This is a genomic window from Plantactinospora sp. A48 (genome assembly GCF_055793945.1).
In genome coordinates this window covers 1-56,716 of sequence record NZ_JBTIXF010000021.1, presented here as the reverse complement: position 1 = coordinate 56,716, position 56,716 = coordinate 1, and the positions used below count along the sequence as shown (strand labels likewise).

The 56,716-nt window shown below is 71.7% G+C and carries 52 protein-coding genes (1 of these 52 cut by a window edge); 30 read left to right on the top strand and 22 right to left on the bottom strand.

Features of this window, described 5'->3' with window-relative positions; genetic code table 11:
• From ACXN5W_RS13825 to ACXN5W_RS13805, 5 genes are all read left to right on the top strand, one after another.
• Positions 1-761, top strand: partial view of an NAD-dependent epimerase/dehydratase family protein gene (locus ACXN5W_RS13825; protein ID WP_473158652.1) — the 3' portion only. 241 nt of this gene lie to the left of the window's left edge; 761 of the gene's 1,002 nt are visible here — the last part of the coding sequence; the start codon falls outside the window, past its left edge; it ends in the stop codon at positions 759-761.
• A gap of 17 nt (positions 762-778) precedes the next feature.
• A complete protein-coding gene (locus tag ACXN5W_RS13820) occupies positions 779-2,122 on the top strand; it encodes a UDP-glucose dehydrogenase family protein (RefSeq protein WP_473158651.1) in 1,344 nt (447 codons plus the stop codon).
• Between the two features lie 316 nt (positions 2,123-2,438).
• Positions 2,439-2,738, top strand: coding sequence for a hypothetical protein (locus ACXN5W_RS13815; RefSeq protein WP_473158650.1), 300 nt, complete (start codon positions 2,439-2,441; stop codon positions 2,736-2,738).
• A 184-nt stretch (positions 2,739-2,922) separates the two neighbouring features.
• Positions 2,923-4,140, top strand: a complete 1,218-nt coding sequence (locus ACXN5W_RS13810; RefSeq protein WP_473158649.1) for a serpin family protein — start codon at positions 2,923-2,925, stop codon at positions 4,138-4,140.
• A 279-nt stretch (positions 4,141-4,419) separates the two neighbouring features.
• A complete protein-coding gene (locus ACXN5W_RS13805; protein WP_473158648.1) occupies positions 4,420-5,538 on the top strand; it encodes a lytic polysaccharide monooxygenase auxiliary activity family 9 protein in 1,119 nt (372 codons plus the stop codon).
• A 138-nt stretch (positions 5,539-5,676) separates the two neighbouring features.
• Here ACXN5W_RS13805 and ACXN5W_RS13800 read toward each other — a convergent pair whose 3' ends face one another.
• From ACXN5W_RS13800 to ACXN5W_RS13785, 4 genes are all read right to left on the bottom strand, one after another.
• Positions 5,677-6,936, bottom strand: coding sequence for an alkaline phosphatase (locus ACXN5W_RS13800; protein WP_473158647.1), 1,260 nt, complete (start codon positions 6,934-6,936; stop codon positions 5,677-5,679).
• A gap of 72 nt (positions 6,937-7,008) precedes the next feature.
• Positions 7,009-7,863, bottom strand: a complete 855-nt coding sequence (locus ACXN5W_RS13795) for a peptidylprolyl isomerase (protein WP_473158646.1) — start codon at positions 7,861-7,863, stop codon at positions 7,009-7,011.
• Between the two features lie 72 nt (positions 7,864-7,935).
• The gene (locus tag ACXN5W_RS13790; RefSeq protein WP_473158645.1) at positions 7,936-8,541 is read right to left on the bottom strand and encodes a dihydrofolate reductase family protein; all 606 of its coding nucleotides are present in this window, start codon (positions 8,539-8,541) and stop codon (positions 7,936-7,938) included.
• A gap of 83 nt (positions 8,542-8,624) precedes the next feature.
• Positions 8,625-9,113 (bottom strand): type II toxin-antitoxin system PemK/MazF family toxin, encoded by a 489-nt coding sequence (locus ACXN5W_RS13785; protein ID WP_473158644.1) that lies wholly within the window; start codon positions 9,111-9,113, stop codon positions 8,625-8,627.
• Positions 9,114-9,162: 49 nt separating this feature from the next.
• On the opposite strand from ACXN5W_RS13785, the gene ACXN5W_RS13780 reads away from it, so the two are divergent.
• Entirely contained in the window at positions 9,163-9,945 is a 783-nt protein-coding gene (locus ACXN5W_RS13780) for a polymorphic toxin-type HINT domain-containing protein (protein ID WP_473158643.1), read from the top strand.
• Positions 9,946-9,956: 11 nt separating this feature from the next.
• A complete protein-coding gene (locus ACXN5W_RS13775; protein WP_473158642.1) occupies positions 9,957-10,238 on the top strand; it encodes a hypothetical protein in 282 nt (93 codons plus the stop codon).
• 333 nt (positions 10,239-10,571) lie between these two features.
• Here ACXN5W_RS13775 and ACXN5W_RS13770 read toward each other — a convergent pair whose 3' ends face one another.
• Both ACXN5W_RS13770 and ACXN5W_RS13765 read right to left on the bottom strand, forming a co-directional pair.
• On the bottom strand, positions 10,572-10,889 hold the full coding sequence (locus ACXN5W_RS13770) for a helix-turn-helix domain-containing protein (RefSeq protein ID WP_473158641.1): 318 nt from the start codon (positions 10,887-10,889) through the stop codon (positions 10,572-10,574).
• Positions 10,886-11,335 carry a type II toxin-antitoxin system RelE/ParE family toxin gene (locus tag ACXN5W_RS13765; RefSeq protein ID WP_473158640.1) on the bottom strand — a complete coding sequence of 150 codons (450 nt, stop codon included), beginning with the start codon at positions 11,333-11,335 and terminating at the stop codon, positions 10,886-10,888. Before ACXN5W_RS13765 ends, ACXN5W_RS13770 begins: the two co-directional genes overlap by 4 nt.
• Positions 11,336-11,558: 223 nt before the next feature.
• Between ACXN5W_RS13765 and ACXN5W_RS13760 the strand changes: the two genes are divergently transcribed.
• Positions 11,559-12,593 (top strand): nitronate monooxygenase, encoded by a 1,035-nt coding sequence (locus ACXN5W_RS13760; protein ID WP_473158639.1) that lies wholly within the window; start codon positions 11,559-11,561, stop codon positions 12,591-12,593.
• A 120-nt stretch (positions 12,594-12,713) separates the two neighbouring features.
• Here ACXN5W_RS13760 and ACXN5W_RS13755 read toward each other — a convergent pair whose 3' ends face one another.
• The 6 genes from ACXN5W_RS13755 to ACXN5W_RS13730 form a co-directional block, all read right to left on the bottom strand.
• Positions 12,714-13,898 carry a cellulose binding domain-containing protein gene (locus ACXN5W_RS13755; protein ID WP_473158638.1) on the bottom strand — a complete coding sequence of 395 codons (1,185 nt, stop codon included), beginning with the start codon at positions 13,896-13,898 and terminating at the stop codon, positions 12,714-12,716.
• A 277-nt stretch (positions 13,899-14,175) separates the two neighbouring features.
• Positions 14,176-14,748 (bottom strand): dihydrofolate reductase family protein, encoded by a 573-nt coding sequence (locus tag ACXN5W_RS13750; RefSeq protein WP_473158637.1) that lies wholly within the window; start codon positions 14,746-14,748, stop codon positions 14,176-14,178.
• A gap of 96 nt (positions 14,749-14,844) precedes the next feature.
• Entirely contained in the window at positions 14,845-16,899 is a 2,055-nt protein-coding gene (locus ACXN5W_RS13745) for an amylo-alpha-1,6-glucosidase (protein WP_473158636.1), read from the bottom strand.
• Positions 16,900-16,902: 3 nt separating this feature from the next.
• Positions 16,903-17,268: an SCP2 sterol-binding domain-containing protein gene (locus ACXN5W_RS13740; RefSeq protein WP_473158635.1), complete on the bottom strand. Its 366-nt coding sequence runs from the start codon at positions 17,266-17,268 to the stop codon at positions 16,903-16,905.
• Between the two features lie 309 nt (positions 17,269-17,577).
• Positions 17,578-19,881, bottom strand: coding sequence for an endopeptidase La (gene lon, locus ACXN5W_RS13735; RefSeq protein ID WP_473158634.1), 2,304 nt, complete (start codon positions 19,879-19,881; stop codon positions 17,578-17,580).
• 74 nt (positions 19,882-19,955) lie between these two features.
• Positions 19,956-20,927, bottom strand: coding sequence for a lytic polysaccharide monooxygenase auxiliary activity family 9 protein (locus ACXN5W_RS13730; RefSeq protein WP_473158633.1), 972 nt, complete (start codon positions 20,925-20,927; stop codon positions 19,956-19,958).
• A gap of 189 nt (positions 20,928-21,116) precedes the next feature.
• On the opposite strand from ACXN5W_RS13730, the gene ACXN5W_RS13725 reads away from it, so the two are divergent.
• The 3 genes from ACXN5W_RS13725 (at position 21,117) to ACXN5W_RS13715 (ending at position 23,568) form a co-directional block, all read left to right on the top strand.
• Positions 21,117-22,202, top strand: coding sequence for an S-(hydroxymethyl)mycothiol dehydrogenase (locus tag ACXN5W_RS13725; protein ID WP_473158632.1), 1,086 nt, complete (start codon positions 21,117-21,119; stop codon positions 22,200-22,202).
• A gap of 84 nt (positions 22,203-22,286) precedes the next feature.
• Complete coding sequence (locus ACXN5W_RS13720) at positions 22,287-22,598, top strand: hypothetical protein (RefSeq protein ID WP_473158631.1); 312 nt, start codon at positions 22,287-22,289, stop codon at positions 22,596-22,598.
• Between the two features lie 124 nt (positions 22,599-22,722).
• Positions 22,723-23,568 carry an aldo/keto reductase gene (locus tag ACXN5W_RS13715; RefSeq protein WP_473158630.1) on the top strand — a complete coding sequence of 282 codons (846 nt, stop codon included), beginning with the start codon at positions 22,723-22,725 and terminating at the stop codon, positions 23,566-23,568.
• Between the two features lie 203 nt (positions 23,569-23,771).
• Here the strand turns inward: ACXN5W_RS13715 and ACXN5W_RS13710 are convergent, their stop codons facing one another.
• A complete protein-coding gene (locus ACXN5W_RS13710) occupies positions 23,772-24,614 on the bottom strand; it encodes a PP2C family protein-serine/threonine phosphatase (protein ID WP_473158629.1) in 843 nt (280 codons plus the stop codon).
• A 66-nt stretch (positions 24,615-24,680) separates the two neighbouring features.
• Here ACXN5W_RS13710 and ACXN5W_RS13705 point away from each other — a divergent pair, with 66 nt between their 5' ends.
• Complete coding sequence (locus ACXN5W_RS13705; protein ID WP_473158682.1) at positions 24,681-25,715, top strand: response regulator transcription factor; 1,035 nt, start codon at positions 24,681-24,683, stop codon at positions 25,713-25,715.
• 45 nt (positions 25,716-25,760) lie between these two features.
• Here ACXN5W_RS13705 and ACXN5W_RS13700 read toward each other — a convergent pair whose 3' ends face one another.
• Positions 25,761-26,135 (bottom strand): hypothetical protein, encoded by a 375-nt coding sequence (locus tag ACXN5W_RS13700; RefSeq protein WP_473158628.1) that lies wholly within the window; start codon positions 26,133-26,135, stop codon positions 25,761-25,763.
• Positions 26,136-26,269: 134 nt separating this feature from the next.
• Between ACXN5W_RS13700 and ACXN5W_RS13695 the strand changes: the two genes are divergently transcribed.
• Positions 26,270-26,500, top strand: a complete 231-nt coding sequence (locus ACXN5W_RS13695; protein WP_473158627.1) for a hypothetical protein — start codon at positions 26,270-26,272, stop codon at positions 26,498-26,500.
• A 150-nt stretch (positions 26,501-26,650) separates the two neighbouring features.
• On the opposite strand, the gene mscL is transcribed toward ACXN5W_RS13695, so the two are convergent.
• On the bottom strand, positions 26,651-27,124 hold the full coding sequence (mscL, locus tag ACXN5W_RS13690) for a large conductance mechanosensitive channel protein MscL (protein ID WP_473158626.1): 474 nt from the start codon (positions 27,122-27,124) through the stop codon (positions 26,651-26,653).
• Positions 27,125-27,162: 38 nt separating this feature from the next.
• Entirely contained in the window at positions 27,163-27,864 is a 702-nt protein-coding gene (locus ACXN5W_RS13685) for a FadR/GntR family transcriptional regulator (RefSeq protein ID WP_473158625.1), read from the bottom strand.
• A gap of 49 nt (positions 27,865-27,913) precedes the next feature.
• Between ACXN5W_RS13685 and ACXN5W_RS13680 the strand changes: the two genes are divergently transcribed.
• On the top strand, positions 27,914-29,293 hold the full coding sequence (locus tag ACXN5W_RS13680; protein ID WP_473158624.1) for an MFS transporter: 1,380 nt from the start codon (positions 27,914-27,916) through the stop codon (positions 29,291-29,293).
• Between the two features lie 121 nt (positions 29,294-29,414).
• On the opposite strand, the gene ACXN5W_RS13675 is transcribed toward ACXN5W_RS13680, so the two are convergent.
• Positions 29,415-29,771, bottom strand: a complete 357-nt coding sequence (locus ACXN5W_RS13675; RefSeq protein ID WP_473158623.1) for an STAS domain-containing protein — start codon at positions 29,769-29,771, stop codon at positions 29,415-29,417.
• A gap of 264 nt (positions 29,772-30,035) precedes the next feature.
• Here ACXN5W_RS13675 and ACXN5W_RS13670 point away from each other — a divergent pair, with 264 nt between their 5' ends.
• The 6 genes from ACXN5W_RS13670 (at position 30,036) to ACXN5W_RS13645 (ending at position 35,705) form a co-directional block, all read left to right on the top strand.
• Positions 30,036-30,908, top strand: coding sequence for an STAS domain-containing protein (locus tag ACXN5W_RS13670; RefSeq protein ID WP_473158622.1), 873 nt, complete (start codon positions 30,036-30,038; stop codon positions 30,906-30,908).
• Complete coding sequence (locus ACXN5W_RS13665) at positions 30,908-31,321, top strand: STAS domain-containing protein (protein WP_473158621.1); 414 nt, start codon at positions 30,908-30,910, stop codon at positions 31,319-31,321. The genes ACXN5W_RS13670 and ACXN5W_RS13665 overlap by 1 nt, the downstream gene beginning before the upstream one ends.
• A gap of 2 nt (positions 31,322-31,323) precedes the next feature.
• Positions 31,324-31,743 carry an ATP-binding protein gene (locus ACXN5W_RS13660; RefSeq protein ID WP_473158620.1) on the top strand — a complete coding sequence of 140 codons (420 nt, stop codon included), beginning with the start codon at positions 31,324-31,326 and terminating at the stop codon, positions 31,741-31,743.
• Positions 31,740-32,753 carry a SpoIIE family protein phosphatase gene (locus ACXN5W_RS13655; protein ID WP_473158619.1) on the top strand — a complete coding sequence of 338 codons (1,014 nt, stop codon included), beginning with the start codon at positions 31,740-31,742 and terminating at the stop codon, positions 32,751-32,753. Before ACXN5W_RS13660 ends, ACXN5W_RS13655 begins: the two co-directional genes overlap by 4 nt.
• A 68-nt stretch (positions 32,754-32,821) precedes the next feature.
• The gene (locus tag ACXN5W_RS13650) at positions 32,822-34,168 is read left to right on the top strand and encodes an ATP-binding protein (RefSeq protein ID WP_473158681.1); all 1,347 of its coding nucleotides are present in this window, start codon (positions 32,822-32,824) and stop codon (positions 34,166-34,168) included.
• Position 34,169: 1 nt separating this feature from the next.
• On the top strand, positions 34,170-35,705 hold the full coding sequence (locus tag ACXN5W_RS13645; RefSeq protein ID WP_473158618.1) for a SpoIIE family protein phosphatase: 1,536 nt from the start codon (positions 34,170-34,172) through the stop codon (positions 35,703-35,705).
• A gap of 106 nt (positions 35,706-35,811) precedes the next feature.
• Here ACXN5W_RS13645 and ACXN5W_RS13640 read toward each other — a convergent pair whose 3' ends face one another.
• Positions 35,812-36,483 carry a TetR/AcrR family transcriptional regulator gene (locus tag ACXN5W_RS13640; protein WP_473158617.1) on the bottom strand — a complete coding sequence of 224 codons (672 nt, stop codon included), beginning with the start codon at positions 36,481-36,483 and terminating at the stop codon, positions 35,812-35,814.
• Positions 36,484-36,544: 61 nt separating this feature from the next.
• On the opposite strand from ACXN5W_RS13640, the gene ACXN5W_RS13635 reads away from it, so the two are divergent.
• The 6 genes from ACXN5W_RS13635 (at position 36,545) to ACXN5W_RS13610 (ending at position 42,121) form a co-directional block, all read left to right on the top strand.
• On the top strand, positions 36,545-37,021 hold the full coding sequence (locus tag ACXN5W_RS13635) for a nitroreductase family deazaflavin-dependent oxidoreductase (protein WP_473158616.1): 477 nt from the start codon (positions 36,545-36,547) through the stop codon (positions 37,019-37,021).
• Positions 37,022-37,108: 87 nt separating this feature from the next.
• A complete protein-coding gene (locus ACXN5W_RS13630) occupies positions 37,109-37,717 on the top strand; it encodes an ABC transporter ATP-binding protein (protein ID WP_473158680.1) in 609 nt (202 codons plus the stop codon).
• Positions 37,714-39,243: a DUF6297 family protein gene (locus tag ACXN5W_RS13625; protein ID WP_473158615.1), complete on the top strand. Its 1,530-nt coding sequence runs from the start codon at positions 37,714-37,716 to the stop codon at positions 39,241-39,243. The genes ACXN5W_RS13630 and ACXN5W_RS13625 overlap by 4 nt, the downstream gene beginning before the upstream one ends.
• A 60-nt stretch (positions 39,244-39,303) precedes the next feature.
• The gene (locus ACXN5W_RS13620) at positions 39,304-39,840 is read left to right on the top strand and encodes a PadR family transcriptional regulator (RefSeq protein ID WP_473158614.1); all 537 of its coding nucleotides are present in this window, start codon (positions 39,304-39,306) and stop codon (positions 39,838-39,840) included.
• Complete coding sequence (locus ACXN5W_RS13615) at positions 39,837-40,574, top strand: ABC transporter ATP-binding protein (protein WP_473158613.1); 738 nt, start codon at positions 39,837-39,839, stop codon at positions 40,572-40,574. Before ACXN5W_RS13620 ends, ACXN5W_RS13615 begins: the two co-directional genes overlap by 4 nt.
• On the top strand, positions 40,571-42,121 hold the full coding sequence (locus ACXN5W_RS13610; protein WP_473158612.1) for an FtsX-like permease family protein: 1,551 nt from the start codon (positions 40,571-40,573) through the stop codon (positions 42,119-42,121). Before ACXN5W_RS13615 ends, ACXN5W_RS13610 begins: the two co-directional genes overlap by 4 nt.
• Before the next feature lie 111 nt (positions 42,122-42,232).
• Here the strand turns inward: ACXN5W_RS13610 and ACXN5W_RS13605 are convergent, their stop codons facing one another.
• Positions 42,233-42,988 (bottom strand): DUF4352 domain-containing protein, encoded by a 756-nt coding sequence (locus ACXN5W_RS13605; protein WP_473158611.1) that lies wholly within the window; start codon positions 42,986-42,988, stop codon positions 42,233-42,235.
• A 205-nt stretch (positions 42,989-43,193) separates the two neighbouring features.
• Here ACXN5W_RS13605 and ACXN5W_RS13600 point away from each other — a divergent pair, with 205 nt between their 5' ends.
• Positions 43,194-44,138, top strand: coding sequence for a threonine ammonia-lyase (locus ACXN5W_RS13600; RefSeq protein WP_473158610.1), 945 nt, complete (start codon positions 43,194-43,196; stop codon positions 44,136-44,138).
• A 90-nt stretch (positions 44,139-44,228) separates the two neighbouring features.
• Here the strand turns inward: ACXN5W_RS13600 and ACXN5W_RS13595 are convergent, their stop codons facing one another.
• Together ACXN5W_RS13595 and ACXN5W_RS13590 are read right to left on the bottom strand one after the other, a co-directional pair.
• Positions 44,229-45,542: a family 16 glycosylhydrolase gene (locus tag ACXN5W_RS13595; protein ID WP_473158609.1), complete on the bottom strand. Its 1,314-nt coding sequence runs from the start codon at positions 45,540-45,542 to the stop codon at positions 44,229-44,231.
• Between the two features lie 54 nt (positions 45,543-45,596).
• Positions 45,597-47,729: a S9 family peptidase gene (locus ACXN5W_RS13590; RefSeq protein WP_473158608.1), complete on the bottom strand. Its 2,133-nt coding sequence runs from the start codon at positions 47,727-47,729 to the stop codon at positions 45,597-45,599.
• Between the two features lie 251 nt (positions 47,730-47,980).
• Between ACXN5W_RS13590 and ACXN5W_RS13585 the strand changes: the two genes are divergently transcribed.
• A complete protein-coding gene (locus ACXN5W_RS13585; protein ID WP_473158607.1) occupies positions 47,981-49,309 on the top strand; it encodes an FAD-binding oxidoreductase in 1,329 nt (442 codons plus the stop codon).
• Positions 49,310-49,409: 100 nt separating this feature from the next.
• Here the strand turns inward: ACXN5W_RS13585 and ACXN5W_RS13580 are convergent, their stop codons facing one another.
• The gene (locus ACXN5W_RS13580) at positions 49,410-51,458 is read right to left on the bottom strand and encodes a SpoIIE family protein phosphatase (RefSeq protein ID WP_473158606.1); all 2,049 of its coding nucleotides are present in this window, start codon (positions 51,456-51,458) and stop codon (positions 49,410-49,412) included.
• Between the two features lie 185 nt (positions 51,459-51,643).
• Between ACXN5W_RS13580 and ACXN5W_RS13575 the strand changes: the two genes are divergently transcribed.
• Both ACXN5W_RS13575 and ACXN5W_RS13570 read left to right on the top strand, forming a co-directional pair.
• Entirely contained in the window at positions 51,644-56,005 is a 4,362-nt protein-coding gene (locus ACXN5W_RS13575; protein WP_473158605.1) for a HAMP domain-containing protein, read from the top strand.
• A gap of 22 nt (positions 56,006-56,027) precedes the next feature.
• Positions 56,028-56,597, top strand: coding sequence for a response regulator (locus ACXN5W_RS13570; protein ID WP_473158604.1), 570 nt, complete (start codon positions 56,028-56,030; stop codon positions 56,595-56,597).
• Positions 56,598-56,716 lie beyond the last annotated feature (119 nt).

Genomic DNA, 56,716 nt, shown 5'->3' with positions numbered 1-56,716 from the left:
TCGATCTGGTCCTCCACCTCGCGTCGCCCGCGTCGCTACCGGAGTTCGCCCGGCTGCCGATCGAGACGATGCTGGTGGGCAGCCACGGCACGTACCGGACGTTGCAACTGGCGCACCGGCACGGGGCGCGGTACGTGGTCGCGTCGACCTCGGAGATCTACGGCGATCCGTTGCAGCATCCCCAGACCGAGGAGTACTGGGGCAACGTCAACCCGATCGGCGCCCGCTCGGTCTATGACGAGGCGAAGCGCTACGCCGAGGCGATGACCATCGCGTACGGCCGCAAGCACGGCGTCAGCGTGGGCATCGCCCGCATCTTCAACAGCTACGGCCCCCGGATGCGCCCGGACGGCCGGGTGGTGTCGGGCTTCGTGGCGCGGGCCGTCGAGGGCCGGCCGCTGCTGATCCACGGCGACGGCGCGCAGACCCGCTCACCCTGCTTCGTCGAGGACACCGCGCGCGGCATCCTGGCCATCGCGGCCAGCGACTACCAGGGACCGGTCAACATCGGGAACACCGAGGAGATCAGCGTCCGCGACCTGGCCGTCATGATCCGCGACCTGGCCGGCAGTTCCTCGTCGATCGAGTACGTCGCGGCGGACGCGGACGATCCCCGGCAGCGCCGACCCGACATCAGCCTCGCCAAGCGGGAACTGGGCTGGGAACCGCTGGTACCGCTCGTCGAAGGGCTTCAGCGCACCGTGGCGGCGGCCCGCCTGGCGCGGGAAGCCGCGAACCCGTCCGTTTCCGTCACCGGCTGAAAACGCGAGGAGGAGAAGTGCTCATCTCAGTGGTGGGATGCGGATATCTCGGGGTCACCCACGCCGCCGGCATGGCCGAACTCGGGCACGAGGTCATCGCCGTGGACATCGACGCGGGGAAGATCGCCGCGCTGGCCGGCGGCAACGTGCCGTTCTTCGAGCCCGGCCTCGACGAGCTCGTCGGCCGGCAGCTCGCGGCGGGAAGGCTGCGGTTCACCACGTCGTATCAGGAAGCCGCCACGGCCGACGTCCACTTCATCTGCGTCGGCACGCCCCAGCAGAGCAACGGTACCGGCGCCGACCTGAGCCACCTGGACGCCGTGGTCGGGCAGCTCGGTCCGCACCTGGACCGGGAGTGTCTCGTCGTCGGGAAGTCGACGGTCCCGGTGGGTACCGCGGCCCGGCTGGCCACGATGCTGCACGAGATCGCCCCGGCCGGTGCGGGCGTCTCGGTGGCCTGGAACCCGGAGTTCCTCAGTGAGGGCAGGGCGATCGCGGACACGCTGCGTCCCGACCGTCTCGTGCTCGGGGTGCCGGACGCCCGAGCCGAGCAGGTGTTGCGGGACATCTACGCGCCGATCATCGAGGCCGGGGTACCCGTGGTCGTCGCGGACCTGCCGACCGCTGAGGTGATCAAGTCGGCCGCCAACTCCTTCATGGCCACCAAACTCTCGTTCATCAACGCGATCTCCGAGTTCTGCGAGGCGAGCGGCGCCGACATCACCGTGGTCACCGAGGCGCTCGCGCACGACGCCCGGATCGGTGGCAAGTTCTTCACCTCGGGCCTCGGCTTCGGCGGCGGCTGCGTCCCCAAGGACATCCGGGCGCTGCTGGCCCGGGCCAACGAGCTGGGCGTCGGTCACGCGCTGGCGTTCCTGGCCGAGGTGGACGCGGTGAACCTGCGTTGCCGTGACCGGGTGGTGGAGCTGCTCCGCAAGCAGTGCGGTGGCTCCTTCGCCGGTCGCCGGATCGCGGTCCTCGGCGCGGCCTTCAAGCCGGGCACCGACGACATCCGGGACTCGCCCGCGCTGCACGTGGCGAACGTCATTCACCGGGAGGGTGGCGAGGTCGTCGTCTACGACCCGCAGGCCATGGGGAACGCCCAGCGCGCCTTCCCCGACCTCGGCTACGAGCCCACGCTGCTCGACGCCGTGCGGGGCGCGGACGTCGTCGCGCTGCTCACCGACTGGAACGAGTTCGCCGTCGCCGATCCGGAGTTGCTGGCCGGCGAGGTCCGGCAGCGCAACATCGTGGACGCCCGGCATCTGCTCGACGCCAGCGCCTGGCAGCGGGCCGGCTGGAACCTCGCCGCGCCCGGCCGCCCCGCGCTGCAACAGCGGGTCCCCGAGCCGTCGGCGTAACTTCCAACGACCGGACGAGGTCGGCTGGCCGGATGAAGCTTGCCGACCGGATGAGTTCGGCCGGGCCGGAAGAGTCTGGATGACTCTGGCTGGGCCGGTTGGGCTCGGCTGGGCCGGGCGTGCACGCCGGCCCAGCCGCTGCCTGCGTCGAACCCTGCCTGCGTCGAACCCTGCCTGCGTCGCACCCGCCCTGCATCGCACCCGCCCTGCGTCGAACCGGTCGGCGTCGAACCCGGCCGGCGCCGCTGCTTGGCTGGTTCGATCGTCGGCTGGTTCGATCTTCGGCGGGTTCGATCTTCGCTGGTACGGTCGGTTCGTGACGCGGGAGAAGCTGGCCGGAGAGCTGCTGCTGGTGGCCATCGTGGAGCTGGTCCCGGGCTCCGAGGCGGCCGGTCAGCGGTACGAGGACGCGGTGTTGGCGCTACTCGACCGGCACGGCGGCGTGCTGGAGCGGCGGATGCGCGGCACCGATTCGGCCACCGAGATACACGTGATCCGGTTCGCCTCCCGGGCCGGGCTCGAATCCTTCCTGGCCGACCCGGACCGGCTCGACCACCGCGACCGGGCCGGAGCCGCCGCCCCCACCACCCGAGTGATCGAGGTACGCGACCTGTAACACCCAGCCCGGTTCGGCGTCGCACCGCCCAAGAGATCAACACAATATCGGCGGAGTTGGGCAGTCCGGCTCGGGTGGACCCCCCAACTGCACCGGCATTGTGCTGATCTCTTGGGCGGGTGGCGGCTCGGCGGGCTGGGTAGGGTGCGCTGGTGGTCCGTACCGTTGTTGAGAGGGCGTGTTCGTGAGCGTCGCCGCCGTGAACGAGCTGACCGCACGCTGGGCCGGCACCCTGGGCGACCGGTCCACCGTGCTGTCCGGGGCCGGTGCGTACCCGCTGCTGGCGTTGCTGGCCCGGTACGCCGACGGCGTGACCAGGGACGAGCTGGCGGCGGTCGCCGGTACCCCGTTTCCGCTCGACCCGGCGGACTCCTCGGCGGTACGGCTGGCGGCGGGCGCCTGGGTCCACGCGGAACTGCCGCTGACCGAGCGGTGGCTCGCGCTGCCTGAGACGATGCGGGGACGGCTCACCGGCGACCCCGGGGTGGACCAGCCGAACCTGGACCGGTGGGCCGCCGACAACACCGCGGGACTGATCGAGCGGATGCCGACCGAGGTGACCGAGCGTACCCGGATGGTGCTGGCCAGCGCGTTGTCGGTCGTCACCACCTGGCGGTGGCCGTTCACCGAGGGATGGTCCCGGCCGCAGTCGGGCCCCTGGGCGGGCCGGGACCTCGTGGGACTGCACCGGGACCGCTACGACCCGGCCGCGCTGCGGGTCGTGGACACCCCGGCCGGCGTACTGACCCTGCTGACCGTCGCCGGTGCGGACGATGTCGACGTGGTCCTCGCGCTGGGCGCCGAGGACCGGCCGGCCGCCCGGGTCCTGCCGGCCGCCATCGGCGCGCTGCCTGGCCAGGGGCCCGAGTCGCCCGACCCGAGGCCCGGCGAGGCGATCAGCGCGGCTGCCGGGCCGGCCCGGACGGGGGACGGGTCCGTCGGCGCGGCGGGCCGGCCCGGGCCCGAGTTGCCGGTCACGGCCGGGCCGGGAGTGCGGGTCCATCGCGAGCGCGCCTTCGACAGCCGGCCGGAGCTGCGCGTCTCCACCGTCGAGTTCGCCGTGGCGGACGAACATGATCTGCTCGACCACGCCGAGATCTTCGGCCTGGGTGACGCTGCCGACACCGATCGGGGCCACTTCCCGGGGATCAGTCCGGAGCCGTTGGCTGTGTCGCAGGCCCGGCAGAGCGCGATGGCCACGTTCGGCGCGCTCGGCTTCAAGGCCGCCGCGGTGACCTCGATGGATATGCCGACGGCCGCGGACATCCGGCAGCCGGAGGCCGAGAAGGAGGTGACCACGGTGACCTTCGACCGGCCGTTCGGCTTCGTCGCTGTACACCGGCCGACCGGACTGGTGCTGGTCGCCGGCTGGGTCACCGTCCCAACGCCCTACCGGACCTGACGACCCCGACCCAACCGCCCCAGGTCGGTTCGGCCGAGATCTTGGAATTCAGCTACCCCTGACGGGGGAGTGGGATTCCAAGATCCCGCGAGTGGTGCGCGGGCGGTGCTGGATTGGAAGTGTTCCAGATTCGGGGCGCCCGGTTAATTGACGTACGCGAATAAAGCTGGCATTGTTCGCGGTGGAGCCGCTATGGGTCACGCACCTGGCGGGAGGAGTGGGCATCCTCCGGGCCGTCCGGGCACACACCCGACCGATCCTTCGACTTCCGGGGGCTTCATGTCCACCCATGTTCATACCCGTTCGATTCCCCGCCTGGCCTGGTTGGCCGCGCTGGGGGCGGCACTCACGGTGCTGCTCGCCGGCACGTTGACGACGGTCCTGTCCGGGCCCGCCTCGGCGCACGGCTCGGTGATCGATCCGGCCACCCGCAACTACGGATGCTGGCAGCGCTGGGGCAGCGACTTCCAGAACCCGGCCATGGCCACCCAGGACCCGATGTGCTGGCAGGCCTGGCAGGCCAACCCGCAGACCATGTGGCAGTGGAACGGCCTCTACCGCAACGAGGTCGGTGGCAACCCGCAGGCCGTGATCCCGGACGGCCAGCTGTGCAGTGCCGGCCACACGCAGGGCGGGCTGTACAACTCGCTGGACACGGTCGGCGCGTGGAAGACCACCCCGATCTCGAACAACTTCCGGATCAAGCTGTTCGACCAGGCCAGCCACGGCGCGGACTACATCAAGGTGTACGTCACGAAGCAGGGCTTCAACTCCGCCACCCAGCCACTGGGCTGGGGCGACCTGGACCTGGTGGGACAGATCGGCAACACCCCGGCGTCACAGTGGACGAAGGACAACGGTGGTGTCTCGATCCAGGTCGCGGGCTCGGCACCGGGCCGGACCGGTCGGCACATCGTGTTCACGTTGTGGCAGGCCAGTCACATGGACCAGGGGTACTACCTGTGCAGCGACGTGGACTTCGGCGGCGGCCCGACCACCCCGCCGACCAGCGCTCCGCCGACCAGCATGCCGCCGACCAGCGCCCCGCCGACCAGCATGCCGCCGACCAGCGCCCCGCCCACCTCGCCTGCGGCGGGCGGTTGCTCCGCGACGTACAAGATCACCAGCTCGTGGACCGGCGGGTTCCAGGGTGAGATCCAGGTGACGGCCGGCAGCTCGGCCATCCACGGTTGGACGGTCCGATGGACCTACGCCAACGGCCAGACGGTCACCTCCGGGTGGGGTGCGAACCTCACCACCAGCGGATCCACGGTGTCCGCGACGAACGTCACCTACAACGGCGCGTTGAATGCCGGCGGGAGCACCACGTTCGGCTTCCTGGGTAACGCGACCGGCAGCAGCAACCCGATACCGGCCGTCACCTGCACGGCGACCTGATGTCGGGCACCCGCGTGGTCACCTGACCGGTGGCCGCGCGGGCCTCGCCGGTGGTCGAGGTAGACCGGCAGTCGACGGACAGACCCGTGCCCTCCCGCCGGTCAGCGGGAGGCCACGGGTCGTTCGCAGCGCAGGTGCTCAGTGGGTGAGGATCTGCGACAGCACCTCGTGCACGTACGTGTTCTGGTGCTTGCCGGTGAACTGCTCGGCCAGCGGCCCGTACGCGGTGACCGGCACGTCGACGCCGGTGTGGCCGCTGGTGGTCCAGTCCATGTTGAAGGTGAGGGCACTGCCCTTGATCGGGAACGGCCCGTCCTCGGCCGAGATGCCGTCGCCGGACTCGTCACCGGTGCCGGTGTCCTCGACGGTCAGCCCGCCGCAGTCGTGGTCGCCGGTCACCACGACCAGGGTGTCCCGGTGGGTGGCCGCGTAGTTGCGGGCCACGACGACCGCCTTCTCCAGCTCGCCCATGGTCTGGAGGACCCGGGTGGAGTTGTTCTCGTGCGAGAACTCGTCGATGCCCTCCTCCTCGACGAACAGGAAGAAGCCCTTCTTGTTGCTCGACAGGGTGTCCAGGGCCTTGGCCGTCATCGTCGCCAGGCTCGCGGGCGGGTTGTAGAGGTCACCCTCGCCTTCGGGCCGCTGCTGGAACAGTTCCTCGTTGCCGAACAGGCCCAGCAGCTTGCCGCCCTTGGCCTTCTGCAGCTGCTCGGCGGTGGAGACGTACTGGTAGCCGGACCGGCGGGCCTCGGCGATCAGGTTGCCCTTGGTGCCCTTGCTGGCCTCGGCGGGGTCCTCGGCCGGGTTGTCGGGGTACGCGCCGGCGGTGCCGGCGGGCAGCCACCAGTCCTCGCCGCCGCCCAGAATGACGTCCGGCTTCGACACCTCGATGTACTGCCGGGCGATCTCGTCCTGGGCCGACCGGTTGGCCGTGTTGGCGAAGAACGCCGCCGGGCTCGCATCGGTGACCTGGGCGGTGGTGACCAGGCCGGTCGCCTTGCCGTTCGCCTTGGCCTGGGCGCCGAGCACCGGCAGCGGGTTGCCGTCGACGTCCACGCCGATGGCGCCGTTGTAGGTCTTCTCCCCGGTCGACCAGGCCGTGGCGGCCGCCGCCGAGTCGGTGATCGGGCTCTTCGGATCGTGCGGCGTCGTGTTGAGCTGCCCCGACACGGGCAGCTTGTCCATGTTCAGCTGACCGTCGAGGCCGGCCAGGTAGAGCCGGGCCGCCTCCCGGTGCGCGGCGGACATGCCGTCGCCATTGATGAAGATGACGTTGCGGGCCTTGCCCTTGCCGGCGGCTCCGACCGACTGCAACGGGTTGAGCAGGGTCATCCCGGTCGCGGCGACGGCGCCGGCGAGCACCGGGGCCACCAGCCACCGAACGGTACGGGAAGTCACGTGGTTCCTCCTGGCGGATTGGTTTCGAGCACCAACCAACAGCAGGAAGGGAGTTACTGGCTGTCCAGCAGGTTAATGACCGGTCCCGGTTGGGAGACTTTTTGCTGCTCGGCGTAGCTCGACCGGCTGGGCCGGGGCCCCGTCCACCGGCGCCGGGTCATCCGGGGTGGGGGCGATGCCCGCCGCGGCGATCCGGTCCAACGTCGCCAGGCCGGCACTGTCCACCGAACCGAACACCGCGTAGTTGGGCCGCAGCACCGAATCGGCGTACACCAGGAAGAACTGACTGCCGTTGGTGTCCGGGCCGGCGTTGGCCATCGCCAGGGTGCCCCGGGGATAGATCCGGCGCTCTCCGGTCGGGTCGGTGGGCGCCGGCGGCAGGTCGGTGGGCAGCTCGTCGGCGTACCGGTACCCCGGACCGCCCTCACCGGTGCCGGTGGGGTCTCCGCACTGCAGGACCTTCAGCGTGCTGTAGGCGGTGAGCCGGTGGCAGATGGTCCGGTCGTAGAACCGGTGCCGGGTCAGGTGCAGGAAGCTCTGCACGGTACAGGGTGCCTGCTCCCGGTCCAGGGTGAGCCCGATCGGACCCTGGTTGGTGCGCAGGGTCACCCGTACCGTCCCCCGGCTGGGGGTGTGTCGCGGATCCGGCGGCAGCGGTACCGGCCGGGCCGCCGGCTCGTCCGGAGTCTCGGTGTACGCGCACGGACCGTGCGTGGTCCTCGGCGGCGGCGCTGCGGTCGCGCCGGCCCCGACGGCGCTCCCGGCGGTCGCGCCGGTCCCGGTGTCGGCGGGTACGGCCGCTGCCGCGCCCCCGCTCGCCAGCAGCGCGGCCGTGGTCAGGGCCGTGACGGCGAGGGCGGGCAGCGCGTACCGGCTGCGGTGGCTCGGGGCCGTACCCGGGGAAACCGGTCGGGGATCGCTCGACACTGGGCATCCTCCTGCTCTGGGGCCAATGGTCGCAGTCTATGGGGATGCCGGCCGGAACGCGGGGCCGCCGCCCTACGCCGGCTTACGGACCACCCGATAACGCAGGTGGACGACGTCCTTGCCCTCGATGATCGAGTACGGTCCGGCCAGCTCGACGGGTCCGCTCGCCAGCGTGCCGAAGAACGGCGTACCGGCACCGAGGATGAACGGTGCCAGGTCGACGTGAACCTCGTCGACGAGGCCCGCGTCCAGGCACTGCCGGGCGATGGTGCCACCGTTCACCCCGACCCACCTGCCGCCGGCCAGTTCCCGGGCCCGCTCGACCGCCGCCTCGACCCCCTCGGTGACGAACACGAAGTTCTCATCCGCCACCGGCCGGTCGGTGGGCAGTCGGTGGGTGAGGACCACCACCGGCACATCCAGGGGGTGCCGGCCATCCCAGCCGCCGGTCAGGTCGTACAGGTGCCGACCCACCACCAGCGCGCCGAGCTGACCCATCAGCTCACGCAGGTGTTCCGCGCTGGCCGGTGTGGTCCGGAAGGTGAGTTCGGGGTTGAGGTTCGGCGTCTCGACGTCGCCGTTGCGGTACCACCGGAACAGCAGGTCGAACCCGCTGTCGTTCGGGCCGGCGATGTAGCCGTCGATGGACATCGTGGCGCCGGTCATGACCTTGCTCATCGTGGAACTCCGTCTCCTCGGGGGTGCCATCACCAATACGTCGATCGGCACAGCGCCCCGGAGGACACGGGACGGAAACTAGTTCAGGACCATCCGTGGTCCCGGCGCAGCGCGGCACTGACCCGGTCGAAGCGAGCCTGGTCCAGGATGGCCCCCTCGCGGCGGATCCCGTCCTCGCGCATCGTGAGCACCCGGTCCAGGCGTACCCAGCTCGGCCGGTTGTCCCGGTCCCAGTCACCGGGCCCGAGGGCCAGCCAGTTGCGCTGGCCCTGGCGCTCGCTCTGGCTGGACAGCATCAGGCCGAAGAGCGTGCGGCTGGACCGGCCCACCACGAGCACCGGGCGGTCCTTGCCCTGCCGCGGGTCGTCCTCGTACGCCACCCAGGTCCAGACGACCTCGCCGGGGTCGGCGCGCCCGTCCAGCTCGGGGGCGTAGACGAGCTGTCGGCGTTGCAGGGCGGCGACCTGCCGACGACGGGCCGGCTGGGCCGGAATCCGCCCGGCGGGAGCGGGCGCACCGCGTCCGACGATCCGACTCACCTTTGCCGCGACACCGCTGAAGACCCTCGTCACGGCGGGCAGCCTACCGACGATCACCGCCCGTCGCGCGCCGGGCGGACGGGTGCGGACCGCCGCGACCGAGCGGGTACGCGGGCCGGCGCCGTACTGGCAGAGCTACACCTACACGCTCGGGGGCGCCCGGAAGCGGCTTGTCGAGCACGCGACGACCAAGGGCGACAAGGTCCTGGCCTCCGACCCGCAGACGGGTAAGCGGTCGGAGCGGCAGGTCACCGCCCTGCACACCAACCACGACCGGGATCTCGCGGACGTGACCGGCAAGGACGCCAGGACCGGCGCCAAGATGGTCCTGCACACAACCTGGCACCACCCGTTCTGGTCCGTCACCAAGCACGCCTGGATGGAGGCCGCCGACCTGGTGTCCGGCGACCAGTTGCGGGACGCGAACGGCCGGACCAGCCGGCTCGTTGTCAGCGTCAAGACCTGGACCGGCCTGCACTGGATGAACGACCTCACGGTCGCGGACGTCCACACGTACTATGTGCTCGCCGGCACCACGCCGGTGCTGGTACACAACTGCGGTACCGGTGAAATTTCCGACGCGGTAATGAACGACCACATTCTTCCTCGCCACTCCCTCGAGCAAGACCACTTGTATCCTGAGTTCGCAGTGAAGAGTAAGTTCGCCGAGGGAACAACCCCGGAGCAAATTAGGGAGTGGTCGCGGGACGCGATGAATTCTCCTATGGACAAGATAAGCATGAATAATGGCGCGCACCGGCACCTGTTTGATACGGGGGAAGAGATTGGTTTTGACGGCGAGCGGCACGTCGCGGTATGGGTTGAGAATGGTCAAGTGACAAGCGTTCATCCGGAGTTTCTATGATAAATGTGCAGGTGAGGGCGGCATCCGGTGCGATTGTGTCGGACGAAACCGGTCCTGGTGTGGACAATTTCTTCCAAGCCGACGCTGCGCAATACCCCTTGCTCGCCCATATAGTTCCGTGGTCCGACACCGTTTTCAATCGAAGTCAGATCGGTGCGCTTCTGCTGGAGCTTGATCGATACGAAGGAGACTTAGATGTAAACCCAAATAGCGACGACTTCGACTGGTTACGGAACGCTTGTCGCGTCGCGGATGAGGAGCCGCATCGGATGCTCTGGTTCGTTGGTGACTGACGCGCGGATCTGGCGTCCGAAGGTAAGAGCGCCAGGCTGTTTGGGCGGGCGACGTGCATACACAGCGTGACTGTCGAACGCGCGGGGGCGTGGCAGTCGGCCGGGGTTGCCGTCATCGTTGCCGTCACGCGGGATTATAGATCGTCAATTATCGATGCTATTTATCTGTGCTCGATGGCGGACAGGTGGGGCGCAGTCGAGGGCGGCTCGGTGTCGGTGGCGTGCGCGCGGGGCCGTAGGTCGTAGCGCGTGCGCGCGGCCCGGCCATTCCCCGGGCCGTCTTGATCCTGTAGAGCAGTTTTGAGCCTGTCGGATCTTGGCGTGCTGGTTGAGCTATGCGATGGCGGCGATGTCGCCGTCGTCGAAGTAGATGGCTTGGTGCAGACGTCCGCCGAGGGCGGTGGCGTATCGGGCGACGACGTCCTGGCCGGAGATCTTGCCCTGTTCGATCTGGGACACGCGGCCCTTGGTGACGCCCATGCGGTCGGCCACCTGCTGTTGCGTCAGACCCCGCGCGCGGCGTACCTCGGCGAGGCGGTGTCCGACCACGGTGGCGAGAAGTTCCTGCTTGCCTTCCTCGACGGCCTGCTCGCCGCCTGCGCGCTCGACGTGGGTGGTGCGGATGTCGTTCCAGCGTGTGTAGCTGCTCATGGCTGTCGGCCCTCCTCGTTCGCGCGTTCCTTGAGGTAGGTCTCGTAGCGTTGCTCGGCCAGGGGGATCGCTTCGGTGTACCACTGCTGCCATCGTCCGGCCTTGTCTCCGGCGACGAGCAGGATGCTGGAGCGCCATGGGTCGAAGGCGAACAGGATGCGGACGGTGCCGGGGCGTAGCTCTTTGAGGTTGGCGATCGAGGATCCGTGGATGGTGTCGACCAGTGGCCGGCCGAGCCCGGGGCCGGCTTCGGCGAGCAGGTCGCGATGTTCCGCAGATCTTGGCGCTCCAGTGCCAGGAACCCGAAGTGGACTGTCGCGGCCTCGGAAGCCGCGGAACGCGCGCGGGATCTGGCGGGTCGTGGGGCACGGGCGGGAAGCCTTCACCTGCTTCAGGCCGCCTTGTTGAGCAACGAGGAAGACAGTGCGGGCATCCTCCGCTCTCAAGGGCTGGACCCGGCGAAGGTCCGCTCAGATATCGCACAGCGGTTGGGCTGATCCAGCGTAACGGACGAGGCGGGTCCAATGCGCGGCGTCGTTATGCAACGCAACCGACCAACCCAGTGAACGCGCGGGCAGCGTCCGCCGGAGGCGAGGTGGGCGCGTAGGAACGCGGGGCCGAGCGGGGTTCTCTGTCTCGACGGCGACGTTCCTTACCTACAGTGCAGGAATGCGAGATGAACTGTCCGGGCTGTTCGGCGTCGAGCTGCCGGTGCTGGCTGCACCCATGGCGGGCGGGGCGACCACGCCTGGTTTCGTGTCGGCGGTCTCGGCGGCCGGTGGGCTGGCCTTCCTGGCCGCCGGCTACCAGCCGGCTGAGGTGACGGCCGCCGAGATCGAACGGGTACGCGGCACCGGCCGCCCGTTCGGGGTGAACGTCTTCGCCCCGGCGCCGGTCCCGGTCGACCCCGGCGAGTTCCGGCGGTACGCGAGGCTGATCGAGCCCGAGGGTCGGGATTACGGGCTCGACCTGGGTGCGGCCGGGCCGGTCGAGGATGACGACAGCTGGCGGGCCAAGGTGGACCTGTTGATCAGTTCGCCGGTGCCGGTGGTCAGCTTCACCTTCGGCCTGCCGGACCGGGCCACCCTGACCGCGCTGCGGCGGGCCGGCACCCGAGTGCTACAGACCGTGACCTCCGTGCCCGAGGCGGTGGCCGCCGCCGAGCTGCCGGTGGACGGCCTGATCGTGCAGGGCGCTGAGGCCGGCGCGCACTACGGCACGTTCGCTCCGGATCGGCTCCCGGCCGTCCCGCCGCTGCCGGAACTGGTCGTGGCGGTGCGCCGGGTGACCGGACTGCCGCTGGTGGCGGCCGGCGGCATCGCGGACGGTGCCGGGGTACGCGCCGCGCTGCGGGCCGGAGCGCTCGGCGTCATGGTCGGCACGCTGCTGCTGCGGGCCGACGAGAGCGGCGCCAGCCAGCCGCACAAGGACGCCCTCGCCGATCCCAGACGCACCGGCACCGTGGTCACCCGGGCCTTCACCGGCCGACCGGCCCGCGCGCTGCGCAACGGCTTCATCGACCGGTACGACGCGGCGGCGCCGCTCGGCTATCCGGCGGTGCACCATCTCACCCGGCCGTTGCGCCGGGCCTCCGCGGCGGCGGGTGACCCGGAGCGGTTGCACCTGTGGGCGGGGACCGGTTACCGGCGGGCCCGGGTCGCCTCGGTGGCGGAACTGCTGGTCGAACTGGCCCGCGACCTCTGACCCGCGACTGCAACCCGTCACCGGCGTCCGTCGATCCGACCGGCGTCGGTCGACCCGGCCGGCGTCCGTCGACCCGTCACCGGGCGTGTCATGTGGACCCGTCCGGCGGGCTGGTCGCACCTAGCCGGTGGTGCGCACCTGGCCGGTGGTGCAGGGCGAGCCGTTGAGCGAGAAGAGGCTGGGTGCCGCGTTGCTGCTGGTCCATCGGCCCTGGAAGCCGAACGAGGCGCTCCCATTGGGTGCGATCGTGCCGTTCCAGTTGGCGTTGCGGAATGTCACGACGGCACCCGACTGGGCGTAGCTGGCATTCCACGCCGAGGTGATCCGCTGGTCACCCGGGAAGCCGAACGCCAGGGCCCAGCCGCTGACCGGGCTCGGCCCGGTGTTCCGCACCGTCACCGCGGCGGTGAACCCGCCCGACCACTGGGCCAGCGTCTCGTACGTCACCTGGCAGGTCTGGGTCGGCGGCGCCGGGTCCACCGTGAGGTCGTTGCTGGCGATCGACACGTTGCCGGCGGCGTCGCGGGCCTGGACGACGAAGTAGTTCCCCGCATCCGACCGCAGCGGCACCGAGTAGGACGTCGTGGGCACGGTGGCCAGCAGCGTCCGGGGGGACACACCGTCCCACCGGTAGATGTTGTATCCGGTCACCGCGATGTTGTCGGTGGACGGCGACCAGGACAGGGTCGCGGTGGTGGCGGTGATTTTGGACGCGGTCAGGTTCTCCGGGGCGGTCGGCGGAACGGTGTCGGGGCCGGTGTCCGTGGCCGGGGTGACCACGGTGACCGGCCCCCCGGTCGCCGAGACCAGTCCGTTCACGTCCCTGGCGGTGATCCAGAACCGGTACTGGGTCGCCGGCCGGATGCCCGTGGTGATGGTGGTCGTGGTGACGTTCCCGATCCGGACCTGCGATCCGGTGTCGTCGAGCACCTCGAAGACGGCGATGTCGTACCCGGCGATGGCGCAGCAGCCGGGGGTCGACGCCGTCCAGGTCAGCGTGACCGACGTCGAGGTGACCGTGGCGGTCAGGTTCGTCGGCGGGCTCGGCCGCAACACCGTCGGGGTCGGCTGGGAGGTCGTCAGGGCGTGCGGGGCGGTGTGGAGCGCCGGCGCCGGGCGTACCGCGGATCCGGGTGCGGGCGCCAGCGCGGGTGCCGCCGCCGGTTGTGGCGCCGGCGCGACGCCGGCGCTGGCGGGCAGGGCCGCGACCAGCGCGAATCCCACCACGGCGATCGACCCGACGGCGGCGGCCAGCACCGCCGGCAGGCCCCGACGGAACAACGACTTCGAGTACGCGCCTGACATGTTCCGACCATGCGGCATTAGATCGATGTCCGTCAAGGTCTGATCCTGGTCGATGGACGGGTGGTCCGCCAGCTTCACATCATCGGCTCGAATCGAATCGACAGTCTTGACCATCGTCGACATCGCGGGTACGCGGACCGCCACGGTCGGGGGACGGCGCGCCCAACGGCGGCCTGGGGCGGGGACGGTACGCACCGGATCCGGGCGGCTCTGCCGGGTCCGGTGCACACCGCCGACCGGTGCGAGGTGTCGAGCGGGTCCGTCGCGTCGAGCCGGATCAACCCGGCTGGTTGACGGGCCGGTGGCGCAGCAGGACGGTCCGGTTGTCGAACACCCGCGACTCGACCAGTTCCAGGTTGAGACGTTCCTTGACGCCGGGGAACAGCGGCCGGCCGCCGCCCAGCACCACCGGGTGGACGACGATGTGGAACTCGTCCACCAGTCCCAGCGCCGCGAGGCTGCCGCCCAGTTCGGCGCCGCCGGTGAGCAGCAGGTCACCGCCGGGCTCCCGCTTCAGCGCGGTGGCCTGCTCGGCGAGGTCACCGCTCAGGACCCGGGCGTCCCAGCCGGCCGCACGCATCGTCCGGGAGAACACCACCTTCGGGGTACGCCGCCAGATCGGCGCGAAGGCGATGTCGTGTTCGTGGGTCGACACCGACTCGGCGTCGGGCCAGTAGCTGGCCATCATGTTCCAGACGACCCGGCCGTAGACGAACGTGTCGGCTCGTTCGGTCAGTCCGAGCGAGTAGTCGGACAGCTCCGGTTCCATGGTGGGCCAGTCGAACTCCCCGTTCGGGCCCTCGATGAAGCCGTCGAGCGAGGTGTGAACGTAGTAGTGGAGCTTGCGCATCGGAGTCCTCCGGGAATCGTGTGGTCTGCTTTCACCCGACGGTCGGAGCCGACCCGGCCGGCTCGACATCCCGAGCTGGAATTCTTCGGAGAACTTTCAGCGCGGCACGGAGAGGCGGCCACGGGCGAAGGCGTCCAGCCGCCCCCAGCGGCCCGGGATGTCGAGCAGCTCGATCCGGCCCATGCTCTCCGGCATGGCCGGCTCGACGACGAGGTGACCTCCCCGAGGCTCTATGCCGAGCAGCACGCGCAACAGCAACAGCGGCGCCCCGCTGGCGGTGGCGTACGGCGCACCGATCCCGGGGTGCGTGGCCGGATACTTGGTGAGCCGCCGGTCGTATCCGGCGAAGGCCGCCGGCAGCCGGCCGTCGAAGTAGGTGGCGGCCGACATGATGCCCTCGGCGATCCGGGCGGCGGCCCCGGAGTAGCCGTACCGGCGCAGGCCCCAGGCGATGAACGAGTTGTCGAACGGCCAGACCATCCCGGTGTGGCTGCCGATCGGGTTGTAACGGCGGCTGTCGGTGGCGAGCGTCCGGACGCCCCAGCCCGAGTAGAGCCGGTCGCTCATCAGGTGCTCGACGACCCGCCCCGCTCGGTCGACCTCGACGATGCCGCTCCACAGCAGGTGGCCGATGTTGGAGGTGAGGCTGTCCACGGGCGTCCCGTCGGCCTCCAGCGCCACCGCGAAGTACTCCCGGTCGGCCAGCCAGAAGTCCTTGTTGAACCGCTCCTTGAGCTGCGCGGCCTCCCGTTCCAGCCGGTCGGCGTACTCCGGGTCGTTCCAGAACCGGCGGGCCAGCCGGGCCGCCCGGCACTTGGCGTCGTAGGCGTACCCCTGCAACTCGCAGGTGGCCAGGGGATAGCCGGGCAGCCGCCCATCGCGGTAGGAGATCGCGTCGGGTGAGGTTTTCCAGCACTGGTTGAGCAGACCGCTGCGCTCGTTGCGACGCCGGTACGCCACGTACCCGAGACCGGTCAGATCCGCGTAGCGGTCGATCCAGTCGATCGCCAGGCGTGCCTCGTACTCCATCTCGTGGACCATGTTGGCGTCGCCGGTCCAGCGTTCGTACTCGTCGAGCAGGATCACGAACAGCGGGGTGGTGTCGGCGGCGCCGTAGTACGAGGCGTGCGGACGGTCCTCGAAGGCGGCGCTCTCGCCGTACCGGATCTCGGCGAGCATCTTGCCGGGCTCCTCCTCCCGGAAGTCGTCGACCACCGTGCCGTGGCCGAGGGCCAGGATCTTCAGGGTGGGTTGGCAGAGCTGCGGGGTGAACGGCACCGTCTGTAGGCAGGTGAGCAGCGCGTCCCGGCCGATGAAGGTCATGAACCACGGCAGGCCGGCGACCGGCAACCGTTCCCGGAACGTCAGGGTGGCGTAGCGCAGCGCGCCGAGATCCACCAGACTGCGCCGGTACGTCGTGCTCAGCGACGCCGACGGAGTGACCAGCCGGGGTGCCTGCCGGAGCCATTCTTCCAACTCGGCGCGCATCTCCGGCCGTTCCCGGCCCTGGTGCGCGGCCAGGCTGGCGCGGATGTCCCGGCCCCGGGCGCCCCGCACGACCGTCTGGACCTGGAGGCTGGTACGCCAGCTGCCGTGCGGATCGATCCGGATGTCGAACGTCATGCCCCGCTCGTCCACCTCGGCCGGCATCGTGCTGGACACGATGGTCTCCCGGGTGAAGGTCTCCCGTTCATAGCTCAGCCGAAGGTGGCCCTCCTCCACCACTGCCCGCGTCGTGCCCCGTCGGGGCTCCGGCCCGTAGCCGCTGCGCATCTCGACGGTGTCGGCGAAGTCGCTGGCCATGTCGATCCGTACCCGCAGATCCATCGGTGCCGAATCGTGGTTGAGTACGGTCAGGTCCTCGTCGAAGCTGGCCCCCACCCAACGGTGCCGGATCACCGAGACCTTGGCGTCCACGTAGTGCGTCGCGGCGCCGGGGACCAGGAAGAACCGGGCCTCGAAGTAGCTGATGTCGTCCACCGACAGGCTGTGCAGGTTCTCCCCGTCGAGCGTCAGCTCCCAACGCGACATGTGGCGGGTGTCGAAGGAGTACAGGCCCAGGGGGGTGCTCTCGTCCAGCCGGATGTCGCCGCGATCGTCGCTGAGGACGAAGGTGTTGCCGTCGAGGATGGCGACGGGGTTCGGGTCCACCGCTCAGCCCTCCGGGTGTGACCACGCGAGCCGGTCGGGCCGCAGATCCGTCGACATCAGCTCGCGCAACGGGGCCATCAGCGCCAGATCACCCTCGACGGTGATCAGGTTGCGCCAGATCGCGGCGTAGAGCCCGTACCGGTTGGCCACCACCGCGGCGAAGTGGTCCTGCTGGACCCGGACCACGCAGCCCGTCTCCCGGTCCTCCCGCAGCACCCGGACCTGTCCCCGGTCGATCTCCAACAGATAGTGCTCGTCGACATGATCGAGGGCCAGGTCGAACCGGATCGTCCCGGAGTACTTCCCGGGCAGCAGATCCGGCCCGTGCCGATCGATGTCGGCGAAGAACCGTTCGACCGCTTCGATCATCCGCCCTCCCCGCCGCCCTCTCACCGCGCCACCGGTGGCTGCCAGCACCTGCCCAGTGCGTGTACCGACGGCACCTGCCCGGTGCGTGTACCGACGGCACCTGCCCGGTGCGTGGTACCCCGGCGCCCGCCTGGTGCGCTGTCGGTGCCCCCGCAGCGTCGCCGCCGGCGGGGTGAGCCGGCAATCACCCGAACCGGGTGACCCCGGGGCGGCGGTATCCAAGACCTCAGGGCGGCGCCCAGCCGGGGCGTTAGGAAGGGCCCCCTGCTATCCGAAAAGCGATAACAGGGGGCCCTTCCTTGTGTCGGGTTACACGAGGGCTTCGGCGGGCCGGAGCGCCAGCGCGAGGACGTCCGCCACGTCGGCCAGGGTGTGGATGGTCAACGCCTCCCGCACCTCGGTGGGCAGGTCGTCCAGGTCCGGCTCGTTCCGGGCCGGGATGATCACCTCGGTGAGGCCGGCCCGGTGGGCCGCGAGCAGTTTCTGCTTGACCCCACCGATCGGCAGCACCCGACCGGAGAGCGTGACCTCACCGGTCATCCCGAACTCGGGGCGTACCGGCCGGCCACTGGCCAGCGAGGCCAGCGCGGTGACCATGGTGATGCCGGCGCTCGGGCCGTCCTTCGGCACCGCTCCCGCCGGTACGTGCAGGTGGATCCGCCGCCCGGCCAGGGCGTTCGGGTCCAGACCGAACCGGCGGCCGTTGGACCGCAGGTACGACAGGGCGATGTGCGCCGACTCCTTCATCACCTCACCGAGTTGCCCGGTGAGGGTCAGTCCCGGCTCGCCCTCCATCGAGGTGGCCTCGATGAACAGCACGTCCCCGCCGGCACCGGTCACCGCCAGCCCGGTCGCCACGCCGGGCACCGCGGTCCGCTCGGCCGACTCGGGCGTGAACTTGGGCCGGCCCAGGTAGCGGGTCAGGTTGTCCACGTCGACCTGGATCGGGGTGGAGTCGGTGGCCAGGGCGACGGCCGCCTTGCGGAGGATCTTGGCGAGTGCCCGTTCGAGCTGCCGTACGCCGGCCTCCCGGGTGTGCTCGCCGGCGATCCGCGCCAGCGCGGACTCGGCCACGGTCACCTCCTCGGCAGTCAGCCCGGCCCGCTCCAGCTGCCGGGGCAGCAGGTGGTCCCGGGCGATGGCGACCTTCTCGTCCTCGGTGTAGCCGTCCAGCGTGACCAGTTCCATCCGGTCCAGCAGCGGGCCGGGGATGGCCTCCACCACGTTCGCGGTGGCCAGGAACAGCACGTCGGACAGGTCGAGGTCGACCTCCAGGTAGTGGTCCCGGAAGGTGTGGTTCTGCGCCGGGTCGAGCACCTCGAGCAGTGCCGCCGCCGGGTCGCCCGCGTACCCCGCCGAGACCTTGTCGACCTCGTCGAGCAGCACGACCGGGTTCATCGAGCCCGCCTCGCGCAGCGCCCGGACGATCCGGCCGGGCAGCGCGCCGACGTACGTCCGACGGTGGCCGCGGATCTCGGCCTCGTCGCGGATGCCGCCGAGCGAGACCCGGACGAACTTCCGGCCCAGCGCGCGGGCCACCGACTCGCCGAGGCTGGTCTTGCCGACGCCGGGCGGACCGGCGAGGGCGAGCACCGCACCCGAGCCGCGTCCGCCGACCACGCCGAGGTTGCGCTCGGCGCGCCGGTTGCGCACCGCCAGGTACTCCATGATCCGGTCCTTCACGTCGGCCAGGCCGGCGTGGTCGGCGTCCAGCACCGCACGGGCCGCGCCGAGGTCGGTGTTGTCCTCGGTACGGGTCGTCCACGGCATCTCCAGCACCGTGTCCAACCAGGTGCGGATCCAGCCGGCCTCCGGTGACTGGTCACTGGAGCGCTCCAGCTTGCCGACCTCGCGCAGCGCCGCCTCGCGTACCTTTTCCGGCAGGTCGGCGGCCTCCACCCGGGACCGGTAGTCGGCCGAGCCGTCCGGTTCCTCCTCGCCGAGTTCCTTGCGGATCGCGGCGAGTTGCTGGCGGAGCAGGAACTCCCGTTGGGACTTCTCCAGCCCCTCCCGGACGTCGTTGTTGATCCGCTCGCTGACCTCCTGCTCGGCCAGGTGCTCGCGAACCCAACCGACCAGCAGTTCCAGCCGGGCCGTCACGTCGGGCGCGGAGAGCAGTTCGATCTTCTGGTCGAGGGTGAGCCACGGGGCGTAGCCGGCGGAGTCGGCCAGCTCGCCGAGGTCGGTCATCCGCTCCATCGCGTCGATGACCTGCCACGCTCCGCGCTCGGAGAGCACGGACGTCATGAGGGCCCGGTACTCGCGGGCCAGATCCTTCGCCTTGCCGGCCGGCGCCGGCTCGTCGAGCACGGTGGCCTCGACCCAGAGCGCGGCACCCGGGCCGGGCACGCCGGCTCCGATGCGGGCCCGGGAGATGCCCCGGATCACCGCGGCCGGTTCGCCGCTGGGCAGCCGGCCCACCTTGTCGAGGTGGGCGACCGTGCCCACCGAGCCGTACTCGCCGTCGACCCGGGGCACGGCCAGCAGGGTCTTGTCACCGGTGGCGCGGGCCGCGTCCACGGCGGCCTGGGTGGTGGGGTCGAGGGTGACCGGGATGGTCATCCCGGGCAGCAGGACGGCGTCGGTCAGGGGCAGGACGGGAAGCGTTGCCATCACACACACCTGCAATTCCGTTTGTTGAGCGTGCCAGGCTCAAGTTACAAACGGTGGCCCATGTTCCCGTTCGTCTACCTGGTGTGACCCAGGACACTTTTGGTGTCGGCCCGGCGACGGGTCCGGTGCGCTCCGCCCCGGCGGGTCCGGCGCAGCGCCGGCACCAGCAGCACCGCCGCCAGCACCGTGCCCGCGCCGACGGCACCGAGCAGCCCGCCCGGTCCACCCGGCACCCCGCCCGTGGGCCGGCTGGCCGCGGCCGGTTCGAGCGACGCGGCCGGCTCGGCGCCGCCCGGCGGCACCGCCGGCGAACCCGTCGGCCCGGCCGGCGGCCGGCCCGGCCCGGTCGGCTTCGCGGCGGCAGTCGGGGTCGTCCGGGAGGGTTCACGGGCGCCGCCCGCCGAACCGGACCCGCTGAACATCACGTCCGAGCAGGAGTAGTACGTGTCCGGCGTGCTGCTGGTCTGCCAGACGGTGAAGAGCAGCTGTGCCCCGGTCCGATCCGCCGGCAGGGTGCCGCGGATCTGGTAGGCGCCGTTCACCAGCGGGGGATCGGTCACCGTGAGAAACGGCCGGGAGGCCAGATCGCCCCAGCTCAGCGGCTGGGTGCGGTCGTACCACTGGCGGGTCAGATAGAACCGGAAGCTGCCGCGGTGCGGGATGGACGCCCGGTACCGGAAGGTGATCGTGGCGCCCGGGGTGAGCAGCGTGCTCGGCCAGTCGGTCCGGGCCAGGTCCAGGCCGCGGAACCGGTCCAGGCCACCGCTGCACAGGTGCCCGTCCGGGATGAGCTGCCGGTCGCGGCCATTCACCCCCGGCACCCGTACGTCGTCCCAGGCCGACACGTCGGTGCCGGCCGCGAGCGCGGCCCGGCAGGCCGCGGCGCCGGCCGACCTGCCGTCGGGGGCGCAGGCCGCCGCCCGGCTGACCGGGCGGTCGAGGGCGCCGTGCGCGGCGGCGGGCGTTCCGGGTACGGCCAGCAGCGGCGCGGCGAGCAGCAGCAGCGGGGCGAGGCCGGCGGCCAGCCGGCGGGGCGCGATGGTCACACCTGCTGGTACGGGAAATCAGCACTGATCGTTCGATCGAGTCGACGGACAGTGGCGATGTCGACGGACCGTGGCGATGTCGACGGACGGTGGCGATCAGTCGTCGGAGGATGGCGGTCAGTCGTCGGACGGTGCCGGCCGCCCCACGGCGGTACGTTCGATCCGGTCGAGCGACACGAGGAGGCCAGCGTGAGCCAGGAAGTCCGGGGCGTCATCTCCCGCGCCAAGGGAGCACCGGTCGAGGTGGTGACCATCGTGGTGCCCGATCCCGGGCCGGGGGAGGCGGTGGTCCGGGTCCAGACGTGCGGGGTGTGCCACACCGACCTGCACTACCGGGAGGGCGGCATCAGTGACGACTACCCGTTCCTGCTGGGCCACGAGGCGGCCGGGATCGTCGAGGAGGTGGGCGACGGGGTGACCGAGGTGGCACCGGGTGACTTCGTGGTGCTGAACTGGCGGGCGGTCTGCGGCACCTGCCGGGCCTGCCGCCGGGGCCGGCCGTGGTACTGCTTCGCCACCCACAACGCGGCGCGGAAGATGACCCTCACCGACGGCACCGAACTGAGCCCGGCGCTGGGGATCGGCGCGTTCGCCGAACGGACCCTGGTACACGCCGGGCAGTGCACGAAGGTGGACCCGTCGGCCCGGCCGGCCGCCGTGGGGTTGCTGGGCTGCGGCGTGATGGCCGGACTGGGAGCCGCGATGAACACCGGCGGCGTCACCCGGGGCGACTCGGTCGCGGTGATCGGCTGCGGTGGGGTGGGCGACGGCGCGGTGGCCGGTGCGGCGCTGGCCGGGGCCACCACGATCATCGCGGTCGACACCGACCCCCGGAAGCTGGACTGGGCGCGCGGCTTCGGCGCCACGCACACCGTGAACGCCCGGGAGACCGACCCGGTCGAGGCGATCCGCGAACTGACCGGCGGGTTCGGCGCCGACGTGGTGATCGACGCGGTGGGTCGACCGGAGACCTGGAAGCAGGCGTTCTATGCCCGCGACCTGGCCGGCACCGTGGTCCTGGTCGGGGTGCCCACCCCGGAGATGAAGATCGAACTGCCGCTGCTGGACGTCTTCGGCCGGGGTGGCGCGGTCAAGTCGAGTTGGTACGGCGACTGCCTGCCGAGCCGGGACTTCCCGCTGCTCACCGCGCTCTACCAGCAGGGCCGGCTGGATCTGGACGCGTTCGTCAGCGAGGAGATCACGCTCGACGCGGTGGAGGAGGCGTTCGCCAGGATGCACCGGGGTGACGTGCTGCGTTCGGTGGTGATCCTCTGATTTCCTCCCGCGCTTCGCGCATCTGGCCGCGCGGCAGGACCGGCAGCGGGCATGCTCACAGGCAGGCGGCGGTGGAGGTACGGGGTGAAGAGCTACCAGAGCGACTGGACCGAGGAACAGACGGCGGTCTACGACGAGAGCTACGGCATCGGGCAGGACTGGGCGAACGACCCGGAGACACCGTCCGAGGAACTGCAACAGGTGATCAACCTGGCCGAGGCCGACGAGGGCGACCTGGACGGGGTCGAACTGACCTACGAGCCGCTGGTTGACGCGGTGTCGGACGCCACCGGCCGGCTGATCGAGAGCGTGCCCGCCCGGCGCGACGACCCGGGCTTCGCCGGTTTCGTCGACGGTGCCCGGGACGCAGGCGGCGAGGAGGTGTTCGGGTTGTGAGGGCGCTCGGCGCGTACCGCCGGGTTTGTCGAGGCGCGGCGCGGGTAGCCGGCGCCGCCGGTGGCGGAACCGGCGTGGCGCGGGCGGACGGTGCCCGACCCGGGACGGTGAAGGAGGTCCGGCGATGACGCTGGCGATGCGGGCGGTCACCCTGCCCTCCGGGACCCGGATGCCGGTGCTCGGTCAGGGCACCTGGTATCTCGGCGACCACCCGGCCCGGCGGGAGGCCGAGATCGCCACCCTGCGGATCGGGCTGGACCTGGGTCTCACCATGATCGACACCGCCGAGATGTACGGCGACGGCGCCGCCGAGGAAATCGTGGGCGCGGCCATCGCCGGACGGCGGGAGCGGGTCCTGCTGGTCGACAAGGTGATGCCGTCCAACGCCAGCCGGCGCGGCACGGTCCGGGCCTGCGAGCGCAGTCTGCGCCGGCTCGGTACCGACCATATCGACCTCTACCTGCTGCACTGGCGCGGCCGGTACCCGCTGGCCGAGACGATCGAGGCGTTCACCGAACTGGTGGCGGCCGGCAAGATCGGGCAGTGGGGAGTGAGCAACTTCGACGTGTCCGACCTGACCGAGCTGATCACGATCGGCGGCGGCGAAGATTGCGCGGCCAACCAGATCCTCTACAACCTGACCCGGCGGGGACCCGAGTACGACCTGCTGCCGTGGTGCCGGGAACGGGACATCGCCGTCCTGGCGTACTCGCCCATCGAGCAGGGCCGGATCCTCGGCCAACCGGCGGTGCTGCGGGTCGCCGCCCGGCACGGGGTCTCGGCGGCACAGGTGGCCCTGGCCTGGACACTGCGGGCCGACGGCGTCGCGGCCATCCCGCGTACCGGCAACCCGGCCCACGTCCGGGACAACGCCGCGGCGCTCCAGCTCAGCCTCACCGCCCAGGACCTCGCCGAACTGGACCAGGCGTTCCCGCCGCCCACCACCCCCCAACCCCTGGAACTGCTGTAAGGAAGGGCACCTTGTTATCGCTTTTCGTATAGGAAGGGCCCCCTGTTAACGGCTACGGCTGAGCGCGGGCGGGCGCGTCGGCGGGCGGTCGGGCGTGCCGGTTGGGCGGTCGGGCATGCCGGCGGCAGTGGGCTCGCGCGCGTTCCGTCAGGCGCGGATGGTCAGGTGCGGTCGGTCAGGTGCGGTCGGTCAGGCGCGGTCCGTCAGGCGCGGTCGGCGGGCAGCAGGTCGGCGAGGACGGCCGTCACGTTGTCCGGGGCGCCAGCCTGGTGGGCGAGCTTGATGAGCTGCTCCGCGCAGTGCTGCTGGTCGGCGTACCCGATCAACGCCTGGCCGATCGTGTCGTCATCCACGAAGTCCGACAGCCCATCGCTGCACAGCAGCAGCCGGTCGCCGGCCTCACCCGGCAGCGTGGCCACCGCCGGAGCCACGTCCTGCCCCTGAACGGCGCGGGTAACCATTGAACGCTGAGGATGCCTCCGTGCCTCCTCGGGAGTCAGCACCCCCTCGTCGACAAGCGCCTGCACGAACGTGTCGTCCCGGGTGAGCTGATGGAGCCGGCCGTCCCGGAGCAGATAGCAGCGCGAGTCGCCGACGTGGGCGAGGACCAGCTGGTCACCGGCCAGCCGTACGGCCGTGACTGTCGTACCCATGCCCTGGCTGGTGGGGTCGTCCCCGGCGGCCAGTCGGATCCGCCGGTTGGCCTCGGCCACCGCGGTCGACAACTCGGCCTCGACCGTCGCGGCCGACAGCTCGGCCTCGACCTCTGTGGTCGACAGCCCGGCCGGCGGGCCCGCAGCCGCCGACGGGTCCGTGCTCGACGGGTCCGTGGCTGAGGGGTCCGTGGCCGACGGGTCCCCGGCGGCCGGCCGATCCAGCGGGGCGAGCGCCGCGATGGCGATCTCACTGGCCACCTCGCCCGCCGGTAGACCACCGATCCCGTCCGCGACCGCGACGAGCCAGTCGCCGGCGTACGCCGCGTCCTCGTTGTTGGACCGTACCAGCCCGGGATCGGTGGCACTGGTCGTACGCATGATCAGGGTCATGTCCGCAAGCTTGCCAAGGATGCCCTTGGCTTGTCTCTACGAACTACTACGTAAGGTTGAATGATGATGCCGGTGTCCATGGTGGGACGCGAGGTCGAGCTCGCCGAGTTCACCGGGGCGTGGACCGGGCTGACCGCCGGCCACGGATCCACGCCGCGCACCGTGCTGGTCACCGGCGACGCGGGGGTCGGCAAGAGCCGCCTGGTGACCGCCGCCCTGGACGCGCTCACCCCCCGGCCGTCGCTGGTGCTCTCCGGTGCGGCCCGGGTACACAGCCCCGCGCCGTACGACTGGTTGGCCGCGGTACTCACCGGCTACGACCTCGACGCGTTGCCCCTGCCGGCGGACGCCGTGGCGTGGCTCGCGCAACAACCGAACGCGCCCCGGGAACGGTACGCTCCCGCGACCCTGCTGCGGCTCGCCGTACGCACGGTCCGGATGCTGGTCGGCGCCGGCCCCGCGGTGCTGGTGGTGGAGGATCTGCACGCGCTCGATCCGGCCAGCCTCAACCTGGTGGGCGAGCTGGCCGTCGCGGCCGAACTGCCGGTACTGCTGGTGGTGGCCAGCCGGCCTCCGGAGGTCGCCCTCTCACCCCAGCTCGCCGCCCGTACCGTCGCCCGGCTCACCGGTACGCCGGGGACGGTCCGCCAGCACCTCAGGCCGCTCACAATCGCCGAGGTGGCCGAGGTGCTGTGCCAGGTGTACGCCGGGGTGCCGGTGCCGGACGAGGTGGCGGTGGGGGTGTGGCGGCGCACTGCCGGCAACCCGTACCAGCTCACCGAGCTGCTGGCCACGACCTCCGGGACCGAGCCGCTGGCGCTGCTGGACGGTACGCTTCCGGCCCACCTGAGGCTGCCGCGTCAACCCGTGGCCCGAGCCGTGAAAGCCGTCGAGCCGTTGTCCGGCGAGCTGACGGCCCGGGAACGTCAGGTGCTCGGCTGCCTGGCCGCCGGAATGTCCAACAAGCAGGTGGCGCGGTCGCTGTCCATCTCCGTCCGGACGGTGACGGTGCATGTCTCCAACCTGCTCCGCAAGACCGGAACGGCCTCCCGGACCGAGGCCGCGCTGTGGGCGCTGCGGCACTCGGTGGAACTGGACTGATCCGTGGGCTGGACCGATCCGGGACCGCTTCGGAACGGGCCGGGGTCAGGACTCCTCGGCGAGCTCGGCCCCGGGAACCGCCAGCTCGACGGTGTCCTCGCGGACCCGGGCGATCTGCTCGGCCCGTACGTACCGGTCGCCGCCCGTCAGGCCCCCCGGGTCGACCCGCAGGTAACCGTCCCGCAGCAGCCGCGCGGCCAGATCGGCCGGTACGTCCGGCTCGTCGCCGGAGTCGGTGTGCGGCACCTTGCCGGCGAGCACGCCGGCACCGTCGGGTGGCTCCTGCGCGGTGACCGCGTTCGGGTCGCCCATCCGGACCTCGGTGACCGTTCCGATCTCCGCTCCGGTCACGTCGACGACGCGCATGCCGTCGGTGGTCTGGGCGATCGGGTGGGCGGTGGTGGGGACGTCAGGCTGCATGGCGGTCCGGTTCCCGGCCGCTCGGCCGGCTAAACCGGGCACCCGGGACGATCTCCCCGCCCGCCCGGAGTTCCGCCCGAAAATCTCCGGCAACCCCGCCTCGAAGTCGAACACACGTTCGATAAGGTGCGGCCATGGAACAGCGTAGACACTGGTGGAACGGCAAATGGGGGCGGCTGGCCCGGCGTGACGTCCTGCTCCGGGTGGACGCCGACCGCTGGCACGTGGAGCAGCGGGCCGGCGGCGCCGAGGGCATCTCCCGGTTCTTCGAGTACGACACCGAGGACGCCGCCTACGACGCCGTCCGGGCCCTGCTGACCGGATCGGACGCCTGGCGCGAACTCACGCCCCGCCCGCCCGGCTGAACGCCAGCACCCTGCCGCCCCGGCCGCGCTCGCCGTCCGACAGGCCGGCCGCGCTCGCCGTCGCGGTCCGGGCCGCGCGCGCCGGGGCGGGCGTTAAGAAGGGGCCCTTCCTATACAAAAAGCGATAAGAAGGCGCCCTTCCTTTCGCGGTCAGCGGGGGTCGGTGCCTGGCTGGCGTTCCCGGCTGAGCAGGTCGTCCAGCGCGCTGCGCTGCTGCCCGGGTGCCCGGCCGGCCGCGACCAGCGCGTCCCGGATCTCGGTGAGCAGCTTGACCTCCTCGCTGGGTGCGGCCGGCGGCGGCTCCTCGCCACGCTTGCGCCGCTCGGCCAGCTTGTTCATCGGGAAGACCACCAGGAAGTACAGCGCGGCGGCGGTGAGCAGGAAGGTGATCACCGCGTTGACGAAGCTGACCCAGTCGAACGGGATGCCGCGGATCTCGGGGCTGCTGCCCTCGATGCCGTTGCTCTTGCCGGTGATCAACAGGATGGTCAGCCGGATCAGCGGTTCCAGGAAGGACTTGGTGAGGGCCGTCACCACCGCGGTGAACGCGGCGCCGATGACGACGCCGACCGCGAGGTCGACGACGTTTCCCCGCATGATGAAGTCTTTGAAGCCCTTGAACATGCCCACTCCCGCGCCGGCCGGTTGATTACCGGGAGACCCTATTCCTCGGTGGGCACTTCGAGAAACGCGCCCGCCTCGTCGGCCGCGCGGGCCGGATCGCCGGTCCGGATGGCGGCCACGAGTCGATGGTGATCGATGTAGAGGTCAGGGCGCAGTTCGGGGCCGATCGCGTCGGCCAGGCTGGCCCGCAGGGCCGCGCCGAACGAGGCGTACAACCCGGCCAGGATGCCGTTGTGGGCCGCCGCCACCACGGCGGTGTGCAGCGTCGCGTCGGCCTCGACGAAGTCGGCCAGCCGGCCGGACTGCCATGCGGCGTCGCGGTCGGCCAGCGCCCGGTCGAGCGTCGCCAGGTCCTCGGCGGTACGGCGGGTCGCGGCCAACCGGGCGGCCTCGACCTCGAACGCCCGGCGTACCTCGACGACCTCGGCGGTCCGGGCGTCGGCGACCCGCCGGGCCACCGCCCCGGCCAGTTCGTCGGTACCCACCACGTACGTTCCGGAGCCCTGTCGGCACTCCAGCACGCCGGCGTGGACGAGCGCCCGGACGGCCTCCCGGACGGTGTTCCGGCCTACCCCGTACGCCTCGACCAGCCGGGGTTCGGTGGGGATCCGGCTGCCGAGCGGCCAGGTGCCGGCGGCGATCTCCGCGCGGAGCCGGTCGATGGTCTGCCGGATGCGGGTCTGTCGCGGCTCTCCGCTCGGCCGGGAGTCCGTGGGAGGGGAATCGACCGACCGTGTCATCGGTTACAACCTCGGTCCAAATTCATCCCATGATTGTAGGGTCACCGATATGACACCGCCACGCCCCATCCTCACCCCAACTGCCCCCGTCGTGGTGGCTGGCCCGGATGGCGGCGTGTCGAGCCAACCGGACGGCGGCGTGTCGAGCCAACCGGACGGCGGCGTGTCGAGCGAACCGGACGGCGCCGCTGTGTCGGGCCAGCCGGATGGCGGCGTGCCGGGTCAGCCGAACGATGCCGGCCGGGCCGCCGCGCCCGGCCGGATCGTCGGACTCGCCCTGGTCGCGCTGCTGCTGGTGGCGGTCAACCTGCGGGCCGCGATCACCAGCCTGGGTGCACTGCTCGACGAGGTACGCACCGGACTGCACCTGTCGGCCGGACTGGCCGGTCTGGTCACCACGCTGCCGACCGTCGCGTTCGCGGCCGTCGGCGCGTTGACGCCGTGGCTGGTCCGCCGGTTCGCCCCGGCCCGGGTGCTGGTGGTCGCCATGACCGCCCTCACCGTCGGCCAACTGCTCCGGGTGGTCACCGGATCCGCACTGGTGTTCCTGCTCACCAGCGCGCTCGCCCTGGCCGGCATCGCGGTCGCCAACGTCCTGTTGCCGATGCTGGTCAAGCAGCACTTCGCACACCGGGCCGGCCTGGTGACCGGGGCGTACTCGATGTCACTGACCCTCGGCGGCACGGTGGCCGCCGCCACGGCCGTGCCGCTCGCGCACGCCTTCGGCTCCTGGCGGGCCGGCCTGGGTGCCTGGGCCCTGATGGCGTTGCTGGCGGTCGCCGCGCTGGTGCCGCTGACCCGGCGGGGGCGTCGGGCGGGCCGCTCGGCCGGCGGCCAGGTGGAGCCGAGCCGGGTACGCCCGGCCCGGACCCGGCTGGGCTGGGCCATGGCGATCTACTTCGGCACCCAGTCACTCGGGGCGTACGCGATCATGGGGTGGCTGGCCCAGCTGTTCCGGGACGCCGGCTACCGGGCGGAGGCCGCCGGGCTGCTGCTGGCCGCGGTGAGCGCCCTGGGTATGCCGGTGGCCCTGGTCATGCCGGCCCTGGCGACCCGGCTGGGCACCCTCCGCCCGCTGGTGCTCGGGTTGGCCGCCGCGACCGGCATCGGGTACGTCGGTCTGGCCCTCGCGCCCAGGTCCGGCGCGGTGCTGTGGGTGCTCATCCTCGCCGTGGGGCAGAGCGCGTTCCCGCTCGCGCTGGCGGCCATCGGGCTGCGCGCCCGTACCTCGCACGGCACGGTGGCGCTGTCCGCCTTCACCCAGAGCACCGGTTACCTGATCGGCGCGCTCGGTCCCCTGCTGGTCGGCCTGTTCTACGCGGCCACGGGTGGCTGGACACTGCCGATCGGCTTCCTGCTCGGCGCGCTCGCCGTGCAGACCGTCGCCGGCCTGGCGATCGCCCGGCCCCGCTTCGTCGAGGACGAGTGACCGTACGTTCCGCTGTCATCCAGTTCGGTGACCGGCGGCGTGCGGCGGCGTGAGACGTGCGGCGGCGCGCGGCGGCCGGCGTTGTCCGGCACCGGCGTTTCCCCGGCGTACCGCCGGATGTTCAGCTCGGCGCCGGGCTCGGCTCGCCGCTGACGGCCGCCTCCACCGTCGGGTACGTCTGCAGCACCTCGACCAGCCCGCTGACCTCCAGGATGCGCAGCACCCCTCGTTGCGGAGCCGCCAGCCGGACCACGCCGCCGGCCTCGTCGCTGCTGTTCTTGGCGCGTACGAAGACCGACAGGCCGGTCGAGTCGCAGAACGACACCTCCGCCAGGTCGAAGACCAGCCGGCTGCGCCCCTTTTCCAACAGGTCCGTGATCTGGTCCTGGAGCTGGGGCGCGGTCGCCATGTCGAGCTCGCCCGCGACCGATACGACGACGACGTCGCCGCGTTGTTCGGTGTTCACCGTCAACGACATTCGGACCTCCTGTACTCGGTCGAACCGTACCCGACCGAGTGGGACGTACGCAGGATGGGATGGGAGGGGATTACGCCGGCCTGACGACCAACGGAGCCGGTGTCCGTATCACCGGACCCGATTCCCCACCCGGGTGTCCGCTTCGCCACTTCAGGGCCGGTCCAAGCTGATTGCTTGGTGACAACTAGCTAAGGTTCGCCGATGGTAGAGTCCGGCCGGTCCGGCTCCAGGGCGGTACCGGGTCCGGCTCTCAGGGAGGTAGCGGTGGCGCTCAACGCGGAAGAGAGCGGGCGGTTCGCCGGCCTGCTGGACGAACACTCCGACCGGATCGTCAAACGGTGGACGGAGGTCGTCGGGCGTTCCCTCCGGGGCCGGCTCAGCCAGGCCGAGCTGGACCGGCAGATCCGGGAACTGCACGAGGCCCTGGCCGCCTCGCTCCGGGAGGGCGCGGCCGGGCACGGCTTCGATCTGCAGTCCGACATCGCGGGTGAACTGCGGGCGGTGCTGTCGGACCTGTCCCGGTCCCGCGCCCGTCAGGGGTTCAGCGCCACCGAGACGGCGATCAGTCTGTTCGCCCTCAAGGACGCCGTCCGCGAGGTGCTGACCGCGGCCGGCGGTACCAACCCGTTCGACGACTTCGTCACGTACGGCGCGCTGGTCGACGACCTTGGCCTGTTCACCTTCGAGAGCTACTCCCGGGCCCGCGAGGAGCTGGTCGCGGACCAGGCCGAGCAACTGCTGGAGCTGTCCACGCCGGTGGTGAAGCTGTGGGAGGGCGTCGTTGCGGTGCCGCTGGTCGGCACCCTGGACTCGGCGCGGGCCCAGGTGGTCATGGAGCGGCTGCTCCAGACGCTGGTGGACACCGGCTCCCCGTACGCGATCATCGACATCACCGGTGTGCCGGCGGTGGACACCCAGGTCGCGCAGCACATTCTGAAGACCGTGGTGGCCGCCCGGCTGATGGGGGCCGACTGCATCATCTCCGGCATCCGCCCGCAGATCGCCCAGACCATCGTGGCGTTGGGCATCGAGTTCGGCGACATCGTGACCAAGTCGAGCCTGGCCGACGCCCTGCGACACGTGCTCCGGCTGAGCGGCGTCGACACCCAGCGGCGTTCCACCCGGCGGGAGTCCTGATGGATCGGGTACCGGTCCTCAAGATCGGGGACGTCCTGCTGGTCTCCATCCAGGTGGACATGTCCGACCAGACGGCGCTCACCCTGCAGGAGGACCTCGCCGACCGGATCGTCGCGACCGGGTGCCACGGTGTGATCATCGATATCACCGCGCTCGACATCGTGGACTCGTTCATCGGCCGGATGCTGTCCACCATCGCCTCCATCTCGAAGGTCCTGGACGCCGAGACCGTGGTCGTCGGGATGCGTCCCGCGGTCGCGATCACCCTGGTCGAGCTGGGCCTGTCGCTGAACGGCATCCGGACCGCGCTGAACGTGGAACGGGGCATGGACCTGATCAACGCCAGTCGCGAGGACCTGGTGCCGGCCGACGCCGACCCCGACCCCAGCGACCAAGAACCGGTGGCGTCGTAGTCATGACCGCCGAGCTCGGTCTCGGCCGCCCCCAGGTCCAGACCATCACCGCCGATGAGGACGTGGTCCGGGTACGCCAGTTGGTGCGTACCGTGGCCGTGGCGGCGAAGCTGTCCCTGGTAGACCAGACCAAGCTGGTCACGGCGGCCAGTGAGCTGGCCCGCAACACGCTCGTCTACGGCGGGGGCGGGTCGGTCGAGGTCTACTCCCTCGACGGTGGCCGGCGGCGTGGCGTCCGGATCGTCTTCGTCGACTCCGGCCCGGGCATCGCCGACCTCGACCTGGCGCTGACCGACGGCTACACCACCGGCGGTGGCATGGGACTGGGACTCAGTGGTGCCCGCCGGCTGGTCGACGAGTTCGAGATAGACACCGCCGTCGGGCGGGGGACCAGGATCGTCATCACCAAGTGGTCCCGATGACCCTGGAGCCCGACGACCTCGACGACGACGGCGTCTGGTTCCGGGTCGAGCCGGGCAGCACCGCGAGCGCGGTCCGGCGGACGGCGGAACGGCTGGCGGCCCGGCTCGAACTGGGCTCGGACCAGACGGCGAAACTGTCCATCGTCGTCGCCGAACTGACCAGCAATCTGGCCAAGCACGCCGACGAGGGCGTCCTGTTGGTGCGTCCGGTGCGCCGGGACGACACCGCCGGGGTGGAGCTGGTGGCGATCGATTCCGGGCCCGGCATGACCGACCTGGACAGCTCGGGCCGGGACGGCCACTCGACCGCTGGCACCCTGGGCATCGGGCTCGGCTCCATCTCCCGGCAGGCCAGCTGGTACGACGCCCACTCGGTGCCCGGTCGGGGCACGGTGGCGGCCGCGCAGATCTGGCCGACCGGCGTGCCCGCCACCGCGTGGGGCGCCGGCCTCACCCGGCCGCTGACCGGTGAGAAGGTGTGCGGCGACGGGTTCGCGCTACGGGTCCGGGAGAGCCGGCACCAGGCGCTGGTCTGTGACGGGCTGGGCCACGGGCCGCTGGCGGCGGCGGCCACCCAGGCGGCCCGGCACGCCTTCCTGACCGCACCGTGGAGTTCGCCGGCGGCGGTGGTCGAACTGCTGCACAAGGCCCTCGGCCACACCCGCGGCGCCGCACTCGCGGTGGCCGAGCTGGATTCCGTGGCGGGTGTCGTCCGGTACGCCGGCCTGGGCAACATCGCGGCCGTCCTGGTGAACGCCACCGGCCGGCGGGGGCTGGTGTCGCTGCCGGGCATCGCCGGACACCAGCGCCGACAGATCCGGGAGTACGACTATCCGTACGAGGCCGGGGACACCCTGCTGATGCACTCCGACGGGGTGTCCGACCGTTGGCGGGCGGACGACTATCCGGGCCTGTTCACCCATTCCCCGCTGCTGGTCGCCGCGACGGTGCTCCGGGACGCCGGGGTACGCCGGGACGACGCCTGCGTGCTCGTGGCGAGGCTGCTGTGACCGATCCGACCGGTCCGTCGGGTGCCGGGGCGCCCCGGTCGGACGGGGCGTCCGCCGCGCTGGTCCGGATGACGCTGCGGGTCGAACACGACATCTTCCTGGTACGGCAGCGTGGGCGCGAGGTCGCCGCCGCCGTGGGCCTGGAGTACCAGGACCAGATCCGGTTCGTCACCGCGCTCAGCGAGGTCGCCCGGCAACTGCTGTCCCGGGCCGGTGGCGCCGACGTCACCTTCCGGGTCGGCCCCGAGGACGGCCTCGGGCCGGTCCTGCGGATCGATCTCGTCTCGCCCGGCGCGGTGGACTGGGACGGGCGCGGCCCCGGATACGCCGCCGCCGTGGAACGGCTGGTGGACCGCCTGGAGGCCACCCGCCAGGACCGTACGACGGTCGTCCGGATGTGCCGCCGCATCCCGTCCTCGGCCCAACAGCTCACCCGGGACCGGATCGCGGAACTACGGGTCCGGCTCGCCGACAAGCTGCCCGGCACCCCGCTGGAAGAGCTGGTCGTGCAGAACGAGCAGTTGATCGCGGCGCTGGACGAGGTACGCAGCCAGCGGGACGAGCTGGCCGTGCTGAACGGGGAGCTGCGGGAGACCAACCAGGGTGTGATGGCGCTCTACTCGCAGCTGTCCGAGGAACTGGAGGCCACCAACCAGGGCGTGGTGGCGCTCTACGCCGAGTTGGACGAGAAGTCGGCCCAGCTCCGGGCGGCCAGCGAGGCGAAGAGCCGGTTCCTGGCCAACGTCAGCCACGAGCTACGCGCCCCGGTCACCGCGATCATGGGGCTGGGCCGGCTGCTCGCCGACTCGGCCTCCGACCCGCTCACCGCCGAGCAGGACCGCCAGGTCGAGCTGATCCGCGGCTCCGCGGCAGACCTGCTGTCCCTGGTCAACGAGCTGCTCGACCTGGCCAAGGCGGAGTCCGGCCGGATCGAGGTGAACTGGGCGGACGTCGACCTGCGGGTCGTCTTCGGGCAACTGCGCGGGACGCTGCGCGCCCTGGCCACCCGACCCGGCGTCGAGCTGGTGGTCGAGGACCCGCCGCCGGGAACCATCATCCGATCCGACGAGGTACTGCTGACCCAGGTGCTGCGTAATCTGCTGCACAACGGGTTGAAGTTCACCGAGCGGGGAGAGGTACGGATGCGAGCCGAGCGGGCGGGTGACCTGTGGCGGCTGTCGGTCACGGACACCGGTCCCGGCATCCCGGCCGAGCTGCACGGGCGGATCTTCGAGGAGTTCTACCAGGTGCCGGGGCACTCCGTCGCCGGCACGGGGCTCGGCCTGCCGTACGCGAAACGGCTGGTGACGCTGCTGGGTGGCGTCCTGAGCCTGACCAGCGAACCGGGCCGGGGCAGCACCTTCGTGGTCTCCCTGCCGGCGGACGGTGCCGGTGGCGCGGCGACGGGCGGCTGAGATGGATCTCGAACCGGCCACCATTCTGGTGGTGGACGACAGCGCCACCAAGCGCTACCTGCTGGTCAGCTGGCTCACCCGGGCCGGCTTCTCGGTCGTCGAGGCCGAAACCGGCACTGCCGCGCTGGCCCGGGTCGACGAGTCGATCGATCTGGTCGTGCTCGACGTCCGACTGCCGGACATGAGTGGCTACGACGTGTGCGAGCGGCTCAAGGCGGGCCATGCCGCGCTGCCGGTGATCCACGTCTCGGCCCACGCCGTGGACGTGGTGGACCGGGCGCAGGGGTTGACCCGGGGCGCCGACGCCTACCTGGTCGAACCGATCGAGCCGGAGGAACTGATCGCCACCGCCCAGGCGGTGCTGCGGTACTACCGGGCCCGGCAACGCGCCGAACTGCTGGCGTACCGGCTCAATCTGCTGGCCGAGACGACGCTGGCCGTGACGCTCGCACCGTCCTTCAGCACGCTGCTGGAGAACGCCGCCCGGGGCGCCGCCAAGATCTTCAAGTCGCCGGTGGCCGTGGTGGCGGAGACCGCCGACGGTGACTGCATCGCCGGGGTGTCCGACGGACCGGAGGCCACCCCGCAGATCCGGCCCTGGATCGTCGACGACCTGGGTGTGCCGGTCGGCTCGACGATCCGGGTCGACCCGGCCGCCCGCTGGGGGCGACTCGACTGGGGCGCCGAGGAACTGGTCACCGTGGGCGTCGCCAAACTGCGGGAGGACCGCGCGCCGCTCTACGTGGTGGTGCCGGAGAGCAGCCAGACGCCCGGCAACCCGGTGCTGATCCAGCTCACCCAGGCGGTGGCCGCCGCGGTCGAGGTGCAACGGTCGTACGACGAGGAGCACCGGATCGCGGTGACCCTCCAGCGCAGCCTGCTGCCCCGCCGGATCCCCCGGATCAACGGCCTCGACCTGGCGGTCCGGTACGAGCCGGCGAGCGCGCAGACCGAGGTGGGTGGCGACTTCTACGAGCTGGTGATGCTCGACGGTCATCTGCTGGTGGCGATCGGCGACGTGGCGGGCCACTCGCTGCACGCCGCCACCGTGATGGCCGAGCTGCGGCACGCCCTGCGCGCGTACGCGGTGGAGGGCCACCAGCCGGGCGAGATGCTGGCCCGGGTGGACGAGTTGATGCGTACGCTGCTTCCCGGCGAACTGGCGACCGTCTGCGTGTTGCTGCTGCACCCGCCCACCGGTCGGGTCCGGATGGCCAGCGCCGGCCACCTGCCACCGCTGCTGCACACCGACGGCCGGGTGAAGTTCCTGGAGCACCGGGCGCCCCTGCTCGGCGTCCGCGCGGACCGGCCGCCGGACCTGGAGTTCACCCTGCCGCCCGGGGCGGCGCTGGTGCTCTACACGGACGGTCTGATCGAGCGGCGGGACACCGACATCGACGACGGGCTGCGGGCCCTGGCCGCGTCGGCGGCGCGGGTCGACGACAACCTCGACCAGTTCTGCGAGCGGTTGCTGGCTGAGCTGGCGCCCGCCGAGATCCACGACGACCTCGCGCTGGTAGCCGTCCGCCGCCACTGACCCGGTGAAAGGAAGGGCACCTTGTTATCGCTTTTCGTATAGCAAGGGCCCCCGCTTAACACCCCCGGCGACGGTGCCGGCTCAACGCTCCGGCGACGGTGCCGGCTCAACGCCTCGGCGGGGAGGTCGGGTCGAGCCGCCGCTCCAGGCAGCCGATCAACTCGTGGTGCGCCGCGGCCAGGTCGGTGCTCCGTACCGGCGGCAGGCAGGCGCCCTTGGCCGTCAGCGTCACCAGCAGCGCGACCGGAGCGACCTGCCGGCGTGGCAGCGGCGCCATCATGTCGAGCAACGCCTCGCGCCAGCGTTCCTCTGCGGAGGCCACCGCCTCGGCCACCGCGTCGTCCCGGCGCGCGTGCAGCGCGATCTCGGCCATCACGTGACCCAGGTCGGGATCCCTGGCCAGCAGCGCGAAGAGCCGGTCCAGGTGTGCGCGGAGCCGCCGTACCGGATCGGGTTCGTCGGCCGGTGCGGCCTCCCGGCGGAACCGGCCGTGCGCGTGCTCGACCACCGCGCGGATCAGGCCGGCCTTGCTGCTCAGGTGGTAGTGCACGGTCGCGATGTTCACTCCGGCGGTCGCGGCCACGTCGCGCATCCGGAGGCCGTACAACCCGTTGGCCGCCACGCACCGGTACGCGGCCTCGACGATCTCGGCGCGACGCCCGGCCGCGGCCCGGGTCTCGGCCTCGGGGCCGGCTGCCACCCGGGTCTCGGCCTCGGGGCCGGCCGCCTCCGGGCGGTCCGGCCGGGCCGGCGGCCGGTCGTGTTCACCGCTGCTCACGGGGATGACGGTACGCCGAACCGGGGCTACGCTCCAATCAATCAGTTGATTGGAGTCTGTGATGGCGGAGACGAGCGGGCAGCGTCCGGCGCGACCCGGGCGGGGTCAGACGGTGTTGAACGGGATCATGCGGGCGGTGCTCGCGACGCCGCTGCTGCATCGGGTCGTGAGCAACCGCATCCTGGTCATCGACGTGGTGGGGCGGAAGACCGGCCGGCGCTACCGGCTGCCGGTCGGTTATGTCGGGACCCCGGACGGCCTGCTCATCGGGACCGGCGGACGGTGGCGGCGCAACCTGACGCCGGCCCAGGAGGTCACGGTCACCGTGGCCCGTCGACGCCGGCGGATGCTCGCGGACGTGGTGACCGACGAGGGCGAGATCACTCCGCTCTATCGCGCGATCCTGGCGCACAACCCGGTGCACGGCCGGTATGCCCGGATCCGGCACGAGGCGGACGGCACGCCGGACCCGGGTGACCTGCGGGCGGCGCTCAACCGGGGCGTCGCCGTGGTCCGGCTGCGGGCCGTGTCGAGGTAGCCCGGTGCCATACTTGGCGCCGTGTCCGCACCAGCCTCCCGCAACGTACCGGCCGGGACCCCGCCAGCGGCCGGGGACGTTCCGGCGGTGGCTGTCCGGGATCTGCGTGTCTCCTACGGGGCCGCAGTCATCTTCGACGGCTTCGAGCTGACCGTGCCGGCCGGCAGCGCACACTGCGTGACCGGCGCCAACGGCAGCGGCAAGTCGACCCTGTTGCGCTGTGTGACCGGCCTGCAGGCCGTGGACGGCGGCACCGTCCGGGTTTTCGGTCGGCCGCCGGGCCGTTCCGCCGCCTTCTGGCGGTCCGTGGCGACCACCGTCGAGGCTCCGGGCTGGTACAACGGCCTGACCGTACGCGAGCACGTCGAACTGATCCGGCTGGCCCACGACGCCGATCCGGCCGACGGCGAGCTGGACCGGCTGTTCGAGTCGCTCGGGCTCGGACCGGTGGCCGACGCCACCCCGCTCACCCTGTCCTCGGGCCAGCGACAGCGCTTCCTGCTCGCGGCGGTGCTGGCCCGGCCGAGCCGGCTACTGGTGCTGGACGAGCCGGAGCAGCGGTTGGACACCGAGATCAAGAGTGCGGTGGCGGAGCTGCTGCGGTCGTACGTCGAGGGTGGCGGCACCCTGGTGATGGCCAGTCACGACCCGGGGTTCGCCGCCGAGGTGGGCGGCGAACAGCTCACGCTGACATGAGCGTGGTCGCCCGGCCGTCGACGCTGGCGGAGCCCGGTCGGGACGTACCCGTCCGGCGGTTGCGACGCTGGGTTCGGACCCGGCGGCGGGCCGCGGGCATCGAGGGTTCGGCCAGCACCGTGTACATCGCCGTGCTGACCGTGGCGATGGCGGTCGCCCTGCTGGGCCGGACGCTGACCCCGCTGGTCTGGCCGGCCCACGCGGTGTCGCTGGCCGATCCGCGGGCCGTGCCCCCGGCCGCGCTGCTGGCGATGACCCCGCTCCTGCTGTTCGCGCTGCTGCGCCGGTTGGGGCCGCTGGCGGTGAGCCGGGCCGACCTGGCCTGGCTGTTCCTCGCCCCGGTGTCCCGGCGCGGCCTGCTGGTCCCCGGTGCGCTGGTGGCGCTGGCCGGGTCGGTGGCGGTGGGCGCGGCCGGCGCGGCGGCCGGGGTGGGTCGGTTCGCGGCGCGGCCGATCGACGCCGACATCCTGCTGCCGGCGCTGCTCGCCGGTGCGGTGACCGGCACCGTGGTGCTGCTGGCCGCCGCGTGGTCCCAGCGGTACGCCCGGCTGGGTCGGGCGCTCGACGTCGGTGCCGCCGGCCTGTTGCTGGTGCTGGCCGGCCTGGCCGCCGGGCTGGGTCGACCGACGCCGCCGGCCCCGCTGGCCGGCGGCTCCGGACCGGCGGTGCTGACGGCGCTGGCCGGGCTCGGCGCGCTGGTCGGGCTCGGGGTTCTGGTGCCCACCGCGCGGATGTTGGACCGGATGCCCGCGCATCTGGTGCGGGAGGCGGCCGAGACCCGGGGCACCTATCTCGACGCGGCCGTGGCGGTGGAGCCGGCGTTTCTGCTGGAGGCGGGCCAGCGTCGCTACTGGGGAGCGCGGGTGCTGCGTTCGGCGCGGCTGCGGGCCCTGCCGAGCTGGGCCCTGCTCGTCCAGCACGACCTGCTGGTGCTGCGCCGCCGGCCGGGCCGGCTGCTGCTGCTGGCGGTCGGGACGCTCGGCCCGGCCGTCGCGCTGGCCGGCCCCCGCTGGCTGCTGGTCGCGGTGACGCTCGGGGGCGCGCTGGCCGCCGCCACCACGACCACCGACGCGGTACGTCGGGACAGCGTCCAACCCGCGCTGCTGCGCCTGCTCGGGCTCACCGGACGGCAGGCGCTGATCGGACGGCTGGTCGTACCGGCGGTGCTGGGCGCGGTGTGGGGTGCGGCGGCGCTGACGGTGCCCGCGCTGCTCGGCGACCTGCCGGCGGGCCCGTGGTGGGCGCTGGGCCTGGTGCTCGGTCCGGCAGCCGGGGTGGCGGCGATCCGGCGGGCCCGGGTCGGGCAGGTGCGGCATGACCTGATGCCGATCGAGACCCCGATGGGCAGCCTGGCCACCGGTCCGCTGCTGTGGCTGCTGTCCGGCATCGACCTGCTCGTGCTGCTCTGCCTGCCGACCCTGCTGGTGCTGTTCGGCGGCGGTGCCCTCGACTGGCGGACTGTTCTCGTCCAGGCCGGCCTCTCGGTGGGCGGGCTGATCTTCTACGCGAACCGCAGCCGGCTGTAAGGAAGGGCACCCGACGGGTCGGCTTGACCTCGTCTATTCATTCAGTGAATAGTAGCCCCCATGTCGACCCCGCACGTGCTGCTCGGCCTGCTGTCGGCCGGACCGCTGCACGGCTACGAGCTGAAACGGGCTCACGACGCCCGGCTGCCGAGGGCCAGGCCGCTGGCCTACGGCCAGGTGTACGCGACGCTCGGCCGGCTGGAACGCGACGGCCACGTGGTGCAGCTCGGACAGGATCGCGACGCCGGCCCGGACCGCACCTCGTACGGGATCACCGAGGCTGGCCGGGCGACCCTGGTGGACTGGCTGAACTCGGTCGAACCGCCGGCCCCGTACGTCACCAGCACGCTGCTGGCCAAGGTGACCGTCGCGATCCTGGTCGCCGGGGACGACCTGGCCCGGGAGTACCTGATCGCCCAGCGGCGGGCCCACACCGAGCGGCTGCGCGAACTCACCCGGGTCAAGACCGACCCGACCGCGACCCTCGGCGACCTCGTGGCCGCCGACTTCGCCATCGCCCATCTCGACGCGGACCTCCGGTGGCTGGCGACCACCCTCGACCGGGTCACCGACTGGCACCGGGAGGTGCATGCATGACGACACTGCTGCGAGCTCGCGGGGTGGTCCGGTCGTACGGCCTGACACCGGCCCTGCGGGGGGTGACGCTCGACGTGGCCGAGGGCGAGATCCTCGCCGTCACCGGTCCGAGCGGGTGCGGGAAGTCAACCCTGCTGCACTGCCTCGCCGGCATCCTGCGCCCGGACGCGGGCGAGGTCTCCTACCGCGAGCACCGGATCGACACGTGGTCCGAGGCGGCCAGGTCCCGGTTACGGCGTACCGATTTCGGGGTGCTGTTCCAGTTCGGGCAGGTTGTTCCGGAGCTGACGGCCGCCGAGAACGTGGCGCTGCCACTGCTGCTCGCCGGCACGGGGCGGCGAGAGGCGCGGACGGCGGCGCTGAGCTGGCTTGACCGGCTCGGCGTCGCCGACCTGGCGGACAGTCGACCCGGTGCGATGTCCGGCGGTCAGCAGCAGCGGTGCGCGCTGGCCCGGGCGCTGGTCACCGAGCCTCGCGTGCTGTTCGCCGACGAGCCGACCGGGGCGCTGGACACGCTCAGCGGAGAGCAGGTGCTCGGCCAACTGGTCCGGGTGGCCCGCGAACAGGAGACCACCGTCGTACTGGTCACCCACGAGCCGCGGGTCGCGGCGTACGCCGACCGTGAGGTGGCGCTGCGGGACGGCCAGGTCGACTCCACCGGCCTCGGCTTCACCGAGTCGCAGCCGAGGGGGGCCGCCGAGGCGATCCGGCCGCTGCCGGGCCGTGCCCGGTGAAACCCGCGACCCTGGTACGACTGGCCCTGGCCGGCACCCGTACCGACACGCTCCGGGTGGTGCTGACCGGCTTCACCGCGCTGCTGGCCACCCTCACCGCGCTGGCCGCCGCCACCGTGCTGGCGATCCCCGCGCCGGCGGCCACCGACCCGGACAATCACTGGAGCGGCAACTCGGAGCAGTACCGCAATCATCTGCTGGCCGAGCCGGGACTGCGGCCCGGGTTGGCGCTCGCGCTGCTGTTGCTGCTCATCCCGGTGCTGTCGCTGGCCGGGCAGTGTGCCCGGCTCGGCGCGCCGGCCCGGGACCGGCGGCTCGCCGCGATCCGGCTGGCCGGTGCGACGCCCGGGCAGGCGGTGCTGATCGCGGCCGGCGAGGCCGGACTGGCGAGCCTGTTCGGTTCGGTCGCGGCCCTGGCCGTCTTCCTGGTCGGGCGCCGGCTGCTGGACCATCCCGGCCCGGACGGCAAGCTGGCGCTGCCGACCGACGTGCTGCCGCCGGTGCCGGTGCTGGTCGTCCTGACGCTCGGGTTGCCGCTGCTGGCCGGGCTGGTCACCGTCCTGCTGCTGCGGCGGGTCACGCTGAGCCCGTTCGGCGTGGTCCGGCGTACGGATCCGCGTGGCGTACCCGGACCGCTGCCGGGGGTGCTGATCGGCCTGGGCCTGGCCGCGTTCGCCGCCTTCAAGCCGCTGATCGAGGGCTCCGAACGGTTCCACTGGACGCTGCCCGGTTGGACGCCGCTGGCCCTGCTGATGATCGGGAACACGCTGGCGCTCCTCGGGGTGGTGCTGGGCGCCGGCTGGATCTCGTACAACACGGGACGGCTGTTGCACCGGTTCGCCCGGCGCCCGGCCACGCTGCTGGCGGCCCGGCGGCTGCTGGCCGATCCGTGGTCGGGCAGCCGGACCTTCACCGCGTTGCTGGCCTGCGTGGTGTTCGGCGCCGGCGCGGCGGCCTTCCGGACGTACTTCGCGACCAACCAACTCGTCCAGGTGGAGTCGCAGCGGATGGCCGACCTGGCCAGCGGACACGAACCGCTGCCGGCCGACCCGGACGTGTTCTTCACCCAGACGATGGACCTGGTGAACCTCGCCGTGGTGGTGGCGCTGGTGATCGCTGCCGGCGGACTGCTGGTGGCCATCGGCGAGGGGATCGTTTCCCGTCGGCGGTCGTACGCGCACCTGGTCGCGGCCGGGGTTCCGCGCGCGGTGCTCGGCCGGTCGATCGGCTGGCAGGTCCTGGCGCCCGCGGTGCCGGCGATCCTGCTGGCGCTGACCGTCGGCGCGGTGCTCGGCCGGATGTTCAACGGGGGGCGGGTCACCCAGACCGGTTCCCTCTGCGTCCCACCGGCCGGTTCGAGCTGCGCCGACCCGGCGGTCGCCGACCGGTACACCCGGTTCGTCGAGATCGACCGGCTGGTGCCCGTACCGTTCGAGCAGCTCGCCCTGGTCGGTGCCGGCGCGCTCGTGGCGGTGCTGCTCACCGCGGCGGCCGGGCTGCTCCTGCTGCGGGCCAGCACCTCGGTCGAGGAACTGCGCGTGACCTGACGCGTGGGCGAAAGGAAGGGGCCTTTGTTATCGCTTTTTGTATAGGAAGGGCCCCCTCCTAACGACTCGGGTCTCGTCGTAACCGCCCGGGTGTGTCACAGCAGCCAGCGGTCACAGGCGGATCAGAGCGCCCTTCGCCGAAGCGGAACCGGGACCGTGCAGTCGCAGCCGGACGATCCGGTCGGCGGCCGGGATGTCGTAGACGATGACCCCGCTGACCAGGTCGCCGGGATCGATGTCGGTGAGGAAGACGGGCTGGTCGGCGCTCGCCAACAGGCTCGCGGCCGGATCCGGCAGGTAGCGCTGCCCGCGTGGCCCGTACGCCTGCTGCCGGGCGTCGTCCAGGCTGACCGGCCGCCCGCCGATGTTTCGAACGTCGAGTTCAACCGCGCAGAACTGCCCGACGGCGGTCTGGTTGATGATCGGATCACCGACCTGGGTGATGCCGCACCGCACCCGGTTGACCCGGAACTCCACGGTGCCGTCCCGGACCGGCTCACCGAGTCCCACCGCGTGCTCGGTGCGGTCCCGCACCACGGACAGCAGGCTGCGTCCCCAGGTGAACAGCGCCACGGCCGCGCCGCCGTAACAGCAGACCAGGAACAGGGCCGCCACCGCCAGGATCAGCCAGGGCCGCGGACTGCGCCGGGCGGGCCGGGGGACCGGGTCGCGCGCCCGCGCCGGCTCCGCCGATACTGCCGGTGGCTGCGGGGGTACGCCGCCCAGCGGCGGTGCCTCGGCCACGGTGGCCGGACTCGACCACTCCGCCCGACCGGTGGATTCCGGTCCGGTACCGGCCGGTTGGGGTTCGGGTGCCGCCGGTGTGGTCAGCTCGGGGCCGCGGTCGGCCGGTTCCGGCGTGGTCATCGCGGTCTCCCGGGATCTGCGGCGTTTCGCCTGATCCTAGGCTTTTGCCGCTACCTGGGCCCGGCTTTGTCGCAGCCCCGCCACGCCAGCACCGCCCTCACCCCTGCGGTTGGGCCCGCCCCTGCGGCTGGGCTCGGACCTGCGGTTCGGCTCGGACCTGCCGCTGGGCCGGGCGAGTCGGACGGGTGTGGGTCAGGATGGCCAGATGGATCTGGTCAGCCTGGCAGAGGTGCGCGCGGCGGCCGACAGCGTCGCCGGTCGGATCATCCGTACGCCGTTGCTGCCGTCCCGGTGGGACGAGCGGCTGTGGATCAAACCGGAGAGCCTGCAACCGGTCGGTTCGTTCAAGCTGCGCGGGGCCACCCACGCGGTGGCCCGACTCTCCTCCGCCGAACGGGCCCGTGGGGTGGTCACGCACTCCTCCGGTAACCATGGCCAGGCGCTCGCCTGGGCCGCGCGGGCGGCGCACGTGCCGTGCACGGTGGTGATTCCCGAGGGGGCGCCGGCGGTCAAGGTGACGGCGGTCCGGCGGCTCGGCGCCGAGGTGCTGCTCGTGCCGCCCGCGCGCCGGCTGGTCGAGGCGAACCGGATCGTGGCCGAGAGCGGGGCGACGCTCGTCCCGCCGTACGACGATCGGCGGATCATCGCCGGACAGGGCACGGTCGGGCTGGAGATCGTCGCCGACCTGCCCGAGGTGTCCGTGGTGCTGGTGCCGGTCGGCGGTGGTGGCCTGGCCTCCGGGGTGGCCACCGCGATCAAGGGGCTGCGACCGTCGACCGCCGTCATCGGGGTCGAGCCGGAACTCGCGGCGGACGCCCGGGCCTCGCTGGCGGCCGGCGAGCTGGTCGTCTGGGGACCGGAACTCACCTACCGGACCGGCGCGGACGGCCTGCGGACCAACCTTTCCGAGCTGACCCTGGCGCATCTGGCGGAGCGGCTGGACGCGATCGTGACGGTGACCGAGGAGGAGATAACCGCGGCCCTCGTCCGGCTCGTTCGCGAGAGCCGGCTGGTGGTGGAGCCGAGCGGGGCGGTGGCCACCGCGGCGGCGATGTTCCGGAGTGCTGACCTGCCGGGCGGTGCCACGGTGGCCGTCGTGAGCGGCGGCAACGTCGACCCGGCCGTCCTCGCCGCCGCCCTGGCCGACTGACCGCCCACCCCAACCCAAAAAAGCGAATCTTGGACGCAAACCGTTCCCAGCGAACGGTTCACGTCCAAGATTCGCGGTGGGAGACATTGCTCAGGTGCGGCGCCACTTCTGGTTGGCGCCGCCGGTGCAGTCCCAGGTCTCCAACGGGGTGCCGTTCGCGCTGTTCCAGGCCGTCACGTCGACGCACTTGTTGGCCTGCGGGTTGACCAGGTCACCGGCGCCGGTCAGCACGAACTGCTGGGCCGGGTTGCCGGAACAGTTGGCCAGTTGCACTGCGGCACCGTTCGCGGTGGAGCCCCACGCCACGTCCATGCACTTCCCGAGGGCGCGGACCGTCCCGTCGCCGGGGAAACTCCACTGCTGTGCCGGCGTGCCGTTGCAGTCCCACAGTTGCAGCCGGGCGCCGTCGGCGGAGATGCCACCGGGAACGTCGATGCACTTGCCGGCGTATCCGACGAGCGCCCCGGAGCCGGCGGGCCCGCCGCCACCGTCCCAGGCCTGGGCCCGGACGTAGTCGATCACCATCTGCTGCGGGAAGCTCGTGCTGGCGTCCGGGTTGCCCGGCCAGTTGCCGCCGACGGCCAGGTTGAGCAGCAGGAAGAACGGGTGGTCGAAGACCCACCGGTTGCCGCCCGCGTCGGCCGGGGTCTTCCGGGAGTACGCGACGCCGTCGACGTACCAGGTGATCGAGTCCGGCGCCCAGTCCACGGCGAAGGTGTGGAACCCGTCCGCGAACGCCTGGCCACCGGGCAGCGTGTAGGCGGCACCCGGGCCGCCCGCGCCCGAATAGCCGGGGCCGTGGATCGTGCCGTGTACCGTGCCCGGTTCGCGGCCGATGTTCTCCATGATGTCGATCTCGCCGCTGGCCGGCCAGCCGGCGCTGCCGATGTCGGTGCCGAGCATCCAGAAGGCCGGCCAGATGCCCTGGCCACGGGGCAGCTTGATCCGCGCCTCGAACCGGCCGTACGCCTGGCTGAAGGTGCCGGACGTCAACAGCCGGGCCGAGGTGTACTTGCAGGTGCCGTAGTGGCAGGTGTAGCCGGCCGGGTTCTCCCGGCGGGCGGTGATGATCAGGTTGCCGTTGCCGTCCAGCGCGGCGTTGCGGGTGCTGTCGGTGTAGTACTCCAGCTCGTTGTTGCCCCAGCCGCTGCCGCCGATGTCGTGCCGCCACCGGCCCGGGTCCGGCGCGGTGCCGGCCGGGCCGGTGAAGTCGTCGCTCCAGGTCACCGCCCCGGGGGCGAGCTGGGGGAGCGCCCCGGGGGCGAGCTGGGGGAGCGCCCCGGGGGCGAGCTGGGGGAGCGTTCCGGGGGTGGCGGGGTACGCCGCCGGCGTGACAACCGCGGGTGCGAGCGCCGCGGCCAGGCCGGCCAGCAGGAGTCGAGCCACCGTTCGCCTGATATCCATGAACATCACTATTATGTCCGACCCGGTATCAGGCAAGGTTCTTAACAGATGGCGCTACTCCTTGATGCCGAACCGGTCCAGGATCCAGGAGGCGACGAACGCCTCCTCGCGCCACGTGTCGTACCGGCCACTCGGGCCGCCGTGCCCGGCCTCCATCTCGGTCTTGAGCAGGTACGAGCCCTCCGGTGCCACCGCCCGCAACCGGGCGATCCACTTCGCCGGCTCGTGGTAGAGCACCCGGGTGTCGTTCAGGCTGGTCAACGCCAGGATCGCCGGATACCGCACCGCCCGCACGTTCTCGTACGGCGTGTACGAGCGCATGTAGGCGTACACCTCGGGATCGTCGAGCGGGTTGCCCCACTCCTCCCACTCGGTGACGGTCAACGGCAGGGACGGGTCGAGGATCGAGGTGAGCGCGTCCACGAACGGGACCTGGGCGACGATCCCGGTGAAGGCGTCGGGGGCCAGGTTCGCCACCGCACCCATCAGCAGGCCGCCCGCCGAGGCGCCCCGGGCCACCAACCGGTCGGCCGAGGTCCAGCCCTGGTCCGTCAGATGCCGGGCGCAGGCCACGAAGTCGGTGAAGGTGTTCTTCTTGGCCAGCAGCTTGCCCTGGTCGTACCAGCGCCGACCCAGCTCACCGCCGCCCCGGATGTGCGCCACGGCGAAGATGACACCCCGGTCCAACAGGGACAGCCGGGGGATCGAGAACCACGGGTCCATGCTGGTCTCGTACGACCCGTAGCCGTAGAGCACGCACGGCGCGGAACCGTCCCGTGGCGTCCCGGCGCGGCAGACCAGCGAAATCGGCACCCGGGTGCCGTCGTCGGCCAGCGCCCACTCCCGGTGCTGCTCGTAACCGGCCGGATCGAACTCGCGCCCGTCCGGGCCGGGCAGCACCGGCTTCTGCCGGCGGAGCACCAGCTCGCCGGTCACCAGGTTGAGGTCGTACACCGACTCGGGCGTGATCAGCGAGGCGTAGCCGATCCGGACGGTGTCGGTCCGGTACTCCGGGTTGCTGTCCAGGCCGACGGCGTGGATCGGCTCTGGGAACTCGACGTCGTACGTGTCGGTGCTGCCCACCGCCATCACCCGCAGTCCGGTGAGGCCGCCGGTGCGCAGCGACACCACGAGATGGTTGGCGAACGCGTCCACCGACTCCAGCCGGGTACCCGGGCTGTGCTCGATGATCGGCGTCCAGTCACCCGGCGCGTCCGCCGAGGTGTACGCGAGGGCGAAGTCCTCGGCACCGTCGTTGTGCAGGATCAGGAACCGGTGTCCGTGGTGCTCGACGGAGTACTCGATCCCCTGCCGGCGTTCCGCGACGATGGCCGGCTCGCCGGTCGGGTTGCTGGCCGGGATCACCCGTACCTCGCTGGTGGTCTTGCTGCCGATCTCGATCAGGATGAACTTCTCCGAACGGGTCAGCTCGACGCCCACCCAGAACCGCTCGTCGGGCTCCTCGTACACCACGACGTCGTCCGTGGCCGGGGTCCCGACGACGTGCCGCCACACCCGGTACGGCCGCCACGCCTCGTCCACGGTCAGGTAGAACAGCATGGTGCCGTCGGCCGACCAGGCGGTGCCGTAGAAGGTGTCCGGCACCTCGTCCGTCAGCGCCTCGCCGGTGCTGAGGTCCTTGATCCGCAGCGTGAACCGTTCGTCGCCGGCGAAGTCGGTGGAGTACGCGAGCCACCGGCCGTCCGGGCTCACGTCGAAGGCGCCCAACGCGAAGAACTCGTGCCCCTGGGCCAGCGCGTTGCCGTCGAGCAGGATCTCCTCACCGGGCAACGGCGCGCCGTCGGCGGCGCTCGGGGGTTCAGTCTCGCCTCCGGCGAGACGCGGGGGTTCCGTTTCGCCCTCGGCGACGGCCCGCCGGCAGTGGATCCCGTACTGCTGGCCCTCCACGGTCCGGGTGTAGTACCAGTACCCACCCTTGCGGACCGGCACCGTCAGGTCGGTCTCCCGGGTCCGCCGGCGGGTCTCGGTGAAGAGCGTCTCGCGCAGCTCGGCCAGGTGCGCCGTGCGGGCCTCGGTGTGCTCGTTCTCCGCCGTCAGGTACGCGATCGTCGCTGGATCGTCCTTCTTCGCGAGCCAGGCGTACTCGTCGATGACCGTCTCGCCGTGGTGGCTGCGGTCGGTCGGGACCCGCTTGGCGACCGGCGCGGCCGGCGTCTCCATCGTCACGGCGGCCACGTTACCGCAGGAAAGGAAGGGCACCCTGTTATCGCTTTCCGATGTACCGGGGCCCCTTTTTAACGGCCCAGCTCGGCGGAGCGAGACGACCGAGGGCGGCGGATCGAGACGACCGGGGTCGGCGGTTCGGAGCGGCCCGGGCCGGCGGTTCGGGTGGCCGGCGGCCGGCGGCCCGGATTGGCCGGAGCAGACCGTTGCGGGAAATTAGAACACCTGTACGATGGCGGGGTGTGGGGGGTGCGATGACGCTCAGTGACAAGCCTCGCCCGGCTGGCATCGGCGGGCGGTTGGAGAGGATCTGCGGTCCGGGGTTCGCCCGGCCGGCCGGCGGCGCGGACGAGGTGGCGGGCCGGACCGCCCGCTGGGTCGCCGTGCCGGGCTCGCCGAGTGCCGTGGGCGACGTGCTGCGGCTCGCCGCCGAGCACGACCTGTCGGTGGTCGCCCGGGGGGCGGGCACCAAGCTCGACTGGGGTACGCCACCCCGGCAGCTCGACATCCTGCTCGACACCGGACGGCTGGCCGGAGTCTGGCACCGGTCAACCGGCGAGCTGACCGCCGAGGTCGGGGCCGGCACCCCGGTCCGGGCCGTGCAGGCGGTGCTGGAACGCTCCGGCCAGCGCCTGCCCGTCGACGTGCGCTCCGATGGCGCGACCGTCGGCGGGGTGGTCGCCGCCGACGAGGCGGGACCGTTGCGGCACCGGCACGGTTCGCCCTGTGCGCAGGTGACCGAGGTGAGCTACGTGGACGCCAGCGGCGAACTGCGGCGGGTCGCCCACGGTGGGTGCGAGGGTGACCTGGCGTCGCTGCTGTGCGGTTCGCAGGGCGCGCTCGGCGTCCTGGTCTCGGCCACCCTGCGGGTGCAGGCGACACCCGCCAGCCGGCTCTGGATCACCCGTCCGGTGTGGACGCCGCTGGAGGTGCACAATCTGGTCGGCGAGATCCTGGCCGGCTCGGTCGTACCGGCCGCGATCGAGGTGGACCTGCCGGCCGGCACGCCGAACGGGTCGCCCGAGCGACCGCCGGAGCAGGCCGGACATCCGGCCGGCACCGGCCGGCGGCCCGCCACCGGCTGGGTCGGCAGCCTCACCGTCCTGGTGGAGGGCGGCCCGTCGGACGTGACCGAGCGGGCCCGGCGGTTGGGCCGGATCTTCGGCGCGGCCGCCCGGACGGCGACCGCACCGCCGCCCTGGTGGCGGCGCTATCCGTTCGGCGTCGAAGATGTCGCGCTGCGTGTCGAGGTACCGATCGGCGACCTGCACGCGGCGGTCTACGCCCTGCGGGACGCGGCCGGGACCCCGGTCGCGGTTCGCGGGTCGGCCGGCCTCGGCGTCGTGTACGCGGCGCTGCCCGCGGCCATCCCACCGGCGCGGGTGGCCGGGATCGTGACCGCCGTCCGGGATGTGCTGCTGGCCCGGGCCGGCCGCTGTCTGGTGGTCGCCGCGCCGCCCGAGGTCCGGGAGGCCGTCGACTTCTGGGGTGAGCTACCCGACCTGCCCCTGCTGCGCCAGGTCAAGGAACGCTTCGACCCCGACCACCGACTGGCGCCCGGCCGGTTCACGGGCGGTCTCTGACCACCCCGCCACCGGCCGGCGCCCGGCCGGTTCAAGCCCGGCCGGTTCAAGCCCGGCCGGTTCAAATGCGACCCGCCGCCGAACGGCCATCGGTGGTGGGTCAGCGGGCGTCGTTACGCAGGACGAGGACGGCGATGTCGTCGCGGGGCGACTCGGTGGAGAAGCCGATGGCCGTGGCCCGCAGCCGGGCGGCCATCACCTCGGCCGAGTAGCCGGCCAGGGGTGCCGTGGCGGTGCGCAATCGCTCGATGCCGAACAGTTCCCGGCCGCGCCGTCGCTCGGTGATCCCGTCGGTGTAGAAGACAAGCGCGTCTCCCGGCGCGAGCGAGACCTCGGTGGCCGGTGACACGATCATGTCGAGCAGGCCGAGCGCCGTACCGCCGGCGCCGACGAACGACGCCCGGCCGTCGTCCCGGACCAGCACCGGCCGGTCGTGACCGGCCAGGTGCAGCGAGACCGTCAGCCGGCCGGTCCCGGTCCGTTCGACGGCGGCCAGGGCCAGCGTGCAGTACCGGCCGCCGCCCCGCTCGCACAGCGTCTGGTTGAGCCGGTTCAGGGCCTCGGGCAGTGGTTTGCCGTCCCCGACCAGGACCCGGATCACGTCCCGGACCAGCCCGGTCACCGCCGCCGCCTGGACGCCCTTGCCCGAGACGTCGCCGACGACCACCAGCCAGCGGTCGTCGGGCAACGGGACGACGTCGTAGAAGTCGCCGCCCACGTCGGCCGCGTCACCGGTCGGCACGTACTCGGCGGCGAAGCCGATGCCGTCCACCTTGGGCAGCACCGGTGGCAGCAGCGACTGTTGCAGGGTCTGCGCCACCCGTCGCCGCTCGGCGTGGATCCGGGCGTTCTCGATGGCCAGCGCGGCCCGCCGGGCCACGTCCTCCAGCACCCCCACCTCGTCCGGGTCGTGCCGGTTGCGCTGGTGCCGGCCGACGGCCAAGGTGCCGAGCCGCTGCCCACGGGCGACCAGCGGTACGGCGATGCCCTCCAGTGGCGGCCCGATCGGCACCTGGGTGCCCAGCCGGGTCGCCTCGCGCAGGGTGCTGTACGCCGAGTCGGGGCCGGTCTCCTTGAGTATCCGTTCCAACTCGGGCAGGGCGGCCTCGTCGGAGTGGCTGGCCGAGGCGAGCCGGAGCCGGCCCCACTCGTCGGTGGTGTGTACGGCGCACCACCGGCCGAGCCGGGGCACCACGAGCTGCGGGACGAGTGCCATGGTCAGTTCCACGTCCAGCGACTGCGCGAGCAGTTCGCTGGCCTCGGCGAGGAACGTGAGCCAGGTCTGCCGGCGCAGGTCGGTCCGGCGGAGCCGGTCGTTCTCCAGGTGCAGCGAGAGGCGTTCGGCCATCAGCGCGGCCAGCGGTCGTGCGTAGCCGGAGGGCGCGACGTCCAGCTCGACCTCCCCGCGGTACGGCCGGTTGACCGCCAGCGGGATCCGCAACTGGTCGTCGTCGTGTCGGGGCTGCCGGCCGTACCGGGCCAGCACCTGGACGCCCGTCCCGTCGCCGCGGTCGAGTCGTACGGTGCCCCCGGCCGCACCCAGCATCTCGGCGACCCGGGCCAGCAGGCCGGCCGCGAAGTCGGGCAGTGGATCGTCGGCGTACGGGTCGGGAGTGAGCTGCATGAGCGTACTCAGTGCTCCCGCGCTCGGCGCGGCGCTCGCGGGGACGGCGGTGGCCGTCGCGGTCAACGCGGCGGTGGGGCGGGACCGTTCCTTGCGGTCCAACCGGAACCACACGCCCTTGCCGGTCGGCAGGTGCAGCGTGCCCCACCGGCTGGCGAAGTGGTCGACCAGCAGCAGGCCCCGGCCGCGTTCGGAGACCTCGGAGATGTCCGTCACATCGTTGCGGGGCAGCGCCGTCACCCGGTCGATCGGCCCGGCGGCGAAGTCCGAAACCATCACGTTGAGCCCGTTCTGGTCGGCCAGCACCTCGATGTCGAGCTCGGTCCGGGCGTGTTCCACGGCGTTCGTGGTCAGCTCGGTGGTCAGCAGGAGCGCCTCGTTGAGCAACTCCTCCAGGCGTGCCTCGGAGAGCACGGCCCGGACCAGCGCCCGCGCGGTGGCCGGGGTGCGCCGGTCGGCGGGCAGCCGGACCCGCCGGACGTGCTCGTCCGGGTCCCCGTGAGGTGCGGTGGGCTCGGTCGACACCCCTCGTATCCTCCACGCCACGGCGTCCAGTTCCAAGCCGGTTGGCCTGTCACTGTGGGTAACATCCGGCACGTCCGTGGATCAGCATGCCTTGGCATCCGACGCTCCACCGCACAATGATGGGTGCTGGCCAAGGGCGGGTCGGCGGGCATCGACCCACCTCCGGCGAGCTGAACGAGGGTGCTATGACCACGGCGAACGAACTGACCGCGGGTTCCGCACAGACCGAGGCGGCGCTGCTGAGGGAGCTGACCGAGGCGCTGCGGCGGGTACACCGGGGTGATTTGAAGGTACGGCTGCCCCGGCGCGGTGGATCCGCGGGCGACGCCGTCGACGCGTTCAACGAGATGGTGTCGGTGCAGGAACGGCAGCACCTCGACCTGCGGCGGATCAGCCGTACGGTGGGTCGCGACGGTCGGCTGACCGAGCGGCTGGACGAGGAGGGCCTGGCCGGTTCGTGGGCGGAGAGTCAACAGGCGGTCAACTCCCTGATCGACGACCTGGGCCGGCCGACCACCGAGATCGCCCGGGTGATCGCGGCGGTGGCGAACGGCGACCTGTCCCAGCACATGGCCATGGAGATCGACGACCGGCCGCTGCGCGGGCAGTACCTGCGGATCGGCCGCACCGTGAACACCATGGTCGACCAGCTCTCGTCGTTCGCCGACGAGGTGACCCGGGTGGCCCGGGAGGTGGGCATCGAGGGTGAGCTGGGTGGGCAGGCCCAGGTGCGGGGGGTTTCGGGTACCTGGCGCGACCTGACCGACTCGGTCAACACCATGGCCTCCAACCTCACCCATCAGGTGCGGTCCATCTCCCAGGTCGCCACGGCGGTGGCGAAGGGCGACCTGTCGCAGAAGATCACCGTGTCGGCCAAGGGCGAGGTGGCCGAGCTGGCGCACACGATCAACTCGCTGACCGACACCCTCCGGCTCTTCGCCGAGCAGGTCACCCGGGTGGCCCGGGAGGTGGGTACCGAGGGCAAGCTCGGTGGCCAGGCCGAGGTGCCGAACGTCGCGGGTACCTGGAAGGACCTGACCGACAGCGTCAACTCGATGGCGTCGAACCTGACCGCCCAGGTCCGGAACATCGCCCAGGTCTCCACGGCGGTGGCCCGGGGTGACCTCAGCCAGAAGATCACCGTGGCCGCCCAGGGCGAGATCCTGGAACTCAAGGACACCGTCAACACGATGGTCGACCAGCTCTCGTCGTTCGCCGACGAGGTGACCCGGGTGGCCCGGGAGGTGGGCATCGAGGGCAAGCTCGGTGGCCAGGCCCAGGTCCGCGGCCTGTCGGGTACGTGGCGGGACCTCACCGAGAACGTCAACCAGCTGGCCGGCAACCTGACCTCGCAGGTGCGGAACATCTCGCAGGTCTCGACCGCCGTGGCCAAGGGTGACCTGTCGCAGAAGATCACGGTGGATGCCCGGGGTGAGATCCTGGAGTTGAAGTCGACGGTGAACACGATGGTGGATCAGTTGTCGTCGTTCGCCGACGAGGTGACCCGGGTGGCCCGCGAGGTGGGTACCGAGGGCAAGTTGGGTGGTCAGGCCCAGGTCCGGGGGGTCGCCGGTACGTGGCGGGATCTGACCGACAACGTGAACTCGATGGCCTCCAACCTCACGGCCCAGGTCCGCAACATCGCCTCGGTCACCACGGCCGTGGCCAAGGGTGACCTGTCGCAGAAGATCACCGTCGATGCCCGGGGCGAGATCCTGGAGTTGAAGTCGACGGTGAACACGATGGTGGACCAGTTGTCGTCGTTCGCCGACGAGGTGACCCGGGTGGCCCGCGAGGTGGGTACCGAGGGCAAGTTGGGTGGTCAGGCCCAGGTCCGGGGAGTGGCCGGTACGTGGCGGGATCTGACCGACAACGTGAACTCGATGGCCTCGAACCTGACCTCGCAGGTGCGGAACATCGCCCAGGTCTCGACCGCGGTGGCGACCGGTGACCTGTCGCAGAAGATCACCGTCGACGCCCGGGGCGAGATCCTGGAGTTGAAGTCGACGGTGAACACGATGGTGGATCAGTTGTCGTCGTTCGCGGCCGAGGTGACCCGGGTGGCCCGGGAGGTGGGTACGGAGGGCAAGCTCGGCGGTCAGGCGCAGGTGAAGGGCGTGTCGGGCACCTGGCGGGACCTCACCGACAACGTGAACTCGATGGCCTCGAACCTGACCTCGCAGGTCCGCAACATCGCCTCGGTCACCACGGCCGTGGCGACCGGTGACCTGTCGCAGAAGATCACCGTCGACGCCCAGGGGGAGATCCTGGAGTTGAAGTCGACGGTGAACACGATGGTGGATCAGCTGTCGTCGTTCGCGGCCGAGGTGACCCGGGTGGCCCGGGAGGTGGGTACGGAGGGCAAGCTCGGCGGTCAGGCGCAGGTGAAGGGCGTGTCGGGCACCTGGCGGGACCTCACCGAGAACGTCAACCAGCTCGCGCTGACCCTGACCACCCAGCTGCGGGCCATCGCCCGGGTGTCCACGGCGGTGACCCGGGGCGACCTCACGCAGCGCATCACGGTGCAGGCCCAGGGTGAGATCGCCGAACTCAAGGACAACATCAACCAGATGATCGTCACCCTGCGGGAGACGACCAAGAAGAACGCCGAGCAGGGCTGGCTGGACTCCAACCTGGCCCGCATCGGTGACCTCCTCCAGGGGCAGCGGGACCTCGGCGAGGTCTGTCGCATGATCATGATGGAGGTCACCCCGCTGGTCGACGCCCAGCTCGGTGCGTTCTTCCTGGCCGACGACGCCGACGGGGTGATCCGGCTGCGGCTGACCGCCTCGTACGGGTACGTGGCCCGGGACCACGACGTCACCTTCGGACCGGGGGAGGGCCTGGCCGGGCAGACCGCGCTGTCCCGCCGGACCATCCGGGTGCGGGCCGTGCCGGACGGCCGGCTCACGGTCCGCTCCGGGCTGGCCGAGACCGCGCCGGCCGACCTGGTGGTGCTGCCCGTGCTGTTCGAGGGCGAACTGCTCGGGGTCATCGAGTTCGCCGGGGTGACCACCTTCTCCGAGCTGCACCTGGCGTTCCTGGAGCGACTGGTGCTGACCATCGGGGTGGCGGTCAACACCATCCAGGCCAACCGGCGGACCGAGGAGTTGCTGGCCCAGTCGCAGCGGCTCGCCCACGAGATGCAGGAGCAGTCGGCCGAGCTGCAACGCACCAACGCCGAGCTGGAGGACAAGGCGCAGCTGCTGAGCGAGCAGAAGGCCAACATCGAGACCAAGAACCGCGAGATCGAGCTGGCCCGGATCGGGCTGGAGGAGAAGGCGCAACAGCTCAGCCGGGCCTCGGCGTACAAGTCGGAGTTCCTGGCCAACATGAGCCACGAGCTGCGTACGCCGCTCAACTCGCTGCTGCTGCTGGCCCGGCTGCTGGCCGACAACCCGGAGCGGAACCTCACCGAGAAGCAGATCGAGTTCGCCCGGACGATCCACAGTGCCGGGTCCGACCTGCTCTCGCTGATCGACGACATCCTCGACCTGTCGAAGATCGAGGCCGGCCGGATGGACGTCGAGCCGGTCGAGGTGCGGTTCGCGGAGATCCGCAACTACGTGGAGCAGGCGTTCGCCCCGCAGGCCGAGCAGAAGGGCCTGGACTTCCAGGTACGGGTGTCCCGCGAGCTGCCGGTGGCGATCGTCACCGACGCCCAGCGACTCCAGCAGATCCTGCGGAACCTGCTGTCCAACGCGGTCAAGTTCACCGACAACGGCGCGGTGACCCTGCGGATCGGGCCGTCCCCGGCGGGCGGCCAGTTCGACGTACCGGCGCTGGCGACGGCGCGTCAGGTGGTGGCCTTCGAGGTGATCGACACCGGGATCGGCATCCCCGACGACAAGTCCGACCTGATCTTCGAGGCGTTCCAGCAGGCCGACGGCACCACGAGCCGCCGGTACGGTGGCACCGGGCTCGGGCTGTCGATCAGCCGGGACCTGGCCCGGCTGATCGGTGGGGCCATCGCGGTGTCCTCCGCGCCGGGTCAGGGCTCCACCTTCACCCTGTACGTCCCCGACGTGCTGGCCCCGGACGCCGTGGTGAACTCGGTCCCGCCAGCGATCCCGCCGGTGCTCGGCGGTGGCGCGCCGATGCTGCGGCCGATGGCCGAGGCGGAACCGGCCACCACACCCGCGTCCCGGCACCTGGAGGGCACCACAGTGTTGATCGTGGACGACGACGTCCGCAATGTCTTCGCCCTGACCAGCGCACTGGAGTTGCACGGCATGACGGTGATCTACTCGGACAACGGTTCCGACGGGATCCGGCTGCTGGCCGAGCACCCGGAGGTGGACATCGTGCTGATGGACGCGATGATGCCGGACCAGGACGGGTACGAGACCACCCGGGCCATCCGGCGGAACCACCACTTCGCCGAACTGCCGGTGGTCTTCCTGACCGCCAAGGCGATGCCCGGCGACCGGGAGTCGGCGCTCGCCGCCGGGGCCAGCGACTACATCACCAAGCCGGTGGACCTGGACGAGCTGATCGAGTTGATGGCCGCCTGGATCTCCGGCGACCGACGAGAGGCCAGCGCGTGAGCGAGCGCAGCGAGGAGCCGACGTGAGCGAGCGGGGCGGTGACCAGGCCAGGGCGCTGCTGGTCGACGACCGGCGGGAGAACCTGCTGGCGCTGGAGGCGATCCTCCAGGGGCTGCCGGTCACCCCGGTGGCGGTGGAGAGTGGCGAGGCGGCACTGAAGCAGCTGCTCGTCGACGACTTCGCGGTGATCCTGCTGGACGCCCAGATGCCGGACATGGACGGTTTCGAGACGGCCAGTCACATCAAGCGCCGCGAGCGTACCCGGCACATCCCGATCATCTTCCTGACGGCGGCCGACCGGGACGCCCAGCTCGCCCTGCGGGGGTACGCGGTGGGCGCGGTGGACTACCTCACCAAGCCGTTCGACCCGTGGGTGCTCCGGGCCAAGGTCTCGGTCTTCGTGGAGTTGTGGGAGAAGACCCGGCAGTTGACCGCGCAGTCCCGGCTGGTCCGTGAGCGCGAGGAACGCTGGCGGGCGCTGGCCTCGGCGGTCGACGAGGCGATCGAGGTGCTGCGGGCGGCGGACCCGGACGCCCGGGACCGCGCCCTCGACGTCCTGGGCCAGGCCCGCACCAACACGACCCAGCGTTGACCCGGCCCGGGGGGGGGGGGGGGGGGGGGGGGGGGGGGGGGGGGGGGGGGGGGGGGGGGGGGGGGGGGGGGGGGGGGGGGGGGGGGGGGGGGGGGGGGGGTGGGGGGGGGGGGGGGGGG

Excerpts from the sequence above, each read along its gene's own strand:
- ACXN5W_RS13650 (WP_473158681.1), top strand. The coding sequence starts at position 32,822 with ATGACGCTGCGGGTCGAACACGACATCTTCCTGGTACGGCAGCGTGGG.
- ACXN5W_RS13615 (WP_473158613.1), top strand. The coding sequence starts at position 39,837 with ATGACGACACTGCTGCGAGCTCGCGGGGTGGTCCGGTCGTACGGCCTG.
- ACXN5W_RS13705 (WP_473158682.1), top strand. The coding sequence starts at position 24,681 with ATGCCGGTGTCCATGGTGGGACGCGAGGTCGAGCTCGCCGAGTTCACC.
- ACXN5W_RS13600 (WP_473158610.1), top strand. The coding sequence starts at position 43,194 with ATGGATCTGGTCAGCCTGGCAGAGGTGCGCGCGGCGGCCGACAGCGTC.
- mscL (WP_473158626.1), bottom strand. The coding sequence starts at position 27,124 with ATGTTCAAGGGCTTCAAAGACTTCATCATGCGGGGAAACGTCGTCGAC.
- ACXN5W_RS13575 (WP_473158605.1), top strand. The coding sequence starts at position 51,644 with ATGACCACGGCGAACGAACTGACCGCGGGTTCCGCACAGACCGAGGCG.
- ACXN5W_RS13685 (WP_473158625.1), bottom strand. The coding sequence starts at position 27,864 with ATGACACGGTCGGTCGATTCCCCTCCCACGGACTCCCGGCCGAGCGGA.
- ACXN5W_RS13585 (WP_473158607.1), top strand. The coding sequence starts at position 47,981 with ATGACGCTCAGTGACAAGCCTCGCCCGGCTGGCATCGGCGGGCGGTTG.
- ACXN5W_RS13635 (WP_473158616.1), top strand. The coding sequence starts at position 36,545 with ATGGCGGAGACGAGCGGGCAGCGTCCGGCGCGACCCGGGCGGGGTCAG.
- ACXN5W_RS13645 (WP_473158618.1), top strand. The coding sequence starts at position 34,170 with ATGGATCTCGAACCGGCCACCATTCTGGTGGTGGACGACAGCGCCACC.
- ACXN5W_RS13790 (WP_473158645.1), bottom strand. The coding sequence starts at position 8,541 with ATGAGCAAGGTCATGACCGGCGCCACGATGTCCATCGACGGCTACATC.
- ACXN5W_RS13755 (WP_473158638.1), bottom strand. The coding sequence starts at position 13,898 with ATGTCAGGCGCGTACTCGAAGTCGTTGTTCCGTCGGGGCCTGCCGGCG.
- ACXN5W_RS13740 (WP_473158635.1), bottom strand. The coding sequence starts at position 17,268 with ATGATCGAAGCGGTCGAACGGTTCTTCGCCGACATCGATCGGCACGGG.
- lon (WP_473158634.1), bottom strand. The coding sequence starts at position 19,881 with ATGGCAACGCTTCCCGTCCTGCCCCTGACCGACGCCGTCCTGCTGCCC.
- ACXN5W_RS13675 (WP_473158623.1), bottom strand. The coding sequence starts at position 29,771 with ATGTCGTTGACGGTGAACACCGAACAACGCGGCGACGTCGTCGTCGTA.
- ACXN5W_RS13660 (WP_473158620.1), top strand. The coding sequence starts at position 31,324 with ATGACCGCCGAGCTCGGTCTCGGCCGCCCCCAGGTCCAGACCATCACC.
- ACXN5W_RS13710 (WP_473158629.1), bottom strand. The coding sequence starts at position 24,614 with ATGACCCTGATCATGCGTACGACCAGTGCCACCGATCCCGGGCTGGTA.
- ACXN5W_RS13760 (WP_473158639.1), top strand. The coding sequence starts at position 11,559 with ATGCGAGATGAACTGTCCGGGCTGTTCGGCGTCGAGCTGCCGGTGCTG.
- ACXN5W_RS13805 (WP_473158648.1), top strand. The coding sequence starts at position 4,420 with ATGTCCACCCATGTTCATACCCGTTCGATTCCCCGCCTGGCCTGGTTG.
- ACXN5W_RS13770 (WP_473158641.1), bottom strand. The coding sequence starts at position 10,889 with ATGAGCAGCTACACACGCTGGAACGACATCCGCACCACCCACGTCGAG.
- ACXN5W_RS13655 (WP_473158619.1), top strand. The coding sequence starts at position 31,740 with ATGACCCTGGAGCCCGACGACCTCGACGACGACGGCGTCTGGTTCCGG.
- ACXN5W_RS13695 (WP_473158627.1), top strand. The coding sequence starts at position 26,270 with ATGGAACAGCGTAGACACTGGTGGAACGGCAAATGGGGGCGGCTGGCC.
- ACXN5W_RS13620 (WP_473158614.1), top strand. The coding sequence starts at position 39,304 with ATGTCGACCCCGCACGTGCTGCTCGGCCTGCTGTCGGCCGGACCGCTG.
- ACXN5W_RS13715 (WP_473158630.1), top strand. The coding sequence starts at position 22,723 with ATGACGCTGGCGATGCGGGCGGTCACCCTGCCCTCCGGGACCCGGATG.
- ACXN5W_RS13625 (WP_473158615.1), top strand. The coding sequence starts at position 37,714 with ATGAGCGTGGTCGCCCGGCCGTCGACGCTGGCGGAGCCCGGTCGGGAC.
- ACXN5W_RS13605 (WP_473158611.1), bottom strand. The coding sequence starts at position 42,988 with ATGACCACGCCGGAACCGGCCGACCGCGGCCCCGAGCTGACCACACCG.
- ACXN5W_RS13700 (WP_473158628.1), bottom strand. The coding sequence starts at position 26,135 with ATGCAGCCTGACGTCCCCACCACCGCCCACCCGATCGCCCAGACCACC.
- ACXN5W_RS13665 (WP_473158621.1), top strand. The coding sequence starts at position 30,908 with ATGGATCGGGTACCGGTCCTCAAGATCGGGGACGTCCTGCTGGTCTCC.
- ACXN5W_RS13595 (WP_473158609.1), bottom strand. The coding sequence starts at position 45,542 with ATGGATATCAGGCGAACGGTGGCTCGACTCCTGCTGGCCGGCCTGGCC.
- ACXN5W_RS13750 (WP_473158637.1), bottom strand. The coding sequence starts at position 14,748 with ATGCGCAAGCTCCACTACTACGTTCACACCTCGCTCGACGGCTTCATC.
- ACXN5W_RS13680 (WP_473158624.1), top strand. The coding sequence starts at position 27,914 with ATGACACCGCCACGCCCCATCCTCACCCCAACTGCCCCCGTCGTGGTG.